Below are 57,671 nucleotides of genomic sequence, written 5' to 3' on the forward strand. Positions count from 1 at the left end.
TAGTAAATCCGAGCTCCACTAAGTGATCATGATTCTCATTCAGCCAATCTATTACCGTGAATGCAGCATCTTCATTCTCCATAAAGTCCTGATCGGGCTCCAAGCTGTTGAACAGTGATCCGGTAGTTTTAAGACCCAGACTTTTTAACTCGGCAAGTTTATTATTTTCCCAGTTCGATGATCGTCTGATCCGATGAAAAATATAATTATCACCTTGTTTTTCCATCCGCACAGATACCTTGTTTTCACTGCCTGCAGCAAAGATATAGTTGGCATATTTAAAATATAGCTGCAACTGCGATACCCCGGCAGGAACATAAATGACCTTTAGAATAGGAGATGCATCAAACTTTTCTGTGTTAATTTCAAACCCCTCGGCGTAAACATGATGCTTTTCAATAAGCGGAGCAACAAACTTCTCGAAGTAGGTTTTTTCAGACGCTTTTGGAATCGAAATAAATCGCTTGTTTAAGAAAGGCTGCAGTTTTTTACCTTCAATATCTCCTTCAAAATGATATATTACATCATCGAGAAGAAGCCTGGCGGGTTGATTGCAGATGATTTGAGCATCACGGAACATAAACTCAATACGAATCCCTTGATATTTTATAGTTGGAAAGTAGCGCGTTTCCATCTCGTTCCTTCTGAAATGAAACAACACTGAGGCTGGCTCTGAAGCCATTGTGACTTTCTTTTCTACCGGCCATCCTTCCTTGCTCATCATGTAGACACCCTTATCTCGTAATAAGCCAAGTGCCTCAATCAACCGTTTTTCAATCTTTGGCCTGATTACCGAAAATAACTTGTCATCGAAAACTTTACTGAAATACTCGACCGGCCTGATTGGCTTTTTGTAATAACGCTTGATAATACTACCCTGTTCTGTCTCTTCAAGAAGCTTTATCAGCCTGATATCCGTATCATCCAGCAAAAAATTAAACTCTTTCGCAGTGGTAGAAAATAACCTTTGATACGTTAATGAAAACCCACCGTCTGAATTTAACTGAACAATATGTGGCTCGATCAGATAACCCAGATAATCGTGCAGGCATAATGAATAAACTAATTTACAAGGCTTTGTACTGTCAACACGCAACATCGGCAAATGCTAAAAAATATCTTGGAATTTAGCATTCTAAAAATGTTAAACATAAAGAGAATAATAAGAAAATCAAACTCTAAATTTTATTTTACAGATTATTACCTACCGGCTTCTCAATAAAATACTCTTTCTGATAGGTGAGAGGACTTTTTCCCGTAATAGACTTAAACCATTTATGGAAACTCGCAAAATTATTAAACCCGCTTTCAAAACATACCTGCTTAATGTTCAGGCGATTTTCAATCAGCAGCCGGCAGGCCTGACCGACCCTGACCTCATTTAAAAAGCTGGAATAAGTTTTCCGCGTTCGGGATTTAAAAAACCGGCAAAAAGAATGCGGACTGATCTTAGCCACTGCGGCAATTTCTTCCAGAGAGATCTTCCGGGTGGAGTTCGCCAGCGAGTAGTTATAGATGTCATTCATTTTATCGTTCTCCTTCTCTTCAAAATTGTATTTGAAGCCAACCGAAGACAAAATTTCCACTTCATTCGACCTGGAGATCTCTAGCAGGGCCTGGATAAGGAAAACTATTCTTTCAGGCCCTTCCGAATGGAGCATGCCCTTGATATAGTTGGCTATCCTGTCTGTATTTCCTTCCGAAACTTTTATTCCTCGCCGCCCTTTTTCCAAAAGGGATTTTATAACCTTATTTTCCGGTAAGCTCCAAAAAGCCTCCCCACAAAAGTTCTCATTAAAGTGAACAACCCTTATGTCGGCAGCAGCTTCCTTGTTAAAGTAGCACTCATCAAAGCGCCAGTAATGAGGAAGGTTTGGCCCAACCAAAACTATATCTCCCGTTTTAAAACGCTTAATACTGTCACCTATAAATTGAGTTCCTTCCCCTTTCTCAAAATGAATCAACTCCACTTCCGGATGGTAATGCCATTTGCTATTTATATCCGGAAGAAGATCCTGACGCGCACTAAAGGAGTGAGTTGGACCCGAAGCTACTTTAAGTAATTGTGGTTTCATGGGGTTTGCGTTCGTTTCGAACGAGCGTACTACTCACACACAGCTCAAAATCGAATCAAGCCCTAAATTTAAAGTTTATCCTTGGCTTTTGAATAAAGACTATCATTTTTACACTTAAGACCTTCGGTTGTCATTATCCACTCAGTACGCGTATCTGAGTCAGTATCATCCAGCCCGCAATCATTTAAGTTATAGCCATGAAGGTGCGACCGCATTGTTCCATCTATAATCAGACGGGTATCAACTGGGATTTTAAGCGTTACATTTACTTTTTGATCCCGGTAAAGAGCATTATCTGATAGGTATAGGTATTTGTCGAAGATAAGCGTGGAATCAGTTTGTAAGAACTGATACTGCGTTTTTTGAGCAGTCTTCAATGCCGATTCAAAGGTCTTTCCCTGAGCCTTAAACTCCTTAAATACCATAGATCCGGCTTCATCACTTTTTTCAATATGCAGGTCAAACTCAGTCAAGCGGTCGAAGTCATCGTGGTCATCAATCAGTATGTTACCATTGAAACCAGCGATATTTAGTTTCAAGCTATCTTCATGCGTTAGTAAGCGATTCGGATTTAACTTAAGATAGTACACCGGATAGCTTAGCAGGTCTGAACGTTGTTCAAACCGTGCCTCCTCTTTGAATTCAGATGCAATCTTAGATCCGTAATATACTCCCATACCCAATCCGGTTAACCAAAGAACAAGCATGGCAAACGAGCCGGTTCTCGAAATCAGCTTGCGATTGAAGATCACCCTGACGGCAAACAAAATTAATGCAATTAACGGTATCACCGACAACAGGAAGGCACTTATATAGACAGACGACCTGTATTCCGGATTAATTGCAATAAAAGGCAACACGTTCAATTCTTCATTATTCCAAAATCCTAAAAAGAATAATAAAGAACCGATCAAGCCAAGCAAGGCCATCCCACCGGCAAAGATGATCAGTGCACCGATCGCCTTTATGCAGATTTTTATACCTTTTGTGATCAGTTCAAACAAGTTATTAACAAAATCGCCAATAGTATCAGCAGATTTCTGAAACCCCGGTTTATTGAAATTTCCTTTAAAAGCTTCGACTTCATCGTCAAAACTCTTCTTAAAGTTTTGCAAATTCAAAGGCTCACCTTTCATCGCCATTCTTTCCTGCCTTGTTTTTGCTTCAGGTATTACCAACCATAAAATCCCATATATTATCAACCCTGAACCCGATAAGAAGATCGATAAGATTGCAAGTATTCGTACCCACTTAACCTCTATGTCAAAATAATGAGCCACACCAGAACATACACCCGCTATCGTCTTGTCATCCGGATCCCGGTATAACCTTTTTTCAGAGAAAATTGCAGAATCCTCCGGCTGACCATCAATATCTTCAAAGTCATTTACGCTGCCCATTTGCGCTGTTATTTCAATAACATCCTGGATTACAATAACCTGCTTGCTCTGCGCAGCCAAACGCTCAGTGAACATCTCCGCAAGCCGGTTTTCAATATCTGTAATTATTTCATCACTGTCCGAAGAGTAAGCGAAATGCCGTTTTACCTCGGTCATGTAAGTTTTAAGGAGTTCATAGGCATCCTCTTCTATATGAAACACAATGCCATTGATATTTATAATTATCGTCTTATTCATGATGTATAGATTAAAGGTTATTTGTCAGTTTCTCTTCCTTCCAGCGCTGTATTCACAGAATAAACCAGCTCTGTCCAGGTTGCGTCGAGTTGTTTAAGGACCTGCTTTCCCGAGTTAGTCAAAGTATAATATTTTCGCGGTGGTCCGGAACTTGACTCTATCCAATTATAACTCAACAAACCATTGTTTTTCAGGCGTGTAAGCAGCGGATACAAAGTTCCTTCAACCACCAAAAGCTGGGCTTTTTTAAGTTCGTTAATAATGTCGGATGCGTAAATCTCTCCACGCGAAATAATCGAAAGAATACAATATTCAAGTATTCCCTTCCTCATTTGAATCTGTGTATTTTCAACTATCATAGCAATACAAAGTTATATGTTTTATTTAGTACTATGTATAACAAACTACTATGTTATATATTTTTTATAAATCCTTAATAATGGCTTGCAATTGCTGATTTATTTTTAAAATATGGCGGTTAAAGTCGGCGGTTTTTCAAAAATTTCACAAATTAAATTTGATATAGTTAAATAAAGACAACATTTTTATAGCTTAATTAAAACTATATATGAAGCAAGTTTTTGCTGCTTTATGCTTTTCACTTATTCCTTTTATAAATTGCTTAGCCCAAGAGCATCTTGTTAAAGGAAAAGTCAGTGAGGAACATAGTGGTAGGCCATTACAGGGTGTAAGAGTTAATATAAAAGACAGTAAACATTCAGCCTTAACAGATCTCGGAGGCAATTATCAATTACTGGTACCAAATGAGAATTCAGTATTAATATATTCCTCGATAGGTTATGAAAAGCAGGAGGTGAGTTTAAGAGGGCGGTCAATACTTGATGTATTCCTTAAACAAAGCAATCAAACCCTCGATGAAGTAATGGTAGTTGCTTATGGAACTGTAAGAAAAGAAAGTTTTACAGGTTCTGTATCGGAAGTAAGATCAGAGACTTTTGAAAACCGGCCCATTACTTCTTTTGAAAAAGCTTTACAAGGTGCTGCATCCGGAGTTCAGGTTACAAGCGTTTCTGGTCAGCCAGGATCAAGCTCGACAGTAAGAATAAGAGGAGTAGGTTCATTCAACGCCTCTAGCACTCCATTATATGTTTTAGATGGTGTTGCAATCACCAATGGAAATATGAGTTACATGGCGCAGTCTGACGTTACATATACCGGAGATGTTCTGTCCTCTTTGAATCCAAATGACATTGAATCTGTAACTGTTTTAAAAGACGCATCTGCTTCTGCAATTTATGGTTCAAGGGCAGCAAATGGTGTTATTCTAATAAATACCAAGAAGGGAAAAGCTGGAAAAACAAACTTCTCCGCCAGATCCAATGCTGGATATTCATCTGAAGCGGTGTCCAAACACGCTGTCTTAAATGGCGCCGAGTATTACAAACTTTATTGGGACTATTATTATAAACAACGCAGGGCGCTCAACGATTCTGAAACTGACGCGGTAAGTTTTGCGAACAAGCAAACCAATAAAACGTTATTCGGATCGGAAACTAAAAGCAACTACAACACTACTAGTCCATATGTAGCGAATGGTGTACTAGCAGAAAATGCACGTTTATATTATGACACTGATTGGCGCAAGGAAGTGCTGAGAAGGGGACTCACAAAGAACATTGATATATCGGCTGAAGGCGGAGCTGAAAAAATTAAGTTTTTTGTTTCAGGAGGATATTTTAGTCAGGATGGAATTGTACTTGGCTCAGATTTTAAGAGATACTCGGGAAGATTCAACATATCCAATGATGTTTCTGATAACTTTACTGTGGGAATAACCAACCATCTTTCCTATACAGATCAAAATACCCCTGCAGGCGGAACCGGAGCTGCTAATCCAGTCAGATTTGGGGACCTTGTTTCCAATATTTATCCATTATATGCCCTTGATTCAAATGGAGAACCCCTTATAAATTCTATAACAGGACAAAGGGAGTATAATTACAGCAATCCTTTAACAAATGATTATAACCCGCTTGCTTTAAACGAACTCGATGAATATAACACCAGAACGGCACGGGTAATTACAAGTCCATTCGCTGAATTAAAGATATTAAAGACCCTCAAAGCTCGTTCTACTGTCGGCATTGACTATATCGCAAATAGAGAGAGACAATTTTATAACATGCAGCATGGCAATGGAACTGGAGTGCGCGGTCGCGGTTATCGTTTTTCAAGGGAAGATATTACACTAACATTTATTAATACCCTAAACTATAACAAAACGTTTGGTGAACACAGCGTTGACGTCTTACTTGGTCAAGAAGCTTATAAAACAAAAAGAGATAACACCTATAGTCAGGCTACCAACTTTGCTTTCCCTGGTGCAGATGAACTAATTGGTGCCTCCATTCCTTCTATTGCCCGCTCTTTCTTGTCAGAGCAAAAATTTGAATCTTACTTTACAAGGCTCAACTATAGTTACAAAAATAGATATTACATTTCGGGAAGCTTTCGAAGAGATGGTTCTTCAGTTTTTGGTCCCGGCTTCAAATTTGGAAACTTTTACTCCATCGGTGGAGCCTGGCGTCTTAGCCAGGAAAACTTCTTAAGCGAGATAGAATTTCTTGACGAGCTAAAATTGAAGGCGAGTTATGGCGTATCGGGGAATGATCGACTTGGAGTTGATAACAACCGCAGCCTCGAAAATCGTTATGCATGGCAGGCGCTTTATAGCCTCGGTAAGAACTATGAAGGTCAAACAGGGATGAACTTCTCTCAACTCGAAAACAGAGACTTGCATTGGGAAAAAACCAGATCTACAGATATAGGTCTGGAAGTTTCTTTCCTGAAAAATAGAATTAGCGCAGAGATTTCATATTATAACCGCGGATCAGATGAACTGCTATTTCAAAAGCCATTGTCGAAACTTACTGGTTTCGACTACATTAATAGTAATCTCGGCGCAATGGATAATCGTGGCTTTGAAATATTCTTAAAATCCAAGCCACTAGGATCAAAAGAGCTCGACTGGACTACATCATTCAATCTCACGTCTAACAAGAATACAATAAGGAGGATGACTCAAAACGAGATTATTGAAAACGGGACATCTAAACGCTGGACAGTTGGAGAGGATCGCTATCAGTGGTATATCAGAGAATACGCGGGCATAGATCCACAGACAGGCAGACCATTATGGTACGTAGACGAACTTGGTACAGACGGCAAGCCCAATGGAAACCGGTTAACGACCAGTAACCCAAGTTTAGCAACACAGTACGGAGGGCAGGGGTCCTCACTTCCTAAGGTCACTGGCGGATTTAATAATACTTTCAGATATGAAAACTTCGATCTAAACATCTTTACATATTTTTCGGCAGGAAATAAAATCTATGATAGCTTGTACAGCCTTCTCATGCATGGTGGGGAAACTTCTGGAACACAAATGTCCCGGGACATACTGAATGCCTGGAAAAATCCCGGGGATATCACTGATGTTCCAAGATTTGCTGTTACTAATACGGATCTTGGAAATTATACCTCGTCCAGATTCCTGGTAGATGGATCTTACATCCGCGTCAAAAACCTCACCTTAGGATATTCTCTTAATCAACGACTATTGAGATCGGCGAAGTTGTCTTCTGCACGAATCTATTTGATGGCCGAAAACCCGTTTACCCTGGCTAAACATAAAGGGATGGATCCGGAGATCGAAAACTCTGGCATCAGCAGCAGTGATGTTCCTAACATTAAAACCATATCATTAGGCATTAACATTGGATTATAAAAAGGAAATGAGCTTTAAAAATAGAAATAGTATCAAATGTATTATATTGATCCTTCTGGCTAGCATTTTAGGCTGCAAGAAAGATTTTTTAGATACTTCGCCAACCGAGCAGGTAGATGCAGATGAAGTTTTCAAAAGCTTGGAAAAGATACAAATTGCTATGACAGGCATTTATGATCTTACCACTACTGCCTCAAACACCTCTGCCTATTCGCACAACATGATCCTTAACGCAGATGTTAAAGGTGGTGATGTTCTCATTGTAAGTACTGGCAACTACGGTCGCTTTACTAACGGCTATCAATTTGTTGAAACAGTTACATCTTATGAACCTACCGAATATTGGGCGACATCCTATCAGATAATCGCAAACACAAACGAGTTTGTAGATAAGATACCGTCCTCTCCTTTAAATGAATCACAAAAAAAGCGCTACCTAGCCGAGGCGAGAGCGCTTAGGGCAGAGGCTTATTTCTGGTTGATAAGATGGTTTGCAAAACCCTACTCATTAGATCCTGAGGCAGCTGGCGTTCCAATTATCAGTAAGCCCTTAGGCCAATATGATACCCCTCCTGCCAGAAGTAAAGTGAAAGAAGTGTATGCCTTCATACTAGAGGATTTGAAATTTGCAGAACAAAACCTGGGAGAACAGAATAGCATCTATCGAATGAACATTCCTGCTATTCAAGGATTCCTCGCACGAGTTTATCTTACCATGGAAAATTGGCCGGAAGCGGTTAAGTACGCGAAACTTGCAAGAGCCAACAAACCATTAAGTCCGGCAAACGACCTTCTTAAAGGGTTTTTTAGTCCTACATCGGAATGGATTTACGCTATGAACGTTCGAACAGATGATAATCAGGGACTATTAGGAGTGCATTCATTCTATGAACCATATGATGTTGGTTATTCGACCTTCAGAGCCACCACCGAGTTTTTTAATTCATTTGCTGAAGCTGACATCCGTAAAAAACAGTTTCTCGTAAAAAGCTCAGTAAACGCCGATGCCAATACCGCTATCTATAGAATGAAAGGTGAGGGATACTTAATTAACAAATTCGATTACACCACCACTACTGCTAGAAATCAGGTTCTGATTCGATCTGCCGAGATGTGGCTGATAGAGGCAGAAGCGGAGGCTCGCCAGGGAATAACCCATGAGACCGAAGCCAAACTCGCTCTTCTTGAAATACAACGAAGAGCAGGAGTAGCAACCACGGTATCACCAAACACAGGAGATGCTTTGATTGAGGAGATAATGACAGAGCGATCAAAGGAATTATATGGCGAAGGACATAAATTTTTCGATTTGCTGAGAACGAAATCTCCGGTTAACCGGACCGGCTCAACAAGCCACTGGAAAATTGTTAACTACCTCCCTGGAGACAAAAAGTTAGTTTTACCTATTCCGCAGGATGAAATCAACGCAAATCCTAATATTGAACCGAACCCATTGTAAATTCATTTTAAATTTAGGTGAGAAGGCTCCGAAGATATTCGGGGCCTTTTTTATGAGATTAACCTTCGGTTTTTCAGTTGATGTAACATCAATTAGTGAAAACATTCACAATTCGCAAGCGTTGTTTGTATATATGCACTGTATCTACCAATCAAGAGCATATACCAGATAAAAACCTTTGTATTTGCGAGGAACTTCACCACTTAATGGCTGAAACTTTACTTGAAAACTTAAAACAGAAAGGACCAGACAGCGAAATCAACCGGTTTTTTTAGAAAAAAACCAATAAATGACTTAAATCATTTAAACATTCACAGAATTTTTGTGTATTTATTATTAATTGATCATTAATTAAAAAGAGGTATGAGAAAAAAATCGACATTTTTTTCTCTCTTGCTACTATGTGCAATAAATATATTTGCGCAAGAGCGTACTGTCACAGGTACGGTAACAGCGAGAGAGGACGGCCTGCCACTTCCCGGAGTAAGTGTCAGAATCAAGGGTGCTACTGTAGGCACCCAAACTAACGCTAACGGCGTCTATTCAATAAACGTGCCAGACCAGGGTGCCACTCTTGTATTTATCTACATTGGCTACGCAAACCAGGAAATTAGTGTGGGAACCAGAACTTCGATAGACGTTGTTATGGAAACAGATGCCACGCAGCTAGGAGAGGTTGTAGTAACAGCTCTAGGGATGTCAAGGCAACAGCGAACCATTGGCTATGCAGCCACAACGGTTAAATCGGAAGATATAACCCAGGCAAGAAATGCTAACGTAATGAGCGGTATCCAGGGTAAAGTTGCAGGCGTCACGATATCAAATAGCGGGGGGCCCGGAGCGTCAACCAAAGTCATTATCCGGGGAGTCTCATCATTTTCAGGTGGCAATAATCCTCTATACGTTATAGATGGAGTACCAATCAACAACAACACCGCCGACAATGGTTTCGCCAGTGATCCAACCACTCAAACAGTTGACCGGGTTAATCGCTCGGTTGATTTTGGAAACCAGGCTAATGACATTAACCCTGAGGACGTTGAATCTGTTACTATACTAAAAGGAGCATCTGCAACTGCCCTTTATGGTTCAAGAGCTTCACATGGAGTAATCATGATCACAACCAAAAAAGGCCAGTTAAATCAGAAGCTGAACGTAACTTATACCGGATCGGCAAACTTCACTAATGTTTTAAGGGTGCCCCAAACGCAGAATGTATTTGGTCAGGGTTGGCCCTATTTTGCCACCGAAGAAAACGGCTCATGGGGACCAAAGCTAAACGGCCAGATTAAAAGTTGGGGAGCTGAAGTTAATGGACAAAGCAGGGAAAAACCTTTTTCCTATGTAAAGAACAATGTCCGAGACTTTTATGATACCGGCTCAGATTTTCAAAATGCAGTTTCTATATCCGGAGGGGGCGAGCATAATTCTGTTCTCTTTTCTTACTCAAACACAGCGCAAAATGGAGTCGTACCAAATAACGCTGACAAATTTTCGAGAAATAATTTTTCCTTAAGAGGAACTTCAAAATACGGAAAGTTTGATGCTAACTACAGCTTAAATTACATTCGCAGGGATGTCAGTGCAGTTGCTGCAGGACAGGGCACAACCGACGGTGGATCAACGCTTTACCAGGAACTTTTAGCCATACCTGTCGATATTCCCATTAGCCAGTTGAAAGATTATAACAATATCTATAACAATGTTGACAACTACTTCACTGTATATGCAGACAACCCCTATTTCGTTATTAATGAAAATGGATCCAGACTTCAGGACGATCGGGTTTTTGGTAAGTTGGAATTAGGTTATGAAGTATTTAATGGAACCCGAGCTATTGGACGACTGGGGGGAGATTTTAATAATGCCAGGACTCATGATTGGGGAGCTATTGTCAATTTCAGTCCAGGATCCTATTCGGAAGAATGGGGAAAAGCGCCTACCGTAGGACGGTATGGCGAAACCTTTAGAAAAGATGGCCAGATCGACTTAAACCTCATGCTCCAGGGGGATTACAAAATAAATAATGATATTAGATTGGGTGGTACAATTGGTTATAATTACAATCAAAGAAGGTTCAACTATCTCAATTCTTACATAACCGGTTTAAATGTTCCCAAATGGTACAGTTTGGAAAATAAAACAACATCAGAGCCAATATCTTCATCCATTCTCAATCTACGTCGCCTAATGGCTGCATATGCAAATATTGACTTTGGGTTTAGAGACTATTGGTTTGTAAATGTATCGATGCGGAACGACTGGTCTTCAACATTACCAACCAACAACAGAAGCTATTTCTATGGTGGCGTAAATTCAGCGCTGGTTCTGACTGATATGTTTTCAGAAATTCAATCCGAAAAACTCAATTATCTCAAAGTAAGGGCCGCATGGGGTCAAACTGGTAACGATGCTGCCCCTTATCGAGTTGGAACTCCTTTTGTGCCCTCAAGACCGCGGCTAGCTTTCGGAGATTTATATCTTCCACTAAACGGGATCTTGGGATTAACGGAGTTGAATAACAAGGGGAACGAAAATCTCAAGCCAGAAATCACCACAGAATGGGAGTTGGGATTTGATACCAGATGGTTTGATAACCGAGTTGGCCTGGATTTCTCCTATTACAACCGAAAAACAGTAGACCAAATTGTGCGTGCAAGCGTACCGGCAGAAACTGGTTACACTACACAGACTTTGAATATTGGCAATATTGCTAACAGAGGGGTAGAAGCTCGCTTATCATTGATTCCCGTTAGAACTAATGATTTTAGATGGGACCTTGGCGCTAATTTCACAAAAAATGTGAGCAAAGTACTCAAGCTCTATGGCGACGCTCAGGAAATCCTGATTGAAGATGCCTATTCAGTTGACTTTGTTGCACGAGTAGGGGAACCACTGGGTATATTCCGTGTACCATCTGTTAGAAGAGTGCCCTCCGGTCCGGATGCCGGTAAAATAATTGTCAACACCTTAGGATATGAACAAATAGACGCAAGTGCTAAGGACGATGTAGGATCCTCAAACCCAGACTTTATTTTGGGTATAACAAATGGGTTAACTTATAAAAATTTTTCTTTAAATGCAGTAGTAGACTGGCGAAAAGGAGGCAAATTTTACTCCTATACTAAGCAACTAAGCGCATTTGTGGGAAACAATATGGAAACCACCTTCAACGAACGTCAACCATTTGTTGTTCCAAATTCAGTAAGGGAAATTGTGGCCGAAGATGGCACGGTAAGTTATGTCGAGAATAATATTCAGATTAACAATACCGATATGTATAACTATTGGTATGGAAACACTAATCCCTATCGCTGGAGAGATTATGTTCTCGACAGAGACTACTTAAAGTTACGGGAAGTGGTATTAACTTACACATTACCTAAGTCGGTCCTTACAAGATCAAAGCTATCTAAGGTTGATGTGAGTCTGATTGGAAGAAATTTGTTACTCTTTACCCCTAAATCCAACACGTTCGTCGACCCGGAAGCTACAAGTTATGGAAATGATATCATTTCAGAAATTGGAGAATTCGCTGCCGGGCCGTCAATGCGCAGCTTCGGAGCGAGTGTAAGGGTCACATTTTAAATTATTTTGACATGAAAAAACTTAAAATATTAGCCGCATTGCTTGTTTTGATCACCACTTATTCAGCGTGCAAAAAGGCTCTAGATATAAACGAGGATCCTAATTATCAGACAGATACAGGCGCAAAGTTCTTGTTACCGTCTGGAATTGCATTCTCAGCATCTCGCATAGGTGGAGATTACCAGTTAATAGGCAGTCTATGGGCTCAACAATATGCTCAACACAATAATTCAAGTCAGTATAGGACCACTGACAATTATAATCTCACAAACGCTAGCTACAATGCAGCATGGGATAATATGTGGGCCGGGGCTCTAAAAGACCTTAGGCTGGCCATGGCTAAAGCTGAAGCAGCTGGCGAATGGCATTATTATATTGCTGCCGAAGTAATGTCGGCATTCGACTACCACATTCTAAATGACTTCTATGGAGCAATTCCAATTTCAGAAGGGCTAAACTATCAAACTGTCCCGCAGCCAGCGTTCATAGAAAACAAAGCTGCAAATGGAATAATAATTTCAATGCTGGACGATGCGATTTCTAAAGAAAGCCAGGCTGCAGCTCTAAGCCCAATGGGAGGAGAAGATTTTGTTTTTGAAGGAAGTATTGAAAATTGGATCCGCTTTGCAAAGTCGTTAAAATTAAAGATTTTGATGCGAGATTTTGAAGTGAATAGAGTTGCTATTCAAGCTTTACTAAATGAAAATGATCTTCTAACAGTCGATGCAAAAGTGGATATTTTTATCGATGCAGAAAACAAATCAAATCCACTTTTTGAACAAGACAGGCGCAAACTAAATACAGCGCAAAATTTGCGGGCAAGCAACACCTTATTATCTTATCTGTTGGAAAATGACGATCCCAGGGTTGCAGCCTTTTATGAGACAACTAGCTATGAACCAGAGGATGAAGCCGATGAGGAATGGCCTCTCTATTTCGGCTTAGAACAAGGGTATTACAATACTCCTGAAAGGTACGAGAACTCACAGACATCAAGAGCTATTATAGAGCCAACTGATCCGGTGTTCTTTATGTCTGCGGCAGAAGTTGCTTTTCTTAAAGCCGAAGCTAATGCCCGACTAGGAAATTCAACCTCAGCTAAAACGAACTATGATCAGGGAGTTACTCTTGCTTTCCAAAGGTGGAATTCGGCTGACCTCCCTCTTAATGCAGCAGCGTTTATCTCCCCTGGAGGTGAGTATGCATTCAATACAGCAGCCGGCACAGAAGGTATGATCCAGCAGATCATCACTCAAAAATGGATAGCTTCAACCCGTTCACAATCGTGGGATGCATTTTTTGATCAGAACAGAACAGGTTATCCGCCTATCAGCACTGTAACTTCAAATGATCCAGCATATGTTCCCGGATCCTTTACTATTTCCAGAACCTCTGTATTACCAGCCGAACAAACACCCCGAAGACTGCTCTTTCCAAAGAGTTCAAGTGACTACAATCCTAACACCCCAACTGTTGTACCTATATATACAAAAATGTGGTGGCATAAATAACCGTCGATTTTTAACATTAGCAAGATGAACATGAAAAAATTTAGAAATATAATCCTGTCACTATTCATAACTGCTTTGATAAGTTGTGAAACCTACCCCGATCAGGAGGTAGAACATTCGCCAATATGGCCTATGGCCGGAGAATGGCTTACCTATGCATATACTCAGGATGGAACCCCGTTCGGAGCGACTACTGCCAACCAACGTGGTACCCGATTGACTCTTCGAACGTATAACACAGCAGCAAACAGTAGTGACCAAGCATGGATACGCATGGGGACAAACACCCAGGCTCCTGCTATTTGGGGGAAAATCAGTGTAAATGTTAATGAGAAAACCTTTGCCGGAAGAGATATACCTAACGATCTATTTCCAGGTAAGACATTCAGTTTAAATGAGGCTAAGGTTCTTTTACAAGCAACAACAACTCCCTCTGGTGCTGTTGCTGACAGTATTTATATAAACTATATAGCCTCTGACGGAATAACTTACACGCTAAGAGGCCATCGGAGAACCGCATGGACGCCAACGGAGTAATTTAAAAAGCGGTCGTTTACTGTTCAATGTAAACGACCGCTTTTTTATTTCCCCTCCAACAATACCTCTACCCTTAAATTTTTCAAGTTCTCTAACGGGTTTTTCGAAACTATTATAGGATTTTTACCTCCAACTCCTATACAAGATAATCGTTTTTCACTGATTCCCATATTGACCAAATTCTTTTTAATAGCAAGGGCTCTTTTGAAGGAAAGTTGCTGCAAGTAACTATTCTCGGCGAATGGATTATTATTCGTGTGACCGATTATCCTGGCATCAAAACCACCATGCTCTTTAAGAAAGTTTGCCAGTCGAACAAGGTCGGGCGTGGCATTCATCATAATAAGATCCTTATCAGGAGAAAAATGGATGTTAAACAACAAAAGCTTTTTGCCGTCAGCCGGAGGCTCCAGGTAAAAGTCAAGAGTATCCAGGTTTCTGGACAAGCTAATATCTTCAGTTTTAAAAATAAACCCAGGATGTTGCGCTGTTACATTTATTGCCCTTCCTAGCGGCACAGCCAGGGAATATTCTCCATTTTGATTTGCATAGGTTTCAGACAAAGCCACGCCAGTCAAATCATCTTCACACACTATCCGGGCGGCGGGCAAAGAATCCTGCTTCTCACTATTAAATACTTTGCCGGTAACCCGTGCTACCAGCGGATATGATGGCTTAAGTTTACTAACAAAGGAAAAACCCGCACCCCCATCATAAATGTTATCAATGATGATCGCAAGCGAATCGCCCGCTTTCACGTCCAGCGGTTTTGAAAAGCTTTTTCCAGGACCCGCATTTGCATATGAATTTATGTACCCTTCAGCCAACCCGGTACGGCTTTTTATCTGCAAGTCATTTCGTGAAATATTAGACCGAACTGGTAGGATGTTGTTCCTCGCAATAGCACTTGCTAAATCCTGATTGTAACGATACAGCATCCAGTCGTAATCATCAGAAAGCTGTTTCGGCTTTATCTCAAAGCTTAGGATACCATCGTAAGGTATTCCCAGCTTCAGCCAGATGGTATTCCGCTCAATTTTGAAGATGACCGGAGAGCGTCGCTTGTTTATCTTGAACTCCTGGACTTTTCCATAACCCACAGGGCTTCTTGAAAATACATACGTTGTATTTACCTGGAGAGATTTCGCGTACTTTAAATCCCCGGCATTTTCCTGAGCATTCAAAGAAATTGAATGTAAAAGAACCAGCATGTAGAGAACAAGAAAGCGCATTCAGATAGATCCAAATAAAAAAATCACATAAATTCAACCTTTACATCACGATCATTAACTACTAAAGTAACTGTTTTTCCCAAAATAATCGCATGGTTATCAGAAACATGCCCGGCCGGAAAACTGAAGCACACCGGATAGTTGTATTCTTTTACATGATTGATAATAATTTCTTCAACAGACTCGCCAAAAGGGATATCATTATCTTTTAAATCCGTGAACCCTCCTACAATTAAGCCTTTTAACTTCGCTAGCTTGTTTGCCCTCTTCAAGCACCACATCATACGATCAATCGAGTATAAATACTCTCCCACATCTTCTATGAAAAGGATCTTCCCATTATAATCCATATCAGAGTCTGAGCCATTTAACATTGCCAGAAGCGTAAGATTTCCTCCAATTACCGGAGCTTTTGCAATTCCATGAATATTGCTGCGCACTGCAGGAAACGCATATTTTAAGGGCTCCCCAAACAACGCTTTACGTAACGAATTTAAAGATGGCTTTGTTGCATCAGGAACATTTAGAGGCATCTGTCCATGAATAGTCTGGATACCCATACCGGCGTGAATGTGACTGTGTAATACTGTGATGTCACTGAAGCCTGCCAGCCATTTGGGGCTCTTTTGAAACTTTTTAAAGTCAAGCTGATCTATAATACGAATGGTACCATAACCACCCCGGGCTGCAATTATTGCTTTTACCGATTGGTCATCCAAAAACCGCTGTAAGTCCTTTCGGCGAAATTCGTCATCACCGGCAAACTGCCTGTAAGATGCATATACTGTTTCCCCTAAAACTACTTCGAGACCCCAGCCTTCAAGCAAAGCTATCGCTGAACTAATATCATGTGGCAATTTCTTAGCCGGACAGGTTATAGCAATTTTATCACCTTTTTTCAAATAAGCAGGAGCAATAGATTCAGTTTGCATAATTCGGTCTACAAATATGCAAATTTGATCTTTACACATTCGCAAATGGTTATCTTTGCTCAATTTAATTAAAATTGATGTCTGAATTAGATAAATTTAAAAGATATACTGTTACATCCGCTTTACCTTATGCTAACGGTCCCTTACATATCGGACATTTGGCGGGGGCATACTTGCCAGCTGACACCTTTGTGAGACACCTTCGCCTTAAAAGAAAGGACGTCGTTTATATTTGCGGATCTGATGAACATGGCGCTGCCATCACTATAAAAGCAAAGAAGGAAGGCACTACTCCACAGGAAATCATTGATAAATACCATAACCAAATTAAAAAGAGTTTTGGAGATTTTGGCATAGGATTTAACATTTATCACCGGACCTCTTCTCCAATACATCACGATCTTTCCCAGGAATTTTTTCTGAACCTCTATGAAAAGGGGGAATTTATCGAAAAAGAGTCAGAACAGTATTATGATGAAGAGTTCGATCAGTTTCTCGCTGACCGTTATATTATCGGAACCTGTCCGAATTGCAAAAATGACGGCGCATATGGCGACCAGTGCGAAAAATGCGGGACGTCTTTAAGCCCAACAGATTTAATTAACCCCAAATCAACATTAAGCGGAAAAGAACCGATCCTTAGATTAACGAAGCATTGGTACTTACCTCTCGATAAATATCAACCCTGGCTTGAAGACTGGTTGCTGGAAGGCAAAAAAAACAAATGGAAATCAAACGTGTACGGCCAATGTAGTTCCTGGTTAAAATCGGGATTGCAGCCCCGTTCTATGACCCGGGACCTGGATTGGGGGATTGATGTACCATTAGAAGAAGCTAAGGGGAAGAAATTATACGTATGGATGGACGCGCCAATAGGGTATATTTCGGCAACTAAACAATGGGCTATCGACAATGGTAAAGACTGGAAACTTTACTGGAAAAATCAGGAGAAGGAAGAAGACAACTCCTGCTTACTGCATTTCATCGGAAAAGATAACATTGTGTTCCATTGTATTACTTTCCCATCAATCCTCCATGCACACGGAGAATACATCCTGCCTCAAAATGTTCCTGCAAATGAATTCTTAAATTTAGAAGGGGACAAACTATCGACTTCAAGAAATCATGCAGTTTGGCTTCATGAATATCTGGACGAATTCCCTGGAAAACAGGATGAACTCCGCTTTGTACTAACGTCGATCCTGCCAGAAACCTCTGACAGTGAGTTTACCTGGAAGGATTACCAGGCAAGAATTAACAATGAACTTGTTGCTATACTAGGGAACTTTGTAAATAGGGTAATGATACTTATGCACAAGTATTACGATGGTATACTTGAGCAGAGCACACTTAACGATGTAGACCTGAGTAACCAGGTAGGAAACACCTACTCTGAAATGGACGAGAACCTGCAAAGCTTCAAGTTCCGCCAGGGTCTGTCCTCTGTGATAGATCTTGCTAGGACAGGTAATAGATATCTTACAGAGAAGGAGCCGTGGAAAACCTTTAAAACTGACCCTGAAAATACTCGAGTCGTACTTGAAAATTGTGTTCAACTAATAGGTCATTTGGGTGTCCTCATGCAACCCTTTTTACCGAATGCTTCCAAAAAACTCTTTCAATTGTTAAACCTGGAAAACGATACTGTGTACTATGATGAGGCGCTTGATCTTAAGAAAGGGCACCAGCTAAATAAGCCAGAACTATTGTTTGAGAAGGTAGAGGATGAGGTTATTGAAAGACAATTGGAAAAACTAAAGCAAAAAACGCAGGCGGCTGCACCTGAAAAAACACCGAATATTTCTGAGGCAAAAGAAAACATTTCTTTTGAGCAATTTGCAGCTATGGACATCCGGACTGGAACAATCTTAGAAGCAGAAAAAGTTGCTAAAACAAAAAAACTTCTAAAACTTAAAATAGATACCGGTATAGACCAACGCACGGTTGTCTCAGGTATTGCTGAATTCTTTGAGCCGGAGTCAATCATTGGTAAGAAGGTGAGCATACTAGTTAATCTTGAACCAAGAGAGATCAAGGGTATCCAATCGCAAGGTATGATCCTGATGGCGGAAAACCTCGATGGCAAGTTAAGTTTTGTTTCACCGGGAGATGAAACCAACAATGGTTCCACGGTGCGTTGATGTGTTTAAATTTGAAATTCGACTTAATTTTTTAATTTTAAATCTGCACATTTGCACATCTTATATTATCATCGGCCCTGTAGTTCAACGGATAGAATAGGCGTTTCCTAAACTCTAGATGTGGGTTCGATTCCCGCCGGGGCTACGTGACGGGAAAAGTTCAATTCACGAACTTTTCCCGTTTATTTACTTTCCCGCCAAACTATAAGTGCCATAATGAGATAAACTCCAATCCCTGAAATTTGACGGCTCTGGAATCCCCTTTTTAAATTTAACATCTAGTTAATAAGCAAATTGTTTCTTTGTATTCGATGTTGAAAAACGAGGCTCGTGCTCAAGAGGATTTGCTCATTGCCTATGAGCAATATTGGGAAATGCTTTTTGATATTGCTTTTTTCAAGACAGGTGATACGGAAGTAGCAAAAGACATTGTCCAGGATGTGTTTATCGGTCTCTGGAACAACATATCTAGCATTCGTTTAGATGAAATCAAGTTTTACTTGCTTAGATCATTAAGAAACCGTGTAATCAACTACTATCGGAATGCGGGCGTCCGTCATAAGCATATGGATCTTTACTTACAAACCCTAAGTGAAGCCGAAGAACAAACTTTTGGGAATTTAACTGCAAAAGAGCTTCAGAAACTTATTGATACAGAGATTAGACTGTTGCCTGAAAAGATGGGCGAAATTGTTAGATTGAGTTGTATTGAAGATTATTCGCATACAGAGATTGCAGATATGTTATCCCTGTCTACACAGACAGTTAAAAACCAGTTAAGTTCTGGTCGCAAGCGTTTAAAGGACGCCCTATCTCAATACCCCCTGGATTATCACCTCCCCATATTGACATTCTTTCTCAATTTGTAAAAAAAAATTGATCTGCCTAGTACGCTTTAAATCTATAGGTGTATAAAAGAGTAGATGAAAGACGAATCAAAGGATCTACAAAGGCTAATAGAGAAATTTCATAAAGGTGAATGTTCGCCCGAAGAAGAATTAATGTTAACAATTTGGGTGAATCGTTTGAACGAACATTCGTCGGCACATAAAGATGTTGATAAACCAGCAATCAAAGAGAAGATGCTGGAAGCTATTACAAGTGCTGCGGGAGCACCAGCTAACCGGAAAATAAACAATTTTACACTCCCCCTGAAAAGGTGGACTACCATCGCAGCGGCTGTGCTGATTGCATGTTTGTCAATACTCTTATCATACAACAGCAATCAAAAGGCGGATACCAATATCGTCTATATAACGCATTATGCAGGAGAGGGTAAGATGTTGCATCTCTCCTTGCCTGACAGCAGTTTGATTTACCTTAGTGCAGGAAGTAGCATCCGCTTCCCTAAACAATTTGCCAGGCTAAGCCGGGAGGTACATTTGAATGGTGAGGCATTTTTTAAGGTTACCCGTCACACCGATAAACCATTTATCGTCCATGCGGGTCCTGTAAGCACTCGTGTATTGGGTACGCAATTCAAGGTAAATTCTTTTCTGTCTCTTCAAAGTATCAACATCGAAGTAGAGGAAGGAAAAGTACAAGTCAGCAATGATACAAAAGTGTTAAGTAGCCTCACAAACCATCAAACCCTACTTTATGACAGGAAGACAGGCGAATTTGCAACGGGGGTGAACAAAACCATTCATCTGGAGGATTTTGCTAAAGGCCATATCATTTTTAAAAATGCCTCGTTTGAGGAACTCGCACTTCGCGTTAAAAACCAGTATGGATATAACCTGATTTTTCAAGATTCCGCTCTTAAAGCAAACAGGTTCACTGCTGACTTTTATATAACACAGCCGATTAATATCTTCCTAAGTAAGTTCTGTTCAGTATACGGAAAAAGTTTTACCATTAAAGGAAAGGAGATTTTTATACGATAAGATTACCTACAAAAAGAGCTGCCAGCCAAGCAAGGCCGGCAGCACAGCTTTCGGTACGCCAATACCGATAGACTGTAATTGCGTCTTTGCTCACTAAAACAAAAACATTCAAATATGACAAATAAAACAGTTCATGTCTGCATATTATTCATGAAACTATCCTTTTTATCTTTATTTTTTATCACTCTACTATCTACAACGATGTTGGCAGGTAACGTCGGCGGACAAATCCTGAACAGTAAGGTCTCAGTAACTATCGGTCAAACTAGTGCGGACAAAGCCATCGAGAAAATAGCCAATTCTACCGGAATTAGCTTCTTTTATGATGTAACAACTCTGACCCAGATAAAAACCGTCGCTCGAACTTACAGGAATCAACCTTTAGCCTTAGTGCTGACTGACTTATTTAACCATTCTTCACTAGGTTTTAAAGAGGAGCGAAACAGCGTTATTCTCTTTAAAAAACCAGCACCTGCCGCTCCGCAAAAAGGGCCGCGCGGCAGTATTCAAGGTACGTTACGGGACGCTAAAACAAATGAAACGCTAATTGGAGCCTCGGTAAGAGTGCGAGGACTAAATAATGGCACATCTACCGATGTTGAAGGTAAATTCAGGATCAGCAACCTTGAAGCGGGAGTGTATACTCTCGTTTTTTCTTCACTCGGTTACAAGCTCGCCACGGTAACGAACGTGGAAGTTCAGGCCGGAACTATTACAAAAGTAGATTTTAAGCTGGTTCCAGATGAGGGACAATTAAGCGAAGTTGTTGTTCGGGCTGATATTAAGTTGGAGAACACCACAGAGCGGGGCATTATTAAGGAAATTTTCGAGTCCCGCGGTGTCATATCCGGTATTTCTACCGAACAGATCAACAAAAGCCTTGATCGTGACGCATCTGATGTAGTACGCAGGGTTTCCTCTGCAACTATCATCAACGACCGCTTTGTGTTACTACGGGGCCTCGACCCCCGCTACACACTTACCATGATCAACGACTTTATTGCGCCAAGTTCTGAGACGGATAGTCGGGATTTTTCGTTCGACATGCTTCAGACAAACACGATCGATCATATTTCAATATACAAATCTCCGGTTCCTGAGTTGCCCGCCGATTATGTAGGAGGGGTAGTGAAAGTAACAACAAAGAACACTGCTAATTCTCGCCAGATACAGTTTCAAACTTCCACTCAGTTCAGACCAGGCAGCAGCTTTCAGGACTTTTATACCTACAAGGGCAGCAAGACCGACTGGCTGGGCTTCGATAGGTCTTACCGGGCCTTCCCTAAAGATGTGCCGGGATTTTTCGAGCTGCCGGCCCAACGCAACCAGGCCCCTTATTACGGCTCCCGAGGATTATTTGAGGCAACAAATAAAGCTTCCTGGAACCTGCAGCGAGAAAAGGCAAATGTAGACAAACGCTTCAATCTCAGCTATTATGATTCCTGGAAATTGCGGGGCGAGCAGGTGCTGAACAACCTCAGTTCCGTTGCCTATACTACCACCAGGCAGAACCAGTATCTGAAGGGAGCCTACATTCCTGGTCCCTTCGTTGACAGCTACCGGATAGACACCACGAGCACCGAGGCAGTTCGTATTTCATTGATGGAAAACCTTACCTGGGTGATCAATAAGAATAACTCGGTAAGTTTTAACAATTTCCTTAATCAGATGTCTGATGATAATACCTTAGTGCGCCATGGTGGGGGTGATGGGGAATTTGCGAACTCAGAGTATGCCAAAGCCGTACAGTTCCGCTACCGCAGTCGCACGCTGTATACTGGCCAGATTAATGGCAAGCATCAACTCGGCAAGCAACAGTTGCAATGGCGGGCGGGCTACGGCTATACAGCTGAACAACTCCCCAACTACCGCGGGCTTGGCCTGGGACGACAATTAGGCACTGATTCTGTTATGTTTTTTGGCCGTAATGGCTTTGGCGAAACAAGTGGGGCTTTTAACTATTGGCAAAATTTGAATGAGCATACCTATACTGCTGCAGCTGATTATGAGATCCCTTTATACAAGAAAATAACGCTTCGTACAGGCTTTTTTGGAGAGCTAAAAAAGAGGAGCTTTCTGCCGAGGAACTTCGGAAATGGCGCCCTGGTGGAAGGCTGGTTCTCAGGAGACATCTTCAACCGCTTAGATGACTTCTTCACACCGGGAAGCTACGGGTCTACCCAGCCAGGAGCCGAACCTGCCCGGTACGACTTCCAATACGATGACCGTACTATTTTAACGGTTGGGACTTCAGGATACAAAGCAGAAAACAGGCAGGCCGCCTGGTACGGAGCTTTAAATATTCCCCTGTTTAAAGAAAAACTATTGATCTATGGAGGCCTGAGGGCCGAATATAATAACCAGCGTCTCACTGCCCAAACTGGTTATGTTGATGCCGACAATAACCCAGTGTATCAGGAATCAAAACGTGATTCTGTGGGCCTTGACTTTTTGCCTTCAGTAAACCTTACCTATAAAATGACCAGGAAAATGCAGCTCCGCGCGGGATATGGTCTTACGGTAAACCGACCAGTTTTCCGCGAAGTTGCTCCTTTCAATTTTGCTGACCTGGTGAGCAATAATTTCTTTAAAGGTAATACCGGTTTATATCAATCCACGGCTGCCAATGCTGATCTTCGCTGGGAATGGTACCTTTCAGACCGGGAACTAATCAGTATCGGTGGTTTTTACAAGTATATCATTGATCCAATTGAGCGCTATACCCTTGGCGGCCTGGTAATACCTGTCAATTCCATTGATGCCAAGGTACTGGGAGCTGAGCTGGAGATCCGGAAGAACCTTGAATTTCTTGGCAGCCGTTTCCTGAAACGCTTCTCCATGATCGGTAATTTCTCCTATTTAAGAACCCGGACCCGGATAGCAGAGAACACGCTAGGTGATCCTAGTCTTTACCAAGGGTTTGCCCCCAGGGAGACCAGGCCATTAGTAGGTTCTTCTCCGTATATTATTAATGCTGGCCTTTACTACGACAACCCTTCCAGCGGCACCCAAATCTCTGCCCTTTATAACGTGGCGGGAAACCGGCTCATCTTTGGTGGTAGTGTCAGTTCTATTGGTGAAATTTATGAAGCCCCAAGAAATGTAATTGACCTGGTTTACACGCAGCGGCTGAGTCGTAACCTTTCAGTAAAAATGGGTGTTCAGGATCTGCTTAACCAGTCGTACAGGTTTTTTCGCGACGTAGACCGGAATCGCAAATACAACCCTACTAAATACAATAAGCTGGATCTCGCTATTCAACGGGGAGAAATCCTGGGACCAACAATGTTGGGCAATGATCTTTACCGTATCCCTGACGTGGAAAGTATGGATTACATAGAATACGAGTTCAAACCGGGCAGCTATTACAATGTAGGGCTAAACTTTACTTTTTAGTACAAAATTATGAAAAGCAATATATCACTATTTGCCTCCTGCCATAAATGGGGCGGCTTTTTTTCCCTTTTGCTGCTGATGACAATAATGTCGGCCGCTTGCCTCAAAAGCAAGGACCTGGAATTTACTCCTCATATTTCACATATCTCGCCAAATGCTGTTGCTAAAGGTGCAACACTGCTGATCAGAGGTGAGAACTTCGTTTTTTCGAATGCTACTACAACTGTGAAGCTTACCATGGAGGGACCTCAGCTCTACGAACTGGACGGAGTCTCTTTGTTAAGTTATGTAAAGAATAATGAAATCCGCTTCCCTATGCCCGAACTTCAGCCGGGGATGTATAGTGTTTATCTAACCGTACTCGACCGGCAGGGTAACCGGCGAAGTAATACCGTACATATTCAGGTTCTCGAGGTAGGGGTCTCAGAAATCAGCCCTGAACGTGCAGTTGCTGGAACGGAAATTACCATCCGGGGTACAGCCTTGAAGAATACAACGAAGGTGCTTTTTACAGGTTTAAACTATCAACAGGTAGAGGCTATCCCTGTAGTGCCACCAACTAATGAAGAGATCCGTGTAGTAATACCACAAGGGGCAATACCGGGTCCTATCAGTCTGAGTGCCGCCAACTTTATCATTCAGGGACCTGAGTACCATGTGGCGCTGCCAGCGCCAGCGATATTGGATATTTCGGGTACAAACCTCAAGCCAGGAGACAAGATCAGCATCAGTGGTGCCAATTTCGGTCCAGCAAAGCCAAATGACTGGACGCCTTACCCCTACTCGCGAAGAGTCCTCTTCCAGGCGGAGAACGGTGGACAAGTCGAGGGGATACTCAGCAATGCACCGGATGAAAATACGGATACTAAAACGACTGTTTATGTCCCCTTAGGGGCTACGTCAGGGCCGCTTGAATTGGAAATTGATGGTATTAAAGCCTCAAATTCACCTCAGCTGACTATCACACCCGTGCAGATCAACCATGGTATGGCCTTTTATGATAACAATAACGTGTACCTGGCGGCAATGGAAAATGGTGCATCCAGATTCTTCAAGTTGTTTAGCAGCTCTGGTTTCATTGCTCAGGCTATTCACGCCGACCCGCAAAGTCGTAAGATCTACTTCAATCTGGACAATGAAGTCAGTAGCATTACCTTTGACGGAAGTGATTTGACAACAGTTGCCTCGGGATCAGCATCGAAATTCTACAATTATCGCAATAAGGTTTACTACCTTACAAGCGATAAGCGGGTAATTTCCACCGAGGGCGAGCAGATTGCACAGCTGCCTGACAATGATGTGTTGAATTACGAACTTGATCTGGGAACTGGCTTTGCATATGGAGTTCGAATTGACTACAACACGGGCATGAATAAAATTTTCAGGGTGAACCTGGAAACAGGGGAGGAAAGGGCGATTTACCAGGATCTCGCGCCAGCAATGGGAATTGAAGATATCCGTGTTCATAACAACCAGATTTATTTGAACTACCGCAACTCAATTGTAACTGCAAGAATAGATGGTACTGGCCCTATTGAAACAGTAGTTCCTGACTTGCAGTATGCCGCAAACCTGACAATTGACCTTCGTAGTAACAGGCTTGTCTTCATTGATGGTGGGGTAATCTATAGCTCTGCTTTAGACGGCTCTGACAAGCGGATAGTTTTTAATACACAGAGCGATCATCCATTCCTTTCTGGACTCTATAGTTATTCATTATTTTAACCCAAAGGTGCGGCCTGGTGCCGCGCCATTTAAAAGACAGTGATGAGAAAGAAAAAATACAACAACCTGATGAGAATTTTTCTGGGAGCCCTTATGGTAGTTCTTGCGGCTGCCTGTCAGAAAGAGAACCCGCCCTCTACAGAACCAGTTAAGTGGGCTTTCACCTATGTCGGGGACAACAATACCTCCTGTTATGCAGACCGTATCACCGACTACACGGTACCTGAAGCGTTTGAATCTACTGTCATTGGCCCCCAGATGTATGGTCTTACCCTGGATAGGATGCAAAAGAAGCTCTACTACTTCGATGGAACTGAGAATATTTACCGCTGTAATTACGATTTCAGTCAGCCCGAGCTCGTTGGAAATGCTGGCAGGATCACCGGCCCTCCAAATCAAAATGCAGTTGCGGGAGGCCTGATCAGCTATGACCGCAGATTCTATCGCCATGAAGACGATGGACTTGGAATGGGTGCTCTTGTTTCAAGCAAGCTGGATGGAAGCGACAGGAAACACCTTTTTGAAGGCTTTACATTTATAGGGATGGTTGGTATTTCGAGACCTGCTGAAGAACCCTATGTTTATTTCGCAATGTCAGGCGAAAAGAAAATATATAGGGGCAACGCAGATGGCACGGGTACATTGCAACTCCTTGCCGACTTGAGCAGCGATACCACCTTCACTCAGATTAGCGACCTGGAGGTCTATAAGAACAAGCTCTATGTTGGGACCGATAAGGGTATCTATGAAATGAGCCCCGAAGGCAGGAATATGAAAAGAATCTTCGCAGAAACTGCAAAAAATATTGCCCGTAATGGGATGTACCTTGGCGAGCGCGAGCAGAAGCTTTATTGGATAAGTGCAGACCCTGATGAAACCGGGGTCTATTATGGCTCGCCTTATCTTTATGAGGGGAAGATCGATGGGACAGGGGCAATTAAACTTTTAGAACAATTTAGTTACAAAGCAAACCTTAGTGTCGATATTTCCGATTAAAGGAGAACAGCTGGCAAGCTACTACTTGCTGGCTGTTATTTAATTACTATTTTCGTTATCATTAACCCTTACAACTTATTACAATTAAAAAATGAGACTTTTCAATGTTTTTTTGAATGTCCTAAGCTTATTCATTCTGCTTTTTTTATCTGGTTGTGCGAAGGAAGAGCCTATTAAACCGCCATCAAAGAATAATCAGCAGCCCGTGTACTGGACCATTAATGAAGGCACGGATGGCGGCGCAATTATGAAAGGCAGCACAAATCCCGAAGGAAAAACTAAGGTTGAAATCCTTTACGACTCCTCAGACGGCGTTCGTATTCCATTTGGTATCGCTGTGGATACCGTTCGCAATTATATTTACTGGGTTAACAGTGTCAACTCCTCCACAGATGATATGGACCTGGTAAGAGCTCCATTGGACGGCACCGGCTCTCCACAGGTAATCTTCCACCGCGATGGCAAAACAAATTTTTTTATGGATCTCATTTTGGATATAGAAAGCAACCGGCTGTACCTGAGTAATTCGGTTAGTAAAGACAGCCCCTTCAATCCGGCCGATGGTCTCAATAATCTTCTTAAAGCAGAAATAATAAGAATTGATTTGGAACAGCCTGCAAATGCAGTAGCCCTTTATAGCTTAAACACCCAGGCTTCGATCACCGATATAAAGCTGGATAAAGGGAACGGGAGAATTTACTGGTCGCAGGCTGTCTTAACAGACAGTAAAAACAATGGGTCAGCACAGATTATGCGTGGTAGTATTGACGGCCAGCAAACACCAGTGGTACTTTATGACCAGGCAGACGGCTTGAAGTTTGCAAGCCATATTGCCGTTGATGCAGCAAATAACAAGCTTTATATAAATTCGTTCGAAGGTGCTGATAATCAAATCGGCCGGACGGAGGATAGTAATTATATCTTAATGGCTAACCTGGATGGTAGCGGTACGCCCCAGAAGTTTTTTCAGGAAGAACCTTATTTGATTGGGGGACAAAAGCACCCAATATTTATCTTAGATATGGACCTGAATCCAAAAACAGGTAATTTATACTGGATGAACAGCCGAAACGATGGTGAAATAAAAAGAATGAAACTTACCGACCGCTCAGTGGAAACCAGTTATACTGGTTTAAAAAACGGAATATTCTTTCATATTACCAATTTATGAAAGTGCCTCAAATTAGATCATTCATTTAGTATTTGTAAAAGCTATTGAACAGCACGAGCAATATGCTACAAATAATAAGTTCGATAAGGAAAAAACCGCCGGGGCTACGTAAAACCCAGTAGAAGTATGTTTCTCCTGGTTTTTTTTGATGAAGGGGAACGAAATAGGTAAATTCTACTGATTTCACACGGGGCATAATGACCCAAAATGAGTATTTTTCTTTATGACTGCTGTAGCAGTGGATGAAAATTTGAAGAAGGGTAAAAAGGGGTTAAGTTTCTGCGCAAAAAAGAGTGATTAGCTGTTGCTCGCTATGAGCAGAAATGCCGCCTTCTCCTGAGGAAAAACAGGTTTGAAAAGCTGACACATATTGTTCTAATGCAATTGAAAAATATGTGTTATTTAGAGGAAACTTCATCCCATGATGTCAACCGTTGTTCATCTATTCAAACTATTTTTTTCGAAAAAATAGTTCAGAATACGCTGTTGCCAATCCGCCCTTTAGTTATAAAGCATGGATGAACGAACTTGACCCGAAGAATGACATCTAAAAACGTTCTGAGGGAAATGGATTCCATCCCACCCAAAAAGAATGGCGACTTTGCTTTTTTGCTGCACCTGATTAAATCGCTGAAGTCGGAAGGAAAAAGCTGCATTTTTTTACCGCTCGGTGTATTGTTTCGGGGTAATGTAGAAGCTGAAATCCGAAAGCAAATTATCAAGAAGAATTATATCAAAGCTATTAATGGTTTGCCGCCCAACTTGTTTCAAGGAACCGTCAATTATGAGTTAGTCAAGAACTAAGAGCTAATTGAAAATTATTTGAAATTTCGTACCTGGATTGTCACGAGATATGGAAGATTGCGTTGCACACAGCCAATTTCAATCCATTGGTGTATGGAAAATTATTTATCCGGTTGCTATCAATCTTAGTAAATTATTTATGTTAGAATTACCTTTATTTTACAGAGAGTTAATACTAAATCCACAGATTTAATTCTTGATCTGATTTACATTATATGCCAGCAGAAGTATCTAAAACAGCGCAATTTAACAGTGTTTACTATGAAACACACAAAAAATTGTACAGTACAGTTTTAAAGCTTTGCCGTGATGAAGAGCAGACATTTGACATATTACAGAAGGTATATTTGCAGCTTTGGGAAAAGTGGGACACTGTAAAAGATAAAAGCAACCTTTATCCACTTCTTTTTACCTATGCGAAAAACATGTATATCGATGATTTACGCAGGGAATGCCGCCGCAGAGAAGCCATCGAAGATATCGCCCGCACAGCTGAGATAAGTGGTCCAGACGGTGAAAGCCAGATAAAGCGCAAAGAATACATGAAGGCCATCAATATGGTAATTTCACGATTAACCAGCAGAAGAAGGGAAGTCGTACAGCTTTACCTGGATGAGGGCCTGACCCGCAAGAAAATTGCTGAACATCTTTCTGTCTCCCCCAATACAATCGACAATCACCTTCAGGAATCCTTGAACATACTCAGAAGGGAGTTGCAGCCTTATTTAGAGACCGGTATAGATTAAAGACTGCGGTTTTGATGATTTGGAATACACCTATTCGGTTCTGCGCAAAGTAAAAGTGTGAAAACTGCTCCCTCGATAACGAGACACTTCATCATTGATGAAAGATAGGACCTTTTTAGCGTTAACGACAGAACACACTTCTCAACATTAAAAAAGCCGCTTTAGTGGAGCGGCTTTTTAAAAGAATTTAAAAATTACAACTTCTGTTCTAAAAGTATACTAGTACTATAGCTTATAATGTTTGGATTTCCTTTTAACAATAAACTAAATACATTATTTGTTCTATAACTGCCTGGACGAGCCAACCTACCTGCTCTCGATTCTTTGGTGACAATGATATCCCCGTTTGAGCTGTCTATGATCTCCATGAAAAACGAGCCTATATTCGATGGGAGCTGTACATAGCCAGAAAAATCTCCATTGGCTACGTTTTTAATTTCTCCCTTTAAATTATATTGTCCTCCAACATACTGATAGATTGCAATATCAACTATCTTACCTTTTGTATGTGTAGTATCGGCATTGAATAAATTTACTTTAAGGGAGTCACCCCCGGGTGGTGTTGTTGCTAAATTATCAGCAGATAAAAATAAAGGCTTGCTGTTAGGGTCTGTCTCTAGAATCAAAAACCTCGGTGATGGTGTATGGGTTAGTGCGATCAAGGTATCTACAACTGTAGTACCCGTCTCAATAATTTTTATAGTAAGCTTCTGATTATCCATCAGTTCCACGAATTGATTTAGAGGCTTGTTACTTGATAGGCTATCACCAATTATTTTATCGTTTAAAACAGCTTGATATAGCTGACTTCCAATAAACTTAATGTTAAGGTTGCTAAAAGTGGGCTTTTTTAGGAGCTCACCATCTTTGGTACAGCCTGCAAATAGGGCAGCTATGAAAAAGAAAAGAAAATAGTGTTTGTTCATTTTTTTTACTTTTAAGAACAGGTGCGGTTAGTGCCCGCACCTGTTTGATAAACCAGTATTCTATATATCAATTTAACTTAGTAAGTGTTAGAAGCAGGATCATCCCAACGAGGACTTCCGGATGCACCGAAAGCACCGATTCCTGATAATGCAGAATTGGTGTAACAAAAATCAGGATTGCCTGCTGCGATGAAAAGTCACCTCAATCAATGTCAACATCTGCACTGGCAGAACGGCTGAAATCGCCTGTAGAGGATGATCCGTTGAATGGTTCTTTTTTACAGCTTGCAAAAAAGAAAGCAGAAATTAAGACTGCTAAGGACAATTTTTTAAACATAATTTTTGTTTTTAAATAAATGATTGATTATATTTAGATATACTGGTTTCTATAGCGTATAACTTAAACTAAAACTGATATTTCTTCCGACCGTGAATTTGCGCCTCAAATGGTCGTAGCGTTCATCGTACTGTTTGCCACTCGGGTCTTTTGGTATATGAATTATGCCGTTTGTATCGGGAACAATTCCCGTCTCGGCCAGGTTACTATAGCCTTTATAGTTGTTGTAATATCTGATAAAAGGTTGATTAAGCAGGTCGGAAAAATTGACCTTAAACTCGGCTCTGTTACCTTTAAAAAATCTGTAATTCAATTGCAGGTCGACAACATCTCTTGCTTTTTCCCACTCATTGTATTGTTGAAGATCTGCACCAAAAATGACGCGTTCACCAGTCTTATTATAAGCAATATTGAAACCGAAGTGTCTCCCTGCATATAATAGACCTCCGTTTATAATATAAGGGGCCTGTCCATATAAAGGACGACTCTGCTGTCCCGGATAAAGAACTGTGCCTTTGATCTGCTCTCCTCCAGGTGCAGTGTAGCTTACGTCTCTTCTAACGTCCTCTTCACCTAATTCAACTTTGGCATCTATCCAGGTGAAGTTTCCAGAGATATAAAGATCACTAAGAAACTTTGCACTGCTGATAAAACTCAAAGACTTTCGGAAGTTCAGCTCGATGCCATAATCACTCGCACTGCTAAGATTTAAGTAATGATACTGATAGATTTTATTAGAATTAAAATAAGAAGTGATGGATTGCAGTTCAATAGGATTTTTAAATTCTTTATAGAAGCCAGAAATGGAAATGATCTCTTGCGGACTTGGATAATATTCGAAACGGATGTCAGCATTCTGAATATCGGTAGGCCGCAGATTACTACCGTAGGTAAAAGCATTAACCTGCGGTTCAAAGTACTGAAACGAAGAAAGCTCTCGAATATCGGGCCTTGCTATTGTTTTATAATAAGCTCCGCGAATATTGATTTTTGGTGTTACGGCATAGATCATGTTAACCGATGGCAGGAAATTTGTTTTACTGAACCCCGCCAACGAGTCTCGCACCTCTCCGTCATCGGTCATCGACTGTGTAGCTGTGTAAATATCATTTTTTTCTGCTCTTAGCCCAGCAATCAGTCGTAAGTTTTTCGTGATATGTCCGTCAAGCATTCCGTAAAATGAATTTAAGCGTTGGAAGCCGTCATACCCATTTACTCGGTTTATCGTTGCGGCATTTGGGGAGGCAAGCAAAGGCATATAATAGAGACCTTCAGCATTCATTTTATCATCACCTAGAGCTTCATAGTAAGGCAATCCATCGTATGCCGATGTTAAAGAGTTAGGATCTAGCGGAGAGATATTGAAACGCTGTGCGTCGAAATCAGCCTCTCGGTAAGTTCCCTGGTAGCCAACCTTAAAAAGTTGCTGCTGCTGAAACAGTTTGAAAGGCTGCTGGGCCTCCAAGCTCCATGTGAAACGATTTTCTGACAGCTCTGAATAGTAATCACTAACTGCGTCCAATGCATTGCTCTGAACCACATATTTATAGTAAACCTCACTATTCTGTTTATATCCCTGGATCCTGATGTTGTCTGGTTCGTCTCTACGGGTCATCGCATAACCTCCATGCCAGTTGAGTTTAAATCCTTTTTCACCAATGGCGTGTTCTCCTTCCAGCCTGTTTTGCATCAGGGTATTAGTGAGTGGAAAATGCCCGTAACTATCCAACATGTTACCATCATAAAGGTTACTGCCCTGATAGATGAAAGAGGTTTCGGCGAGCTTTTGCGTGAATATGTTCCTAATACTGATCTTATTTTTTCCGAAAGCATATCCTGTATTCAGTAATCCACTTACAGTAGTATTAAAGCTATATTGCGTGCCATGGTATTCGTGGATGTCCGGTGGGGCAACATCATCGTAATCCTGGGAAGTTTGGTCATTTCGATAAGTTAGGGCAAAAATGCCGCCCAGCTTGCTCTGGTTTTTAAACACTTTGGTTCTGCCAAGGTTAAATTCATAGTCCTGTACAGGCATCCCTGTATAGTTATACATTTTCAATCGGTCTGGGAACTGTTGACTAATCGCACCTATTTGTTGCCTGGCAGCCATGCTGTTTGGGTTGTTAGCCCGGGCAGTCCGGCTGAGTTGCAGATATTCGTCTTTATTGTAGCTGTCTGGCAAGCTCCTGCCACCGTCGTCGAATCCTAGAAAATCATATTTTCCCCTTTGTGGCTGATAGAATGCTTTTCCGGTTGCTTTTGAGTTGAAGCCGCTGCCTATTTTAAAACGTAAAAAATTGGCTTCAGGAATGTCCCTGGTGGTTACCTGTACAACACCGCCGGAAAATTCCGCAGGAAGATCTGGTGTGGCTGTTTTATTTACTACGACGTTATCGATCATCGCAGAAGGAATAATATCGAAGGCAAAGTTGCGGCGGTTGGGTTCTGTACTTGGCAACTGCGAACCATTTAGCATCACGTTATTGTAACGGTCGCTCAATCCCCTAACCGTGACAAACTTTTCATCCTGTACATTCAGCCCGCTTACTCGGCTCAGCACTTGAGCTACATTGTTGTCTGGTGTACGGACGATCTGCTCCCGGGTGATCCCGTCTGTAGTAGAGGCATTGTTTTTTTGAGAGGCGTATAGGCCTTCAATAGATGCTTTCTGATAGTTTGCAGTAACAACTACTTCCGCTAAAGCATTGTCTGAAGGTTTCATAGCGATGTCCAATGGAGTATTTCGGCCTTCAGAAACTTGTATGCCTGTTATCCTTTGTGTTTGGAAGGAAATGTAGCTAACTTCTAATGTATAAACTCCGGGAGAGAGACTCAAAGAATAGGTTCCGTCAACACTGGTTTGGATCGTTTTATTGACTGGAAGAACTTTAATAGAAGCGCCGGGCAGGGTTTCTCCCTTTTCATCCAGTACCTTTCCGGAAATCTTTCCGGTTTCCTGTTTTCTTGCTGGCTTGTCTTCGATCTTAACCATGATGGTCTTACCGTCGACGTTGTATACTAATGGGGCCTGCTGTTGTAAATGTAGCAGGACCTTTCCAAGAGGAGCCTTCGGAAAGTTCAGCTTTCCGGTTTTAATGTTCTTTGCCTGAACATTGTCGTAAACATAACGGTAGCCAGCTTGTCCGCTTAATTTAACAAATACCTGGTCAAGATTGGCCCCGGCAAGGTCAAGTGAAACGGTGGCATCTAAACGCCCGATATTAGCGTGTTGCCCGAAAGATGCCTGGACAAAAAAGAACTGCAGCAACAGTAGCAGGGTAATTGAAAATGATTTTTTTTTGTAATAAACACAATTATGTGTAAACAGATGCATAAATTTATTTTTTTAAGTTTTAACAGCTTGAAAAATTAATGGAGGGCGCTGGTGGCTCAGCGCTCTCTTTGTATGGGAAATTAGTTGATCAGGTATCGGCCTCCTTTCTTTTGGTACTCCAGTCCGTAGACGAATAGTATTTTACTAAGCACATCCTCAGCACTTTTGCGATCGAACACCCCGGTAAGGCGTTTCTCTTCTACACCGGGTTCTGATGAATAGGAAATGTCAATGTTATACAGCTGCTCTATGCGGCGAAAAGCCTCATGAAGCGGAACATCATTAAATACGAGCCTGCCGCTAATCCAGCTGTTGACCTCTTTGGTCTCTACTTCTCTAAGTGAGATTTTCCGGTTGTTTACCGAGTAACTCAACATCTGTCCGGGGGCCAATACCTCCTGCTGGCCGGGAGTCTGAACGCGAACCTTGCCTCTAACAAGAATGACACGAATATCTTTTTCGTTTTTATAAGCCTCTACGTTAAAGGCCGTACCCAAAACAGTGGTGCTGATTTTACCCGAACGAACCACAAAGGGCTTTTCTGGATTATGACTCACGTCAAAATAGGCTTCACCAGAAATTTTAATCTCTCGACTGGTCTTATTGTATTCATCTTTGCTGTAAGCAATTGAGGAATTGGCATTTAACCAGATCATGGTTCCGTCGGGCATTTTTACCTCTTTCACATTCAAAGAAGTATTGTCTATTGTTGTCCAAACCTTCGCAAGCTGACCGGCATGCCTGTTTTCCTTTTGGTGCCTCCATATCAAATGTGAGCTTGCTGCAATCGCAAAAATAATGGCTATACTGGCAGCAATTCGTATGGGCAACCTTTGCATAAAACCTCTGGAGGCAAACCCAGCTTCAGGCGCAGTCGTATAATCACTTTCCACTCCACGGAGTATGTGTTTGATAGCCGCCTCAGTTTCGATTTTACCTTGTATGGAATGCAGCAATTGTTCAGATTTTTCTTGGGGAATATCACTTTCTTTTGTATTGCGATCCACCTCATCCATATAGGCATGGAGTATACTAAGGTCTTCTCCTTTTAAATAGGTTTCTACTTCCCGCCGCTCTTCCGGGGAACACTCTCCTTCAAAATATTTGTATAATAATTTTTTTGTCATTTGCTCTCAAAGGGCTCTATCTCCCGCTTCTATTACTATCACGGACGAGCCGGACTTTTTTACTATGTGTTTTTACTTATTTTATAAGTTATTTTCATTCCACTTATTGCCTGCATAATTCTTTCACGATGAAATCTGGGCTTTTTTACGATTAGCTTGTCACCTATTTTAGGTGAGCCAAATTCTATTTTCGAAATCGGATAGTAAATTTTTGAACGATGGTCGTGTAATAGTATATGACAATGATACTTAATCTAAAAAGCGAACATCAAAATGCAGGGAATCAGTTATAGAAAGCATCGGCATTTGCTTCTGTTGCTTCAGCAAATGGAAGCTATACTTGAAGATACTCAGGACAAACCGGCTCTCCTGGAAGAAGTTAGGAAATATCATAAAAAACTTGACAGCCAGCATGAGGCTTACCTTAGCCTTTTGGAAATATTAGCAGGTAACATCCAGGATTATGAACAACTTTTTGAAAGGATAAGGGTTGAACTGGTCGGAAAAAAATTAAAAAAGCTTCTTAAAGATATGAAGGGTGACCGCATGGAATATCCAATCCTGATAGAAAACATCCGTCTGGCCTACGGAACCTGACAAAAACTGTAACATTTAAAACCTAACAATGGCACTTTAATAACCTGAAGACTTCGGGACAGGGAAGGGTTATGTACAAGTATCGGCCTTAAGTTCTTTGTAATGATAGTTCCATCCGGACCCAGCAATAATTTAGAGGGAATAGCCCTCACACCATATAGTATTGCCGCCTCACTATTTCGAAACTTTTGATCTGATATATGGGTTGTTTCGGCGCCTCCATATAAGGCGCCAAAAACGAGTAAGAACTTTTATTCCTGTATTATATTAAGGAAGGACCGTTTTCCGATGTCCGCCATCAGTGTAATTCTTAAATAATGAGTACTTATCTAAGCCTTGCATGAATAAGTCCTGAGATACTGGCTGCAACATCATGAATAATGTTCCGGCACAACCAATTATTATAAACAATACTTTTTTGGCTTTCATAAAACGTTTTTAAGTAGAACTTGACATTCCTCCTGAATGCGTCTTGCCTTATCTGGCTTTGCGAAGTGCCCAAATAAGACTTGCTTAGACGGGGCACCACGAAATTTAAAAAGCCATGAGGTTAGACGAAGGGTCCTTTTATCAATGCAAATTTGAGCCAATAAAAAATGCTTATCAATTGGGCAAAACACCCTTTTTTTGTTGCGTAAAAAGTGCAAGTACAGCAAGGGTCTCTAACGCTAAACGCGCAATTTTAGGGTCTAAATACGGATTAAAAAATTTTGTAAATCGAACTTCACACATTAACTTTATTGATAATTATTTTCAACCTTTAAACTCTTATTTATGCAACAATTATTCCCAGGGGGACCTATCCCTAGCGATCTTTTCGAAGCAATGGTTAAAGAATACCATGAAAAAAGATTGACACTGATTAAAGACCAATTAGGTATTGATGACGCTAGAAAATGCTGGTTCTCTAAGAAAACCATCGACGAGCTGTTTAAAGCTGCCGGAGCAACTGAAGAAAATTCAGAACATTTCGGTCTGGAAATTCACTATGGAGTAGTCCCAGAAGACCGTAAAGGCGTTCCTATTCCGGATGATTATGTTGGACTACATAATCTTATATTAGTGGCAACCAAACCAGCTGGAGTTTCGGGTTTGGATGATGATGATGACGGCAAAGGCTACGATACTGGTACTTTGTGCCCTCCGAACTGCCACTAATAATCTTTATGTTAACAAAAATATACCTTGTCACGTTACTTGTGAGCTCTTTGATAGCTTTATACCATTTCAAAAAGCTTCCTGGTCATCTTCAACTCTTTAGTATTTTAATCCTCAGTACGTTCGCCGTGGAATTTATTGGATATTTTCTTGTAAGAACTAACAATGCATGGATGTTCAATATTTTTACAGTTATCGAATTTGTTTTATACCTGTCGATCTTCAGACACATAATTCATAGTAACTCCCAAAAAAAACTTCTTTTAGCTCTAACCATATCCTATGTGGTAGCGAGCCTTGCAAACATGCTTTTCTTTCAGGGTTTCTTTAAGTTTAATAACTATTCTTATTCTTACGGATGTATGCTCGTTTGTGCGGCAGTAGTTATGTATTTTTTTCAGTTACTGCATTATTCAAATCCTCAGCCACTAACACATTTACCTATGTTTTGGATTGGTACAGGTTTACTTATATATTACGCCTGCAATTTTTTTTATATGGGATTGGTTAACTATCTTATAAGTGTTAGTCTGGAATTAGCCACCGAGTTATTTACTTTGATAGCTGTGTTAAACATCATAATGTATTCCTTATTTTCCGCAGGTATAGTATGTTCGATAACCCAACGGAAGTAATAGTAATTATAATCTGCGGAACATTAATAATGTTCTTACTGGTCGGTACCATCATCTTTTTCGTATTATCATATCAAAAGCGATATTTAAAACACTTGCACGAAATAAAAGAACTCGAGCAGGTTTACAAACAGGAGCTCTTAAAATCAGAACTCGAAATAAAAGATCAGACCATGAATAACCTGGCTTCCGAGATTCATGATCACATTGGACAAATGCTCTCCTTAATAAAACTGAATCTTTCCCTAAATCCAGCTCCTGGACTCTCAGAGACCAAAGAGCTGGTTTCACAGGTTATCAAAGATGTCAGGAATCTCGCTCATAGTATGCATACCGATGGACTATCTAACAAATCTATTCACACCTTAATCGAAACTGAAGCAGACCGCCTAAGGAAAACAAAACACTTTGCCATATATTTTGAAAGCAAGGGGAAAATATTCGCCCTTGATAATCAGACAGAAATATTTCTTTACCGGATTTTCCAGGAATGTATCAACAACACCATGAAGCATGCCCATGCAAAAAATATTTTCATAGAACTAAACTATAGCCTACCTTTATTAAGTATTAAAATAAGCGATGATGGGCAGGGCTTTCAGTCACATTCTGTTGAAGAAGGCCTGGGTATTCGAAGTATCAAACACAGAGCTAATCTTATAGGAGCCAAACTTCACATAAGCAGCGAACCAGGTGTGGGTACCAGTACTTATTTAGAGGTTGATAAAAGTAATCAGATATTCCATGGCGATTGATCTTGCAATTGTAGACGACCATAATCTTTTCAGAAGCGGCATTAAAAGCCTTATTCAGCACTTTCCAGATTATAATATTGTTTTTGAAGCAAATAACGGCGAAGAGTTTATAAAAAAATTGAGAGAGTTTCAGCCTTTTATTGTCCTTCTTGACTTAAGTATGCCCGTAATGGACGGGATTAGCACTGCAAAATGGCTTCACTATTATGCACCGGAAATAAAAACTATTATTCTCTCAATGTCTGAAGATGAAAAAACAGTTCTTACCTTATTGAAATATGGGATAAAGGGTTACCTTCTAAAGGACAGCGAACCGGAAGACTTCAAAATAGCACTTGATACGGTTTGTGCGGGAAACTATTATTATCCTCAATTCGTGACAGCCCATATGATGAAGCAATTCCATAAAAGCTCAAACGACGACGAAAGTTCGGGAGGAATAAAGTTAAACGATCGGGAGATCGAATTCCTTAAACTTGCGGCAACAGAGCTTACGTACAAGGAGATCGCAGATAAGATGTCTCTCAGCGTACGTACTATTGATAATTATAGAGACAACCTCTTCGATAAATTAGGTTTAAAAAGCCGGGTAGGGCTTGCATTATATGCAATAAAAAACAATCTCGCCTAGTTGCATGATACTAATATATTTAGCATTTTTGTACTATGCCATTTGAAGAGAACAGTGAATATTTTAAGGGACGAGGAGCACAGGTTAACACTCATAATAAGTTTCTAAAAAACAAATATGTCAACGATCATATCGAGGGGCTTGATGAGGAGATGCACGAAAATGTTTCTACCCAAGTATTTGAAGAACATGCCAAAAGTATAGTCAGTATCTCAAATAGTCCCGACCTTCATTTTAATTATTCCATTAACCCATACCAGGGCTGTGAACATGGTTGCTTGTACTGCTATGCCCGGAATACCCATGAGTACTATGGATTCAGTGCCGGATTAGATTTCGAAAGGAAAATCATTGTTAAACGCAATGCCGCTGAATTACTCGAGAAGTTCTTTAACAAGCCAGGTTATCAGCCTCAAACTATTATGCTTTCAGGCAATACAGATTGTTATCAACCTATTGAACGTCAACTGAGGATCACCCGGTCGCTGCTCGAAATATTTCTTAAGTATAAACATCCGGTAAGTATAATCAGTAAAAATAATCTTATTGCCAGAGATATGGACATTTTAACCGAACTGGCAAGGCTAAATCTGGTAGATGTTACTGTGACCATAAATTCCTTGAACGAAACACTGCGTCAACTTATGGAGCCGCGAACGGTAACAGCAAAAAGCAGGCTAATGTTGATAAACAAGCTTGCTAACGAAAACATTCCGGTCCGCTTAATGATGGCGCCTATCGTCCCTGGCTTAAATAGCGACGAAATCCCTACATTGATCAAAGCTGCAGCAGATGAGGGCATAGGCGCTGCGATCTTTACCATTGTACGTCTTAACGGGGCAATTGCTGAAATTTTTTGTGACTGGATCCGTAAAACCTATCCAGACCGGGCAGATAAGGTTCTGCACATGATTGCAGATTGTCACGGGGGAACTTTGAATGATAGTCGTTGGGGAAATCGTCTTCGCGGAGATGGAAAAATTGCTGAGAGTATCCACCAATTATTTAAAATTTCGGTCAGTAGGTATCTGCATGGGCGAAGTCTTCCACCTCTCGACTTATCCCATTTCACACCCGCAGGAGGTAAACAAACTCGTTTATTCTAGCGAACAAAAAAAGCGATACATACTCTGTATCGCTCTCTTATATTTTCAGCTTATTTGCGTTTAAACTATTTCTGTTTTTTCACCCGCCAGCGCCTCATCAACCAGGATACGTCCGCAATGCTCGCAAACGATTACTTTTTTATGCTGACGGATATCCATTTGGCGTTGAGGAGGAATTTGATTGAAACATCCGGAGCATGAATCACGCTGAATAGTTACAACTGCCAGCCCATTCTTAGCATTCTGACGTAAACGGCTATAAGCAACTAACAAACGCTCATCTATAGATTCAGCAGCGGCGCTTGCTTTAGCATTCAACTCATCTTCCTCTTTCTGAGTCTCCGACGTAATATTCTCCAGCTCAGCTCTTTTAGCTTCAAGATCTTTCTTTCTGTCTTCCAGATCAGCCATAGCCTTTTCAAAAACCGCAGTTTTATTGGTGATCTCAAAACCAAATTCTTTAATCTTTTTCTCGCTCACCTGAATGTCCAGCCCCTGAATTTCAATCTCCTTAGAGATAGCATCATACTCACGATTGTTTTTAACATCGTTAAGCTGGCTTTCGTATTTTTTAGTAGCAGCCTGTGCATCTCTTATTAGATTCTTTCTGGTTACAATAGCATCTTCAAGATCATCCAGCTCAGACTTTATCTTGTTAATCCGGGTTTCAAGACCCGCTACTTCATCTTCAAGATCGGATACCTCCATTGGAAGTTCCCCACGGACCTGTCTGATCTTATCGATTTTAGTATGAATATTTTGAAGCTCGTATAATGCCTTAAGCTTTTGTTCTACGGTTTGTTCCATTAAATTAGATAATTTATTGGGTTTGTATTTACTGTTGTTAAATGGAGTGCAAAGTTAGCAAATTTTTTCCGAATAATGTCAAACAACAATTGTTGCGTAAATTGCTCACTTTCAAAATGTCCAACATCAGCAATTATTATTTTTCCTTCCGCATCAAAAAACTCGTGATACTTATAATCTGAGGTAACAAACACATCTGCGCCGGCTGAAATAGCTTGCTTCAATAGAAAGCTGCCGGCTCCTCCACAAACTGCCACCTTTCTCACTGCTTTATTGCGAACAGCTGTATGCCGGACAACCGTAGCATGCAAGTTTTTTTTCACAAGCTGCAGAAAATCAGCTTCAGGCATTTCAGCATCCAAATGTCCAAGCATTCCTGCCCCTACTTCCTGGAAACCGTTGCTGAGCGGGTATAGATCATAAGCGACTTCCTCATAAGGATGTGCTTGAAACAGCGCTTGTAAAACCTTTCTCTCTATAGATGATGGATAAATGGTTTCTATGGATATTTCGGACTCCTGATGCCTGATCCCCTTTTCGCCTACATAAGGATCCGTGTTACTACCCGCTTTAAATGTTCCTATACCTTCCGTATTAAAACTGCATTCCGAATACCTACCTATTGAACCGGCACCGGCGCTAAATAGAGCATCACTAACAATTTCAGCATGACTCAAAGGACAAAACGTCACCAATTTTTTCAGCAAGCCGGTCTTTGGTGAAAGTACTGTACAATTCTTTAAACCCAGTTTGTCACATATCATCGAGTTTACACCGTCTAAAACATGATCAAAATTTGTATGGATAGCATATAAGGCAATATCATGCTTCAATGCCTTCATCACCACGCGTTCTACGTAGGTATTACCATTGAACTTCTTGAGTCCTTTAAATACAATGGGGTGATGCGAAATAATGAGACCACAATTTTTCTCTATAGCCTCGTCGACAACAGCTTCCGTGCAGTCCAGCGAAATGAGCGCAGACGTAATTTCAGCATCAGGATCTCCTATAATTAATCCTGAATTGTCGTAATCTTCCTGATAGGCCAAAGGAGCGATCTCTTCAAGATAGGATGTCAGTTCAGATAATTTCATGCTTACTCGTTTGACTGATCTATTCCTTCTTCGTCGTTTTGAAGCACACGTTTATACCAATTGATCTTCATCCAGTATTGAACAAAAAAGAAGATCTGGCTAAAACCAATTACACCAACAACGGCGGCAAAGCTCGATGGAACAGGGACCAGCATTGACACCAGCGCCACGAGAGAAAGTATAGCAAACGTTATTCCTGATGCAAATGCAGGACGCTCTTCTTCTTCAAAGTCCCGGCTTCTCAATTCATTGGCAATAGATCGTGACATACCGAAAACAACTATGAAGTTTATAATACAATTAATCACTGGAATAAGCAAAAGCCATATACTCGAAGATTGTAAAGCTTTGTTTTCCGGACTGACATATGATAGTGCCTTTATCAGGCTTCTGCAAAACATTATGGTTATCAAAATGTTTACCAGGGCAGCAAGTCCTAAAGTTAGTAAATTCTGTGGATCAGTTGGCATTTGCATAATTCCACAAATTAACATTAGTTAATCCACCTGAACAAGCGTATCAACATATTTATTAATAAACTAAATAGAACCATGGTGGTTATTGGAAAATAAAAACGGAAATTTTTGCGTTCTATTTTAATATCGCCCGGTAAATTCCCTATCCAATGGAGTTTATCATAAAAAAAGTAGATGATAACACCGATTAGTGCCAGAATCAAACCTGCTATTATTACCAACTTACCAGTATAGGAACTCATCTGCTAAATCGTATCATTTGAGCGCATTCCGCGGCAACTTTCTGATTAAACTCAAAAGCGAGACTTTTATGATTGATGGCATCAACAATTGTACCTACAAAGCATAGACCAAAAGTAAATACATATAAAATACCCATTCCTATCTGGCCTACCATAAACCGTTGTACACCGGCTACGATTACAAAACCCAGCAAGGTGAAAAGTAATATATCCGTCGGACTATGACGCTTGCTACCATAAAATGCAATGAACTGCCGCACTTGTTCATCATTCATACCTTCCATAACTTTCTGCACATACGCAAATTCCTCTGGAGTGATCCCTTTCAAGGAATAAAGAAAATCTGAACTAATCATGGCAAATCTGGTGAGTTTTTTCAAGAAAGGTAAAGAAATTTTTTACTTAAAGAAAATATTCTGCCAACTAAAATAATCAGGGCAGGCAAACCTAAAATATGGTATTGAACGGATTTTTCCACTTCACCATGTAAGATACATGCAACAGCTCTCCCTAACCCGCAACCCGGACACCATTTTAAACCCATAGCTCCTAATGGGCAAAGCGTAAAATGGTGCTGGTCTAATGGTAAAAAAGCAAGTGCAGTCAGAGCGGCAATCCAAAATACTAACTCAAAATTCCGTAATAAATTCAATTACAAATTATGTTGTTTATTCATCAAAAGTAATGAAATCACCAAAGTAGACAATATCCCGATCACACCTGCGGCACCAACCCGGGCCATATAATCAGTTTGTAAACCCTTAATTACATAAGTAACATATACCGACGCAAAAAATGAGGCGATAATTCCTCCCACAATCATTATCTTGAACCCTTCGAAAATTCCTTCAAAAAATTCCATCCTACCACCGTTAACCCGGTTTCTGAAGTTTTTTATGCCCAGGTATAAACCTGTAACTGGAATAATACCTGAAACATATTCAAGCCATGAAGGCTGATCAGCCTTTGGAAACTGGCTTTCGTATACGCCTGCAAAATGTAATACTAATATCCATACACCACTCGCTATACCAATAAAAGCTCCGTATTTAAATGCGTTTTTCATAATTATACGTTATTACTAAGTTAAGATTAGGGCCGATAAATTTTTAACATCTTGTATAGATAAATTGTTCCCACCTTTAATAAATTTTAACTTGACAGATCATTTCTGCATATATATCAAGGAAATAAAAACAAAAAGCCTGTTGATTAAATTTTTGATAGTAATTTACCCCGCAATTTTATTTGATAGATTTTTGTGTTGTGAACGTAAGGGAAATTTTAGATTTATATAAAAACGATAAACGACTTGAAGACCTGGCGGCAGCATTAAACGCGGCAAGAGGTCCAAGAGTGCATTTAAAAGGATTAATTGGATCTAGTGATTCAATTATTGCTACAGCTGCATACTTTCATCAGCATGCTAATATGCTGTTCGTACTGCCAGATAGAGACGAAGCAGCGTATTTCCAAAGCGACCTGGAAAATCTCCTGAATAAAGAAATCTTAATATTTCCTTCTTCCTACAGAAAACCTTTTGAATTTACTCAGCCAGACCCAGGCAATGTATTACAAAGAGCTGAGGTACTCAATGAATTAATTCATTCGACCGAATTTGGAAAGTTAATTGTCACTTACCCTGAGGCCCTTGCCGAAAGGGTAATTAACCGGGCGTCGCTGGAGAAGAATACCCTGGAAATCTCTACCGGTAACAAGTTAAATATTGACTTTATAAATGAGTTTTTGATTGAATATGATTTCGAAAGGGTAGACTTTGTTTATGAGCCAGGTCAATTCTCCATTCGTGGTGGTATTGTGGACATATTTTCATTTTCACACGACCTACCTTACCGGATAGAATTTTTCGGAGATCACATTGAGAGCATCCGTACCTTTGAGATAGAAGATCAATTATCAACAGAAACCGTTAAAAGTATCACCATAGTTCCTAACGTTCAGTCGAAGTTCCTGACAGAGCATAATATATCTCTGCTCGAGTATATTGATGCCGGTACCTCTATATGGTTCAAGGATGTTCAATTTACTTTAGACATTTTAAAGGATGGTTACAAAAAAGCAACGGAACTATGGAAAGCACTTCCGTTAAGTGATAAAAATCAAAACCCCGAGTGGATAGATCCCAAATTCAATTTTACTGAAGAAAAGTTGCTCGCCGATCAACTGAAAGATTTTTCTATTGTCGAATTTGGTAAACAGTTTTTTTATCAGGCAACCAGTGTCATTAACTTTGATATTAAACCTCAGCCATCATTTAATAAAGATTTCAATCTTCTTATTCACAATATCAAACAAAACGAAAGCCAGAGAATAATTAATTTCATTTTTACAGATTCTGTAAAACAATCAGAACGACTGTATTCTATTTTCGATGATATCGACAAAACCGTAAAATTCACGCCAATAAATCTTTCGTTAAGAGAAGGTTTCGTTGATTACGAGCAGCGGATAGCATGTTATACTGATCACCAGATATTTGACAGGTATTATAAATACAAACTTAAAAAAGGCTACACACGTTCACAGGCAATCACCCTTAAAGAACTTCGCGAATTAAAATCAGGCGATTATATTACTCATATTGATCATGGGATAGGTAAATACGCCGGGCTTGAAAAAGTGGAAGTGAATGGTAAAACCCAGGAAATGATACGCCTTATTTATGCAGACAATGATTTGCTGTACGTTAATATCAATTCTCTAAACCGGATTTCTAAATATTCAGGCAAGGAGGGAACGGTACCTAAAATGAACAAGCTGGGTACTGATACCTGGGAAAAGCTCAAAAAGACCACAAAAAAAAAAGTTAAAGACATTGCCCGGGACCTGATAAAGCTTTATGCCGTCCGCAAAGCTCAAACCGGAAACGCTTTCCTGCCCGACACCTATCTTCAAAATGAGCTGGAAGCATCATTCATCTATGAAGACACTCCCGACCAGGAAAAGGCTACCGCAGATGTTAAAAAAGATATGGAGTCACCGCACCCTATGGACCGCCTTGTATGCGGAGATGTTGGATTTGGTAAGACAGAAATCGCGGTACGGGCAGCATTTAAAGCTGTTGCAGATAGTAAGCAGGTTGCTATATTGGTACCCACAACAATCCTCGCACTCCAGCATTATAAGACATTCACTTCCCGCTTAAAGGACTTCCCCTGTAACATCGATTATATAAACCGGTTTAAGTCAAGTAAACAGATAAAAGAAACACTTAACAAACTGACTGAAGGTAAAGTTGATATAATTATCGGCACACACCGCATAGTGAGTAAAGATGTAAAATTTAAAGATCTTGGTTTACTCATAATCGATGAAGAACAAAAATTTGGAGTTGGCGTAAAAGAAAAGCTTAAACAATTCAGAGCCAATGTTGACACACTCACCTTAACAGCCACTCCAATACCACGTACCCTGCATTTTTCCCTCATGGGAGCGCGGGATCTATCCATTATATCCACACCACCACCTAACCGCCAGCCTGTAGTTACTGAATTGCATGTTTTCAATGAAAAGCTAATTAAGGAAGCTGTGGAATTTGAAATCAGCAGGCAAGGCCAAATATTCTTTATACACAACCGCGTGCAGGACCTGGCGCAACTTGGAGGAATGATTAAAAAGCTTGTTCCCAAAGCCAGGATCGGTATTGCTCACGGACAGCTGGAAGGTGATGAGCTTGAAGATGTCATGTTAAAATTTGTCAACGCTGATTACGATGTGCTAGTGGCCACTACCATTATTGAAGCCGGGCTTGACATTCCAAATGCAAATACTATCCTTATTAATCACGCCCATATGTTTGGTTTAAGCGATTTACACCAGATGCGCGGCAGGGTAGGTCGCTCAAATAAAAAAGCTTTTTGTTATTTACTAAGCCCCCCCCTTTCAACTCTTACGCCGGAAGCAAGGAAAAGACTAAGCGCAATTGAAGAATTTTCCGATCTGGGTAGCGGCTTCAACGTCGCTATGCGAGATCTGGACATTCGTGGCAGCGGGAACCTCTTAGGTGCAGAACAAAGCGGTTTTATTGCAGAAATAGGTTTCGAAATGTACCACAAAATACTGGATGAGGCAATTCAAGAGCTGAAAGATGACGAATTTAAAGACTTGTTCCAGGATGAAAAACCGCGTCCGATAGTTTCCTTTACACAAGTGGATACCGATCTTGAAATTCTCATTCCCGACAGTTATGTTACAAACATCACTGAACGTTACAACCTGTACACTGAGATATCTAAACTTGAAAATGATACGGATCTTGAAAACTTCGCCAGGCAACTTACAGACCGCTTTGGACCCATGCCAAGGCAAGTGAGCGAACTATTAAATTCGCTGAAGCTGCAATGGTTAGGCAAAAGCATTGGCTTTGAAAAGATTTCCTTAAAAAAGAACTCGTTAAAAGGGTACTTTGTTTCTGACCAGCAGTCTCCTTATTTCGAGAGTGACGCATTTAACAGGGTACTGGCCTTTGTAAAAGATAATATGCGCCGGTGTAATCTTAAAGAGGTTAAATCAACACTTCGTATTTCTTTTGAGGATATCAGGAGTCTCGATGAAGCAATTCGTGTTCTTGAAGAATTAGCCGGTGTTCCTGCTTAGAGGTCACTGGCTAACTTGAAAGGTAATAGGCAAAACCATATTAGTTCTAACAGGACTTCCGTTCAATACACCTGGCTTCCATTTAGGAGAATTCTTAACTATTCGCAAGGCTTCCTCGTCACATCCGGCTCCGATACCCTGTCTTACTTTTGCATCCTTTACAGAGCCATCCTTATCAATTACGAACGATATATATACCTTGCCTTGAATATTTGCCTGACGGGCCGCTAAAGGGTATTTAATATTATTCGATACATATTTGATCAGCTCTTTCTGACCGCCTGTAAATTCGGGCTTCACATCCAGCGCTGAAGCCTCATAAACTTTGTTTTCTGCAGATACCTCAACAGCCGGTGCTGAAACCTCCACCGATGCCGCCGGCTCTAGCACATCAGTAGAATCTGGTTCAATAGTTTGAATTATCTCATCTTTTACATCAATATCGCGGAGGGACACTATCTTTCCATCACCATCGATGATCATCTCATACTGAATATTTCCTGAATACTGCTGTCTTAGAGATGGACGGAAATAAGTTTCTTTCGTCCAATAAGTAGCTATTATCCGGTCATTCTGACGCTCAAACTTAAGTGACGACACTATCCATACCCGGCGTAAATTCTCAGTATCCTCTCGGCGTTTCCAATAGATCTCTTTCAGCCGCGTATGGGTGAGGTTATGGAAATTAAAAAATGTCTCAGTAATATTAGCAAAATAGCTCGGCGGATCAAAATATCCACGGCTTTGATCATAATAGAATGCTTCTATAAATTTTACCAGCGATGTCCGAACTTCAGATTCACTCATATGAGAGCTTTCATCCAGTATTGATGAGTTGTTTTCGTCTTCCACAACTTTGACAGGTACAGCTTCCTCTTTTTTCAATCCTTTCCAGGGATCGTCTACGAAAAATGTCATATAGCCCATTACAAGGATAATGATACCTAATATCAGACCCATATATAACAATGAGCGGTCTTTTCTTACAACCGTTTTTTCTTCAGTTCCGTCTTCCGTATTCAAAGGCGTGTTTTCCATTTCCAATTATCTAGCTGACAAAATATAAATATACAAAAACGAGGGGTGCAGCAAATAAGAGACCATCAAATCTGTCAAGTAAACCTCCATGACCAGGAAGCAAGGATCCGGAATCCTTTTTGCCAATACTCCTTTTTAGCATCGATTCACATAAATCTCCAAAAGTACCGCCAACTACTATTAACAACGAAATAACTGACCAGTCAATAACCGACAACTCAATATATTGTGTACTTAAAATAAAGGCTACCAGCAAACTTGAAAACATCCCGCCGAAAAAACCCTCCCATGTTTTTTTCGGTGAATGGCGTTCAAATAACTTTGTCTTACCTAATTTAACACCAAAAAGGTAAGCTCCTGTATCGCTCGCCCAGAGTAACAATAAAATTCCTAAGGGAATATGGAAATTATACTCCCCGCTAATAAATGCAGATGCGCTGAAAAAAATAAAAGGTACGATCAGATAACAAATAGCAAAATAAGTAAAAGCCAGATTGTAAAATGGTTTATCAGATTTACGATAAAGCTCTATGATACAAAGCAGAACAGCAAGAGGAGCAGCCAATAAAGTATAATGCAAGCCATCTCCCTCCAGCAAGTATACAGTTACAGGGATGTATACTAACAATGAAAGTAATATCCCTCCGGCATGCTGCGGACTGAGACTTTCTGATTTAACCAGAGTGTAAAACTCGTTGACACAAAGAATAGCTAACAGCATAAAAAAGATGGCAAATGTATAAGCACCCGTCAGTACCGATGCCAGCATAACTAATACAAAGAAAAAACCCGTTATTGCCCTTGTTTTCATAAATCCTTACTAATAATAACCTCTATTGCTTTTTGATAGTCTTTTTGGTGTATATAAATTTCAACATCGCCTATCTTATAAGGGAAGCCCTGTTTATCGAATAAAACAGCATTTATTTCGTTATCTATCAAAACCTGCCTCACAATCTCACACCTGTAATAATCAGATGATGAATAAATCTTAACCCAGTCGTCTTTCATCAAATTCCTTCTTAACAGGTGACAATCTAAAATAAATAAGCAATAGTGCAGATGTAAACAGTAAACTTACAAATGGTAAATAAAACGGATATTCACCTGGTTCATTTAGCATCTCAACAGATTGACCCTTTCTTTGAAGGATAAATGCTAGGATAACCTGAGTGCCATTATTAACAAAATGAGCGATTATGGGAACCCATAAATTCCTGCTAAAATAAAACAGATAGCCAAATAATGAGCCCAAAAGCAACCTTGGAACAAAGCCATAAAATTGCACGTGAATAGCACTAAAAATAATTGCTGCGACCCATATGCCAGCGTGGAAATTTCTGGTCCATCTTGTAAAGATTTTTTGAACACAAGCCCTGAAGAGTAATTCTTCACCTATTGCCGGAACAACAGCAATGATGAGAAGATTTACAAATAGGTCAGCCGGCGACGTCATCACAAGGAACTGTTTAGTTAGAAGTGCTATTTGATCTTCTTTCGCCCTCATCCACGATTCAATTCCTTTCAAAAACTCTGGCAGTTTCATCTTCTGGTTGGCTAATATTGTCCAGTCGATAAACGGGGTGAAAACATACAGGATCACAATAGCCAATATAATCAACCTTAAATCAAGCCGCCTCTTTAGGTCTAGAAAATTAAATACACCAACATGCTGTTGTTTTGCAAATAAAATGGCGGGGACAATGAACGTCCCTATTGATGAGCATAACTGGATGATTTTTAGCACCGGCAAAGCAAAGTCTCCCGTCCGTAAACCATGTAATACATCATTACCGTAAATCAGGTAAGAAACAAAAAAACCAAGGAGAGTGAATAACAAAGTACCGGCTAAAACCAGGAAAATAAGGTTAAGCAGATCTAAAAAAGGATGACGGGCACCTGACTTGTCTTCCATTATCATCGGTTAAATATTTGTATTTTTGCCATTTATAAAATCAGGCAAAGATAGTATTTAAGTATAGCTGATGTCCGTAAAAATTGGAAATATAGATTTAGGTGAATTCCCGCTCTTGCTGGCACCAATGGAAGATGTTAGTGACCCTCCTTTCAGATACGTTTGTAAGCAGAGCGGTGTAGATATGATGTACACGGAATTCATATCGTCTGAAGGGTTAATTCGTGATGCAGCAAAAAGTATCCAGAAACTGGATATATTTGAATATGAGCGGCCAATCGGTATCCAAATTTTCGGCAGTAACATTGATAGTATGAGAGAGGCTACACAGATTGCAACTAAGGCAAGCCCCGATCTCATTGATATCAACTATGGTTGCCCAGTTAAAAATGTCGCTTGCCGTGGAGCAGGCGCCAGCTTGCTTCAGGATATTGACAAGATGGTCGAAATGACAAAAGCAGTTGTTGAATCTACTCATCTCCCTGTCACCGTGAAAACTCGTTTGGGTTGGGACGATAATACCAAAAATGTTTATGAAGTTGCGGAGCGCTTGCAGGACGTTGGGATTAAGGCTTTGACGATACATGGACGCACTCGTTCTCAAATGTATAAAGGACAGGCTGATTGGACTCTAATCAGGGAAATAAAGAGAAACCCGCGAATCCAGATACCTATTTTTGGTAACGGGGATGTGGATTCTGTAAATAAGGCGGCAGATTGGCGACTTGAATACGAGATCGATGGGATTATGATTGGGAGAGCATCCATTGGATACCCATGGATTTTCAGAGAAATAAAACATTTCTTTAAAACAGGTGAAATTTTAGCCGGTCCAACTTTAACAGAAAGAGTTGAAGTTTGTGCTACTCATCTCGAAAAATCTATCGCATGGAAAGGCGAGAAAACGGGTATATTTGAGATGAGAAGACATTATTCCAATTACTTTAAAGGCATACCAAACTTTAAAGAATATCGTATGAATCTGGTTAGCCTGGAAAGCTATAGCGAAATACTTGAAGTACTCAATGAAATAAAAACAAAATTTGAAATTGAGATGGCTTGATTTTTGAATTATTATAGAGGTCTATAAAAATAGAAAAAGCTATGGTAACACATATTACTGAAGGCGTGAAAATATCGGTAGAAACAATCTATCAGCCCGAATATTCCAATCCGGCGAACGACCATTATATGTTTGCTTACAAAATATGTATAGAAAATATGACAGACTACAGTGTACAGCTAATGCGTCGGCACTGGTATATCTTCGATTCAAATGGTACTCATAGAGAAGTAGAAGGAGAGGGTGTAGTAGGGCAACAACCAGTTATTGATCCGGGTGGCTTTCATGAATACGTGTCGGGTTGCAACCTTAAAACTGATATGGGAAGTATGAAAGGAAATTATGAAATGAAACGCCTGGTGGACGAAGAGGAGTTTGAGGTTAAGATACCTGAGTTTTTCATGGTAGCTCCATATAAACTTAATTGATTGTTTTGCATTGTTAAATAAATAAAAAGCTCCCTTGCAATGAAGGGAGCTTTTTATTTTTCACTTAAGTTCAGGTTAGTCATCGCTTCTTCCGCCAAAAAGCATCAAAGCTAGATATAGAAGCTGTGCAACAGATCCCAGAGCAGCTACTACGTAGGTCATTGCAGCCCACCATAAAGCATTTTTAGCCTGGCCATGTTCAACACTTGTCTGCATAATGCCACGGTTGCTTTGTAACCATGCTAATGCCCTGTTACTTGCGTCAAACTCTACAGGAAGTGTTACCACACTGAATAGTGTTACTACCACCATTGCACCAAACGCTACAAGCAATAAAGTATGTCCAACACCCGAGGCCAGTAAGATAAAGCCTAACATAAACACCCATTGCAATAAATTGGATGCAATATTGACAATGGGAACCATTGCAGACCGAAATTGCAGCCATGAATAAGCTCTTGCATGTTGTACAGCATGCCCGCATTCGTGAGAGGCTACAGCTGCGGCAGCAATACTTCTTCCATGATATACCTCAGGACTCAGGTTTACAGTACGATCAGCAGGATTGTAATGATCAGATAACGACCCTTCTACAGAACGAATCTGTACATCATATATTCCATTATCATGAAGCATCTTCTCTGCCACATCCCGTCCCGTTAGACCGGAAGCTAATGGGGTCTCCGAGTATTTTTTAAACTTACTTTTAAATCGCGCCTGTACTATGAAGCTAACTATTGCGATTACTATGAATAATATTAAGCCCATTTTAAATTATTTTTATTTGTACTGATCAAAAAGTATTCCTACTATCATATTGTCATAAAAACATTCGTTCTAACTGACATATAAGCATATGCTTATTGAAATGTATTCCAACCTTGTGCTTTCAAAGCATGAACGTTGCCAGCTTTAGATATCATATTCATACCAGCTGCCTTTTCAGTTATATGACCTATTATACTTATAAACGCACTATTTTTTATTTTATCATAATCAGACTGTTTTATTGTAAAAAGCAATTCATAGTCTTCACCGCCACTCAATGCACAAACAGTAGGGTCGAGGTTGAACTCCCTCGCCGTTTCATACGTCATAGGATCAATTGGAATCTTTTCCTCGTATAAATTACATCCAACCTCTGATTGTGTACAAATGTGGATTATTTCAGAAGACAAGCCATCAGAAATGTCTATCATAGCCGTGGGTTTAATCCCGAAATCTCTAAGAATTTCTACGATATCCTTTCTTGCATCGGGCTTTAGCTGACGCTCGATGATGTAGTCTTTACCTTCAAGATCAGGTTGGATCTGAGGGTTTTCAATAAAGATCCTCTTTTCCCTCTCCAAAAGCTGCAGGCCCATATAGGCACCACCCAAATCTCCCGAAACACATAGCAGATCGCCCTCAGCAGCAGTATTGCGATAAGTGATAGCTTCCTCATCTGCATAACCTATGCTGGTCACACTTATTACCAGACCTTGCTTTGAAGACGAGGTATCTCCTCCAACAATATCCACGTTATATTTTTCACAGGCTAGCAGCATTCCTGAATAAAGTTCTTCAACTGCTTCAAGAGGAAACTTGCTTGACAAACCCAAAGAAACTGTAACCTGGCTCGGTACTGCGTTCATTGCGTAAATATCACTTAGATTAACCTGTATTGATTTATATCCCAGGTGTTTAAGGGGAGTATAAGCCAAATCAAAATGAATTCCTTCCAGAAGCAGGTCGGTCGAAATCAGCATTTTTTTGCCTGAGGGGTCTAGCACGGCAGCATCATCGCCCGCTCCCTTCAATGACGAGGGGTTTTTAAGTTTTATACTCCTGGTAAGATGATCGATGAGTCCGAACTCACCCAAACTGCTTATATCTGTTCTCTCCTTGTTTTCAAACATCTTTTAATCATTTATTGCCTGCCCTACAGACCAAGACGGGCCGAGATCTCAAGCATTCTTTCTATCGGCAGCCTCGCCTTTTCAATTACATGCATCGGGACATCTACCTCCGGAAGTCCATTCTTTAAACATAAATACAACTTTTCAAGTGTATTACGTTTCATATGAGGACAATCGTTGCATGCACAAGCATTATTAGGCGGGGCCGGAATAAATACCTTGTCCGGATTAGCCTTTTCCATTTGATGAATAATTCCACTTTCAGTTGCAACTATAAACTCTTTAGCATCTGTATTCATCGAGTATTTCAGTAAACCAGTGGTCGATCCTATATAATCAGCCATACTTAAAATAACATCCTCACATTCCGGATGCGCGATAAACTTCGCTTCAGGGTGCCTTTCCTTCAGCTTTAATATTCTCTGCACAGAAAATATCTCATGTACCATGCAGGCACCGTTCCATAGTACCATGTCGCGGCCGGTCTTTTTTGATACATAAGCACCCAGATTCTTATCAGGGCCAAAAATTATTTTTTGGTCTGGTGGCAAACTGTTCACAATTTGCACTGCATTAGCAGAAGTACAAACAATATCACTTAAAGCCTTAAGCTCTGCTGAGCAATTGACATACGTAATAACCAAATGGTCAGGGTACTTCTCTTTAAACTTTGCGAACAAATGTGCAGGGCAACTATCCGATAAAGAGCATCCAGCTTTCAAATCCGGCAATAAGACTTTCTTTGATGGAGATAAGATCTTTGCTGTTTCTGCCATAAAGTGTACTCCGGCAAACACAATTACCTCAGCGCCTGTTTTAGCAGCTTCCTGCGATAAGCCAAGACTATCTCCTATATAATCAGCGATATCCTGGATATCCGGCTCCTGATAATAATGCGCCAATATTACGGCATTCTTCTCCTTCTTTAGTTTTTCTATTTCATCAAATAGATCCAGTGTAGGATCTATTGGCTCATCTACGAAACCCTTAACATTTATTTCTTCAAAAATATCCATTTTCAACACTACAATAAAATACAAATATCTATTTAAAATATATTCTTATGGTTTATTAGGGTGTTAGTAATGTTAGGAAGATAGCAAACTAAAATTTGATTTTTTTGTTCTTTATAACTTTTCAACACTTTATTAACACTCTTGATAAATCAAACTACTGAGAATTAAGAGGCTAAACTCTCATAATTTTTATGACTTGAGTTTTACTGTTAATTCTTTGATGTGTTTGAAACGTTAACAACTACGAGTTTTTCTGCTTATAACTTTTTCAAAATAGATAGAATTTTAGCCTTTTTCACAATCGAAATATAGTTATCGTAATTTTTAAACCAGTTTCTATACAAAATTAACATCTTTACAGTGGTTTATCCACATTGACTAAAGAAGATTACATTTTACTAATTTATTTTTGATGAAGAATGTTGATTTCCTTGTTGTTGGTTCTGGCATTGCCGGACTTAGTTTTGCTCTTAAGGCAGCCCAACATGGTAAGGTACTGATTGTTACGAAGGCAAATGAAGACGAATCTAACACTAAGTATGCACAGGGAGGTGTTGCTGTGGTTGTTGATAAGTCAGATTCCTTTGACAAACATATAGATGATACACTCGTAGCCGGTGATGGCTTATGCGATCGGAGGGTGGTTGAGGCGGTGGTTAAGGAGGGTCCGGAAAGGATTCAGGAGATAATCGATTATGGAACTAATTTCGATACAACCAAGCCTGGTATCTATGATCTTGCTAAGGAAGGGGGACATTCTGAGAGCCGGATACTACATTATAAAGATATCACTGGCTTCGAGATAGAACGGGCTTTACTTGAGCAGATTCATAAGAACCCAAATATTGAAATTCTAACTCACTATTTCGCCGTTGAGTTAATAACTCAGCATCATCTGGGGCAGTTTGTTGGAAAAAAATCGAATAACATAGAGTGTTACGGGATTTATGCACTAAATACAGAGACCAATAAAGTAGAAAGGTTCCTGTCGAAAGTTACTGTGATGGCTAGTGGAGGTGCTGGTCACATATATTCTAATACAACAAATCCCACTATCGCTACAGGCGACGGTATAGCTATGGTTTATAGAGCTAAGGGCAAAGTTCGTAATATGGAGTTTATTCAGTTTCACCCTACAGCGCTTTATAACCCGGGTGAGTACCCCTCATTCTTAATTTCTGAAGCGGTTCGTGGTTTTGGTGGTATTTTACGCGACAGGACTGGGAGAGAGTTTATGAAGGATTACGATGCTCGTAAGGACCTTGCCCCCAGGGATGTAGTTGCCCGAGCTATTGACTCTGAAATGAAGAAGTCGGGCGATGACTTTGTTTACCTGGATATAAGGCACAGGAGTAAGGAAGACATACTATCACATTTTCCTAACATTTATGCACGCTGTCTTAGTATCGGGATTGATATGACTAAGGACTTTATTCCTGTCACCCCTGCTTGTCATTATATGTGTGGAGGTATTTTAGTTGATGAATTTGGCCGGTCGTCTATACGCAGCTTATATGCGTGTGGAGAGTGCTCGTCTACAGGGCTTCATGGTGCTAACCGATTAGCTTCTAACTCATTACTAGAGGCTACAGTTTTCGCACACCGGATTTATCTCGACGCAGTGAAAGTATTTAAAGAGAGTATCATTCCAGCAGACATTCCAGAGTGGGATGAAACGAACACTGTATTGCTAAATGAAGATATTTTGGTAACTCATAACTTGCGTGAAACTCAAAAAATAATGAGTGATTATGTTGGTATTGTCCGGTCTGATTTCAGGTTGGAACGGGCAATGCGGCGACTTAAATTGCTATATGATGAGACGGAGGAGTTTTATAAAATGACCAAGCTGTCAGTAAAGTTATGTGAATTGCGTAATGTTATTCAGTGCGCGTTTATTGTTATAAAGTCTGCGATGCTGCGTAAAGAAAGCCGCGGGCTGCACTATACAACTGATTATCCGGAGCATAGTCAGGATATTACAGATACTATTTTTTAACATTGAAGCTTAAATATGGCATTAGTATTAGCAGTTAAAGGTGTTTTACCCATTTGGGGAAATGATTGTTTCCTGGCGGAGAATTGCACTGTTGTCGGTGACGTGGTTATGGGTGATAATTGTTCAGTGTGGTTCAATGCAGTCATCCGTGGAGACGTTAATTATATCCGAATTGGGAGTAATGTCAATATCCAGGATGGTGTAGTTATTCATTGCACATACCAGAGGGCAGGTACAACCATTGCTGATAATGTGTCTATTGGTCATAATGCTTTGGTTCATGGCTGTACTTTGAAGAGCAACACACTTATTGGCATGGGTGCTATTGTGATGGACAACGTAATTGTTGAGGAATATACGATTATAGCTGCGGGAGCTGTAGTCCTTGAGAACACAGTTTGTGAATCAGGCTACATTTATGCAGGTGCACCTGCCCGCAAGATCAAGCCAATCAGTGACGAGCAGAAAGTCTTGTTAAGACAACTGCCGCAAAATTACATTTTGTATTCCAGCTGGTTTACTGTGAAGGAGGGGGAATAGTTATTTTTTCCTCCAGATCCCAGTTAGCTCGTAATGTTATTTCAGTAGGGCTATTCCAGATTTGTTCTGGTTGCTTCTTTTCTTTAACGCTACCCGTATCCCATATTCCGTTCTTGTTTTCATCATACGTAATTCTGATGGAGTATTTTCCTACTGAATACATGGTATAGTTTATCGTCCTGTTAGTGTTTATGATAGTTTTGGTAATTGGCTGATCACTTGCATTGAGTAGTTCTATCAGATAGGCCTTAGAAGTATCGGGAACAGTGAAATGGACGTTCAGATTGCCATAATTCTCCTCATCATCTCTTGTGATCGCCTTTTTGAATTGTTTGTTCAAGC

The 57,671-nt window shown here is 40.5% G+C and carries 49 protein-coding genes and 1 tRNA gene (2 of these 50 only partly in view); 25 read left to right on the top strand and 25 right to left on the bottom strand.

Annotation, left to right across the window (positions count from 1 at the left end):
* The 4 genes from J3P37_RS09460 to J3P37_RS09475 all read right to left on the bottom strand — a co-directional run.
* Nucleotides 1–1,099, bottom strand: partial view of a DEAD/DEAH box helicase gene (locus tag J3P37_RS09460; protein WP_256010864.1) — the beginning only. The gene continues 1,802 nt to the left of window position 1, outside the view; the window shows 1,099 of its 2,901 coding nt (coding positions 1–1,099); it begins with the start codon at nt 1,097–1,099; the stop codon falls past the left edge of the window.
* Between the two features lie 91 nt (nt 1,100–1,190).
* Complete coding sequence (locus tag J3P37_RS09465; RefSeq protein ID WP_256010865.1) at nt 1,191–2,075, bottom strand: AraC family transcriptional regulator; 885 nt, start codon at nt 2,073–2,075, stop codon at nt 1,191–1,193.
* Between the two features lie 68 nt (nt 2,076–2,143).
* On the bottom strand, nt 2,144–3,712 hold the full coding sequence (locus J3P37_RS09470; protein WP_256010866.1) for a PspC domain-containing protein: 1,569 nt from the start codon (nt 3,710–3,712) through the stop codon (nt 2,144–2,146).
* Between the two features lie 17 nt (nt 3,713–3,729).
* Nucleotides 3,730–4,071: a PadR family transcriptional regulator gene (locus tag J3P37_RS09475; protein WP_256010867.1), complete on the bottom strand. Its 342-nt coding sequence runs from the start codon at nt 4,069–4,071 to the stop codon at nt 3,730–3,732.
* Nucleotides 4,072–4,280: 209 nt separating this feature from the next.
* On the opposite strand from J3P37_RS09475, the gene J3P37_RS09480 reads away from it, so the two are divergent.
* From J3P37_RS09480 to J3P37_RS09500, 5 genes are all read left to right on the top strand, one after another.
* A complete protein-coding gene (locus J3P37_RS09480; RefSeq protein WP_256010868.1) occupies nt 4,281–7,460 on the top strand; it encodes a SusC/RagA family TonB-linked outer membrane protein in 3,180 nt (1,059 codons plus the stop codon).
* A gap of 7 nt (nt 7,461–7,467) precedes the next feature.
* Nucleotides 7,468–8,919, top strand: coding sequence for a RagB/SusD family nutrient uptake outer membrane protein (locus J3P37_RS09485; RefSeq protein WP_256010869.1), 1,452 nt, complete (start codon nt 7,468–7,470; stop codon nt 8,917–8,919).
* A gap of 363 nt (nt 8,920–9,282) precedes the next feature.
* Nucleotides 9,283–12,507 (top strand): SusC/RagA family TonB-linked outer membrane protein, encoded by a 3,225-nt coding sequence (locus tag J3P37_RS09490; protein WP_256010870.1) that lies wholly within the window; start codon nt 9,283–9,285, stop codon nt 12,505–12,507.
* Nucleotides 12,508–12,518: 11 nt separating this feature from the next.
* Nucleotides 12,519–14,018, top strand: coding sequence for a SusD/RagB family nutrient-binding outer membrane lipoprotein (locus J3P37_RS09495; RefSeq protein WP_256010871.1), 1,500 nt, complete (start codon nt 12,519–12,521; stop codon nt 14,016–14,018).
* A gap of 30 nt (nt 14,019–14,048) precedes the next feature.
* Nucleotides 14,049–14,555, top strand: a complete 507-nt coding sequence (locus tag J3P37_RS09500) for a lipid-binding protein (protein WP_256010872.1) — start codon at nt 14,049–14,051, stop codon at nt 14,553–14,555.
* Between the two features lie 44 nt (nt 14,556–14,599).
* On the opposite strand, the gene J3P37_RS09505 is transcribed toward J3P37_RS09500, so the two are convergent.
* Together J3P37_RS09505 and J3P37_RS09510 are read right to left on the bottom strand one after the other, a co-directional pair.
* Nucleotides 14,600–15,787 carry an OmpA family protein gene (locus tag J3P37_RS09505; protein WP_256010873.1) on the bottom strand — a complete coding sequence of 396 codons (1,188 nt, stop codon included), beginning with the start codon at nt 15,785–15,787 and terminating at the stop codon, nt 14,600–14,602.
* A gap of 23 nt (nt 15,788–15,810) precedes the next feature.
* Nucleotides 15,811–16,719, bottom strand: a complete 909-nt coding sequence (locus tag J3P37_RS09510; RefSeq protein ID WP_256010874.1) for a S66 peptidase family protein — start codon at nt 16,717–16,719, stop codon at nt 15,811–15,813.
* A 77-nt stretch (nt 16,720–16,796) separates the two neighbouring features.
* Here J3P37_RS09510 and metG point away from each other — a divergent pair, with 77 nt between their 5' ends.
* The 10 genes from metG (at nt 16,797) to J3P37_RS09560 (ending at nt 29,584) form a co-directional block, all read left to right on the top strand.
* Entirely contained in the window at nt 16,797–18,860 is a 2,064-nt protein-coding gene (gene metG / locus J3P37_RS09515; protein ID WP_256010875.1) for a methionine--tRNA ligase, read from the top strand.
* Nucleotides 18,861–18,933: 73 nt separating this feature from the next.
* A tRNA-Arg gene (locus J3P37_RS09520) sits at nt 18,934–19,005 on the top strand.
* A 166-nt stretch (nt 19,006–19,171) separates the two neighbouring features.
* Nucleotides 19,172–19,729 carry an RNA polymerase sigma factor gene (locus tag J3P37_RS09525; RefSeq protein WP_256010876.1) on the top strand — a complete coding sequence of 186 codons (558 nt, stop codon included), beginning with the start codon at nt 19,172–19,174 and terminating at the stop codon, nt 19,727–19,729.
* Between the two features lie 54 nt (nt 19,730–19,783).
* Complete coding sequence (locus J3P37_RS09530) at nt 19,784–20,746, top strand: FecR family protein (RefSeq protein ID WP_256010877.1); 963 nt, start codon at nt 19,784–19,786, stop codon at nt 20,744–20,746.
* Between the two features lie 114 nt (nt 20,747–20,860).
* Complete coding sequence (locus tag J3P37_RS09535; RefSeq protein WP_256010878.1) at nt 20,861–24,142, top strand: TonB-dependent receptor; 3,282 nt, start codon at nt 20,861–20,863, stop codon at nt 24,140–24,142.
* Nucleotides 24,143–24,151: 9 nt separating this feature from the next.
* Complete coding sequence (locus J3P37_RS09540) at nt 24,152–25,867, top strand: IPT/TIG domain-containing protein (protein ID WP_256010879.1); 1,716 nt, start codon at nt 24,152–24,154, stop codon at nt 25,865–25,867.
* Between the two features lie 42 nt (nt 25,868–25,909).
* The gene (locus J3P37_RS09545) at nt 25,910–26,863 is read left to right on the top strand and encodes a hypothetical protein (RefSeq protein ID WP_256010880.1); all 954 of its coding nucleotides are present in this window, start codon (nt 25,910–25,912) and stop codon (nt 26,861–26,863) included.
* A gap of 91 nt (nt 26,864–26,954) precedes the next feature.
* Complete coding sequence (locus tag J3P37_RS09550) at nt 26,955–28,034, top strand: PQQ-dependent sugar dehydrogenase family protein (RefSeq protein WP_256010881.1); 1,080 nt, start codon at nt 26,955–26,957, stop codon at nt 28,032–28,034.
* Nucleotides 28,035–28,574: 540 nt separating this feature from the next.
* Nucleotides 28,575–28,838, top strand: coding sequence for an N-6 DNA methylase (locus J3P37_RS09555; RefSeq protein WP_256010882.1), 264 nt, complete (start codon nt 28,575–28,577; stop codon nt 28,836–28,838).
* A 215-nt stretch (nt 28,839–29,053) separates the two neighbouring features.
* Nucleotides 29,054–29,584 carry an RNA polymerase sigma factor gene (locus J3P37_RS09560; RefSeq protein ID WP_256010883.1) on the top strand — a complete coding sequence of 177 codons (531 nt, stop codon included), beginning with the start codon at nt 29,054–29,056 and terminating at the stop codon, nt 29,582–29,584.
* A 194-nt stretch (nt 29,585–29,778) separates the two neighbouring features.
* Here J3P37_RS09560 and J3P37_RS09565 read toward each other — a convergent pair whose 3' ends face one another.
* The 4 genes from J3P37_RS09565 to J3P37_RS09580 form a co-directional block, all read right to left on the bottom strand.
* Nucleotides 29,779–30,510 carry a hypothetical protein gene (locus J3P37_RS09565; protein WP_256010884.1) on the bottom strand — a complete coding sequence of 244 codons (732 nt, stop codon included), beginning with the start codon at nt 30,508–30,510 and terminating at the stop codon, nt 29,779–29,781.
* A gap of 202 nt (nt 30,511–30,712) precedes the next feature.
* Nucleotides 30,713–30,847 carry a hypothetical protein gene (locus tag J3P37_RS09570; RefSeq protein ID WP_256010885.1) on the bottom strand — a complete coding sequence of 45 codons (135 nt, stop codon included), beginning with the start codon at nt 30,845–30,847 and terminating at the stop codon, nt 30,713–30,715.
* A 49-nt stretch (nt 30,848–30,896) separates the two neighbouring features.
* Nucleotides 30,897–34,184, bottom strand: coding sequence for a TonB-dependent receptor (locus J3P37_RS09575; protein ID WP_256010886.1), 3,288 nt, complete (start codon nt 34,182–34,184; stop codon nt 30,897–30,899).
* Nucleotides 34,185–34,264: 80 nt separating this feature from the next.
* Nucleotides 34,265–35,311 carry a FecR family protein gene (locus J3P37_RS09580; RefSeq protein WP_256010887.1) on the bottom strand — a complete coding sequence of 349 codons (1,047 nt, stop codon included), beginning with the start codon at nt 35,309–35,311 and terminating at the stop codon, nt 34,265–34,267.
* A 273-nt stretch (nt 35,312–35,584) separates the two neighbouring features.
* On the opposite strand from J3P37_RS09580, the gene J3P37_RS09585 reads away from it, so the two are divergent.
* The 5 genes from J3P37_RS09585 (at nt 35,585) to J3P37_RS09605 (ending at nt 40,193) form a co-directional block, all read left to right on the top strand.
* Complete coding sequence (locus J3P37_RS09585; RefSeq protein ID WP_256010888.1) at nt 35,585–35,908, top strand: hypothetical protein; 324 nt, start codon at nt 35,585–35,587, stop codon at nt 35,906–35,908.
* Nucleotides 35,909–36,682: 774 nt separating this feature from the next.
* A complete protein-coding gene (locus J3P37_RS09590) occupies nt 36,683–37,066 on the top strand; it encodes a hypothetical protein (RefSeq protein WP_256010889.1) in 384 nt (127 codons plus the stop codon).
* A 730-nt stretch (nt 37,067–37,796) separates the two neighbouring features.
* Nucleotides 37,797–38,456 (top strand): sensor histidine kinase, encoded by a 660-nt coding sequence (locus J3P37_RS09595; protein ID WP_256010890.1) that lies wholly within the window; start codon nt 37,797–37,799, stop codon nt 38,454–38,456.
* Entirely contained in the window at nt 38,446–39,087 is a 642-nt protein-coding gene (locus tag J3P37_RS09600) for a response regulator (RefSeq protein ID WP_256010891.1), read from the top strand. Before J3P37_RS09595 ends, J3P37_RS09600 begins: the two co-directional genes overlap by 11 nt.
* Before the next feature lie 35 nt (nt 39,088–39,122).
* Nucleotides 39,123–40,193: a PA0069 family radical SAM protein gene (locus J3P37_RS09605; protein WP_256010892.1), complete on the top strand. Its 1,071-nt coding sequence runs from the start codon at nt 39,123–39,125 to the stop codon at nt 40,191–40,193.
* Between the two features lie 60 nt (nt 40,194–40,253).
* Here the strand turns inward: J3P37_RS09605 and J3P37_RS09610 are convergent, their stop codons facing one another.
* The 7 genes from J3P37_RS09610 to J3P37_RS09640 all read right to left on the bottom strand — a co-directional run bounded on the left by J3P37_RS09610 (nt 40,254) and on the right by J3P37_RS09640 (nt 43,881).
* The gene (locus J3P37_RS09610; protein WP_256010893.1) at nt 40,254–41,000 is read right to left on the bottom strand and encodes a zinc ribbon domain-containing protein; all 747 of its coding nucleotides are present in this window, start codon (nt 40,998–41,000) and stop codon (nt 40,254–40,256) included.
* Nucleotides 41,000–42,097 (bottom strand): Nif3-like dinuclear metal center hexameric protein, encoded by a 1,098-nt coding sequence (locus J3P37_RS09615; protein ID WP_256010894.1) that lies wholly within the window; start codon nt 42,095–42,097, stop codon nt 41,000–41,002. Before J3P37_RS09615 ends, J3P37_RS09610 begins: the two co-directional genes overlap by 1 nt.
* Before the next feature lie 2 nt (nt 42,098–42,099).
* Complete coding sequence (locus J3P37_RS09620) at nt 42,100–42,366, bottom strand: hypothetical protein (protein ID WP_256010895.1); 267 nt, start codon at nt 42,364–42,366, stop codon at nt 42,100–42,102.
* A 224-nt stretch (nt 42,367–42,590) separates the two neighbouring features.
* Nucleotides 42,591–42,815: a DUF2905 domain-containing protein gene (locus J3P37_RS09625; RefSeq protein WP_256010896.1), complete on the bottom strand. Its 225-nt coding sequence runs from the start codon at nt 42,813–42,815 to the stop codon at nt 42,591–42,593.
* Nucleotides 42,812–43,171: a TM2 domain-containing protein gene (locus J3P37_RS09630; protein WP_256010897.1), complete on the bottom strand. Its 360-nt coding sequence runs from the start codon at nt 43,169–43,171 to the stop codon at nt 42,812–42,814. Before J3P37_RS09630 ends, J3P37_RS09625 begins: the two co-directional genes overlap by 4 nt.
* Before the next feature lie 20 nt (nt 43,172–43,191).
* On the bottom strand, nt 43,192–43,467 hold the full coding sequence (locus tag J3P37_RS09635; RefSeq protein WP_256010898.1) for a DUF2752 domain-containing protein: 276 nt from the start codon (nt 43,465–43,467) through the stop codon (nt 43,192–43,194).
* The gene (locus J3P37_RS09640; protein WP_256010899.1) at nt 43,468–43,881 is read right to left on the bottom strand and encodes a DUF4199 domain-containing protein; all 414 of its coding nucleotides are present in this window, start codon (nt 43,879–43,881) and stop codon (nt 43,468–43,470) included.
* A gap of 200 nt (nt 43,882–44,081) precedes the next feature.
* On the opposite strand from J3P37_RS09640, the gene mfd reads away from it, so the two are divergent.
* Nucleotides 44,082–47,432 carry a transcription-repair coupling factor gene (mfd, locus tag J3P37_RS09645; RefSeq protein ID WP_256010900.1) on the top strand — a complete coding sequence of 1,117 codons (3,351 nt, stop codon included), beginning with the start codon at nt 44,082–44,084 and terminating at the stop codon, nt 47,430–47,432.
* Between the two features lie 3 nt (nt 47,433–47,435).
* Here the strand turns inward: mfd and J3P37_RS09650 are convergent, their stop codons facing one another.
* From J3P37_RS09650 to J3P37_RS09665, 4 genes are read right to left on the bottom strand one after another with little or no spacing between them, the layout of a single operon-like run.
* Complete coding sequence (locus J3P37_RS09650) at nt 47,436–48,470, bottom strand: energy transducer TonB (RefSeq protein WP_256010901.1); 1,035 nt, start codon at nt 48,468–48,470, stop codon at nt 47,436–47,438.
* Between the two features lie 10 nt (nt 48,471–48,480).
* Entirely contained in the window at nt 48,481–49,281 is an 801-nt protein-coding gene (locus tag J3P37_RS09655) for a phosphatidate cytidylyltransferase (RefSeq protein ID WP_256010902.1), read from the bottom strand.
* Nucleotides 49,278–49,481: a putative signal transducing protein gene (locus J3P37_RS09660; protein WP_256010903.1), complete on the bottom strand. Its 204-nt coding sequence runs from the start codon at nt 49,479–49,481 to the stop codon at nt 49,278–49,280. The genes J3P37_RS09655 and J3P37_RS09660 overlap by 4 nt, the downstream gene beginning before the upstream one ends.
* Complete coding sequence (locus tag J3P37_RS09665; protein ID WP_256010904.1) at nt 49,462–50,385, bottom strand: CPBP family intramembrane glutamic endopeptidase; 924 nt, start codon at nt 50,383–50,385, stop codon at nt 49,462–49,464. Before J3P37_RS09665 ends, J3P37_RS09660 begins: the two co-directional genes overlap by 20 nt.
* A gap of 70 nt (nt 50,386–50,455) precedes the next feature.
* Here J3P37_RS09665 and dusB point away from each other — a divergent pair, with 70 nt between their 5' ends.
* Both dusB and apaG read left to right on the top strand, forming a co-directional pair.
* Nucleotides 50,456–51,448 (top strand): tRNA dihydrouridine synthase DusB, encoded by a 993-nt coding sequence (gene dusB, locus J3P37_RS09670; RefSeq protein ID WP_256010905.1) that lies wholly within the window; start codon nt 50,456–50,458, stop codon nt 51,446–51,448.
* Between the two features lie 41 nt (nt 51,449–51,489).
* Nucleotides 51,490–51,876: a Co2+/Mg2+ efflux facilitator ApaG/CorD gene (gene apaG / locus J3P37_RS09675; protein ID WP_256010906.1), complete on the top strand. Its 387-nt coding sequence runs from the start codon at nt 51,490–51,492 to the stop codon at nt 51,874–51,876.
* Nucleotides 51,877–51,951: 75 nt separating this feature from the next.
* On the opposite strand, the gene J3P37_RS09680 is transcribed toward apaG, so the two are convergent.
* The 3 genes from J3P37_RS09680 to nadA all read right to left on the bottom strand — a co-directional run bounded on the left by J3P37_RS09680 (nt 51,952) and on the right by nadA (nt 54,790).
* Complete coding sequence (locus tag J3P37_RS09680; protein ID WP_256010907.1) at nt 51,952–52,644, bottom strand: zinc metallopeptidase; 693 nt, start codon at nt 52,642–52,644, stop codon at nt 51,952–51,954.
* A 92-nt stretch (nt 52,645–52,736) separates the two neighbouring features.
* Nucleotides 52,737–53,774 (bottom strand): thiamine-phosphate kinase, encoded by a 1,038-nt coding sequence (gene thiL / locus J3P37_RS09685; protein WP_256010908.1) that lies wholly within the window; start codon nt 53,772–53,774, stop codon nt 52,737–52,739.
* A 23-nt stretch (nt 53,775–53,797) separates the two neighbouring features.
* Nucleotides 53,798–54,790, bottom strand: a complete 993-nt coding sequence (gene nadA, locus J3P37_RS09690; protein ID WP_256010909.1) for a quinolinate synthase NadA — start codon at nt 54,788–54,790, stop codon at nt 53,798–53,800.
* A 412-nt stretch (nt 54,791–55,202) separates the two neighbouring features.
* Here nadA and nadB point away from each other — a divergent pair, with 412 nt between their 5' ends.
* Both nadB and J3P37_RS09700 read left to right on the top strand, forming a co-directional pair.
* Complete coding sequence (gene nadB / locus J3P37_RS09695; protein ID WP_256010910.1) at nt 55,203–56,789, top strand: L-aspartate oxidase; 1,587 nt, start codon at nt 55,203–55,205, stop codon at nt 56,787–56,789.
* A 15-nt stretch (nt 56,790–56,804) separates the two neighbouring features.
* Nucleotides 56,805–57,329, top strand: a complete 525-nt coding sequence (locus J3P37_RS09700; protein ID WP_256010911.1) for a gamma carbonic anhydrase family protein — start codon at nt 56,805–56,807, stop codon at nt 57,327–57,329.
* On the opposite strand, the gene J3P37_RS09705 is transcribed toward J3P37_RS09700, so the two are convergent.
* On the bottom strand, nt 57,307–57,671 hold the 3' portion of the coding sequence (locus tag J3P37_RS09705; protein ID WP_256010912.1) for an Ig-like domain-containing domain. 1,273 nt of this gene lie beyond the right edge of the window; only the last 365 of its 1,638 coding nucleotides appear in the window; its start codon lies off the right edge, out of view; its stop codon occupies nt 57,307–57,309. The genes J3P37_RS09700 and J3P37_RS09705 overlap by 23 nt on opposite strands.

The organism is Desertivirga xinjiangensis, assembly GCF_024436435.1.
Classification (GTDB): Bacteria; Bacteroidota; Bacteroidia; order Sphingobacteriales; family Sphingobacteriaceae; genus Desertivirga; species Desertivirga xinjiangensis.

What these genes read in the sequence shown, in the direction of transcription:
- apaG (WP_256010906.1), top strand. Translation starts at nt 51,490, where the DNA reads ATGGTAACACATATTACTGAAGGCGTGAAAATATCGGTAGAAACAATC.
- J3P37_RS09620 (WP_256010895.1), bottom strand. Translation starts at nt 42,366, where the DNA reads ATGTCACGATCTATTGCCAATGAATTGAGAAGCCGGGACTTTGAAGAA.
- dusB (WP_256010905.1), top strand. Translation starts at nt 50,456, where the DNA reads ATGTCCGTAAAAATTGGAAATATAGATTTAGGTGAATTCCCGCTCTTG.
- J3P37_RS09500 (WP_256010872.1), top strand. Translation starts at nt 14,049, where the DNA reads ATGAAAAAATTTAGAAATATAATCCTGTCACTATTCATAACTGCTTTG.
- J3P37_RS09490 (WP_256010870.1), top strand. Translation starts at nt 9,283, where the DNA reads ATGAGAAAAAAATCGACATTTTTTTCTCTCTTGCTACTATGTGCAATA.
- J3P37_RS09565 (WP_256010884.1), bottom strand. Translation starts at nt 30,510, where the DNA reads ATGAACAAACACTATTTTCTTTTCTTTTTCATAGCTGCCCTATTTGCA.
- J3P37_RS09680 (WP_256010907.1), bottom strand. Translation starts at nt 52,644, where the DNA reads ATGGGCTTAATATTATTCATAGTAATCGCAATAGTTAGCTTCATAGTA.
- J3P37_RS09650 (WP_256010901.1), bottom strand. Translation starts at nt 48,470, where the DNA reads ATGGAAAACACGCCTTTGAATACGGAAGACGGAACTGAAGAAAAAACG.
- J3P37_RS09470 (WP_256010866.1), bottom strand. Translation starts at nt 3,712, where the DNA reads ATGAATAAGACGATAATTATAAATATCAATGGCATTGTGTTTCATATA.
- J3P37_RS09535 (WP_256010878.1), top strand. Translation starts at nt 20,861, where the DNA reads ATGACAAATAAAACAGTTCATGTCTGCATATTATTCATGAAACTATCC.
- J3P37_RS09570 (WP_256010885.1), bottom strand. Translation starts at nt 30,847, where the DNA reads ATGTTTAAAAAATTGTCCTTAGCAGTCTTAATTTCTGCTTTCTTTTTT.
- J3P37_RS09555 (WP_256010882.1), top strand. Translation starts at nt 28,575, where the DNA reads ATGACATCTAAAAACGTTCTGAGGGAAATGGATTCCATCCCACCCAAA.
- J3P37_RS09475 (WP_256010867.1), bottom strand. Translation starts at nt 4,071, where the DNA reads ATGATAGTTGAAAATACACAGATTCAAATGAGGAAGGGAATACTTGAA.
- J3P37_RS09605 (WP_256010892.1), top strand. Translation starts at nt 39,123, where the DNA reads ATGCCATTTGAAGAGAACAGTGAATATTTTAAGGGACGAGGAGCACAG.
- J3P37_RS09505 (WP_256010873.1), bottom strand. Translation starts at nt 15,787, where the DNA reads ATGCGCTTTCTTGTTCTCTACATGCTGGTTCTTTTACATTCAATTTCT.
- J3P37_RS09495 (WP_256010871.1), top strand. Translation starts at nt 12,519, where the DNA reads ATGAAAAAACTTAAAATATTAGCCGCATTGCTTGTTTTGATCACCACT.
- J3P37_RS09700 (WP_256010911.1), top strand. Translation starts at nt 56,805, where the DNA reads ATGGCATTAGTATTAGCAGTTAAAGGTGTTTTACCCATTTGGGGAAAT.
- metG (WP_256010875.1), top strand. Translation starts at nt 16,797, where the DNA reads ATGTCTGAATTAGATAAATTTAAAAGATATACTGTTACATCCGCTTTA.
- J3P37_RS09655 (WP_256010902.1), bottom strand. Translation starts at nt 49,281, where the DNA reads ATGAAAACAAGGGCAATAACGGGTTTTTTCTTTGTATTAGTTATGCTG.
- J3P37_RS09530 (WP_256010877.1), top strand. Translation starts at nt 19,784, where the DNA reads ATGAAAGACGAATCAAAGGATCTACAAAGGCTAATAGAGAAATTTCAT.
- nadA (WP_256010909.1), bottom strand. Translation starts at nt 54,790, where the DNA reads ATGGATATTTTTGAAGAAATAAATGTTAAGGGTTTCGTAGATGAGCCA.
- J3P37_RS09510 (WP_256010874.1), bottom strand. Translation starts at nt 16,719, where the DNA reads ATGCAAACTGAATCTATTGCTCCTGCTTATTTGAAAAAAGGTGATAAA.
- J3P37_RS09600 (WP_256010891.1), top strand. Translation starts at nt 38,446, where the DNA reads ATGGCGATTGATCTTGCAATTGTAGACGACCATAATCTTTTCAGAAGC.
- J3P37_RS09560 (WP_256010883.1), top strand. Translation starts at nt 29,054, where the DNA reads ATGCCAGCAGAAGTATCTAAAACAGCGCAATTTAACAGTGTTTACTAT.
- J3P37_RS09545 (WP_256010880.1), top strand. Translation starts at nt 25,910, where the DNA reads ATGAGAAAGAAAAAATACAACAACCTGATGAGAATTTTTCTGGGAGCC.
- J3P37_RS09640 (WP_256010899.1), bottom strand. Translation starts at nt 43,881, where the DNA reads ATGAAAAACGCATTTAAATACGGAGCTTTTATTGGTATAGCGAGTGGT.
- J3P37_RS09615 (WP_256010894.1), bottom strand. Translation starts at nt 42,097, where the DNA reads ATGAAATTATCTGAACTGACATCCTATCTTGAAGAGATCGCTCCTTTG.
- J3P37_RS09580 (WP_256010887.1), bottom strand. Translation starts at nt 35,311, where the DNA reads ATGACAAAAAAATTATTATACAAATATTTTGAAGGAGAGTGTTCCCCG.
- J3P37_RS09630 (WP_256010897.1), bottom strand. Translation starts at nt 43,171, where the DNA reads ATGATTAGTTCAGATTTTCTTTATTCCTTGAAAGGGATCACTCCAGAG.
- nadB (WP_256010910.1), top strand. Translation starts at nt 55,203, where the DNA reads ATGAAGAATGTTGATTTCCTTGTTGTTGGTTCTGGCATTGCCGGACTT.
- J3P37_RS09550 (WP_256010881.1), top strand. Translation starts at nt 26,955, where the DNA reads ATGAGACTTTTCAATGTTTTTTTGAATGTCCTAAGCTTATTCATTCTG.
- thiL (WP_256010908.1), bottom strand. Translation starts at nt 53,774, where the DNA reads ATGTTTGAAAACAAGGAGAGAACAGATATAAGCAGTTTGGGTGAGTTC.
- J3P37_RS09585 (WP_256010888.1), top strand. Translation starts at nt 35,585, where the DNA reads ATGCAGGGAATCAGTTATAGAAAGCATCGGCATTTGCTTCTGTTGCTT.
- J3P37_RS09575 (WP_256010886.1), bottom strand. Translation starts at nt 34,184, where the DNA reads ATGCATCTGTTTACACATAATTGTGTTTATTACAAAAAAAAATCATTT.
- J3P37_RS09480 (WP_256010868.1), top strand. Translation starts at nt 4,281, where the DNA reads ATGAAGCAAGTTTTTGCTGCTTTATGCTTTTCACTTATTCCTTTTATA.
- J3P37_RS09660 (WP_256010903.1), bottom strand. Translation starts at nt 49,481, where the DNA reads ATGAAAGACGACTGGGTTAAGATTTATTCATCATCTGATTATTACAGG.
- J3P37_RS09625 (WP_256010896.1), bottom strand. Translation starts at nt 42,815, where the DNA reads ATGAGTTCCTATACTGGTAAGTTGGTAATAATAGCAGGTTTGATTCTG.
- J3P37_RS09465 (WP_256010865.1), bottom strand. Translation starts at nt 2,075, where the DNA reads ATGAAACCACAATTACTTAAAGTAGCTTCGGGTCCAACTCACTCCTTT.
- J3P37_RS09485 (WP_256010869.1), top strand. Translation starts at nt 7,468, where the DNA reads ATGAGCTTTAAAAATAGAAATAGTATCAAATGTATTATATTGATCCTT.
- J3P37_RS09540 (WP_256010879.1), top strand. Translation starts at nt 24,152, where the DNA reads ATGAAAAGCAATATATCACTATTTGCCTCCTGCCATAAATGGGGCGGC.
- J3P37_RS09610 (WP_256010893.1), bottom strand. Translation starts at nt 41,000, where the DNA reads ATGGAACAAACCGTAGAACAAAAGCTTAAGGCATTATACGAGCTTCAA.
- J3P37_RS09525 (WP_256010876.1), top strand. Translation starts at nt 19,172, where the DNA reads ATGTTGAAAAACGAGGCTCGTGCTCAAGAGGATTTGCTCATTGCCTAT.
- J3P37_RS09590 (WP_256010889.1), top strand. Translation starts at nt 36,683, where the DNA reads ATGCAACAATTATTCCCAGGGGGACCTATCCCTAGCGATCTTTTCGAA.
- J3P37_RS09665 (WP_256010904.1), bottom strand. Translation starts at nt 50,385, where the DNA reads ATGGAAGACAAGTCAGGTGCCCGTCATCCTTTTTTAGATCTGCTTAAC.